The 49,567-nt window shown below is 67.3% G+C and carries 48 protein-coding genes and 1 pseudogene (1 of these 49 running past the window's edge); 21 read left to right on the top strand and 28 right to left on the bottom strand.

All coding sequences use genetic code 11. From position 1 onward, the window contains the following. Positions 1–888 (bottom strand): annotated as a pseudogene (locus G0D83_RS11895) (heparinase); the annotation flags it as partial. A gap of 177 nt (positions 889–1,065) precedes the next feature. Beyond that, on the bottom strand, positions 1,066–2,355 hold the full coding sequence (locus G0D83_RS11890) for an RsmB/NOP family class I SAM-dependent RNA methyltransferase (protein ID WP_164193894.1): 1,290 nt from the start codon (positions 2,353–2,355) through the stop codon (positions 1,066–1,068). Between the two features lie 100 nt (positions 2,356–2,455). Between G0D83_RS11890 and G0D83_RS11885 the strand changes: the two genes are divergently transcribed. Then, positions 2,456–2,680, top strand: coding sequence for a DUF1674 domain-containing protein (locus tag G0D83_RS11885; protein ID WP_164193891.1), 225 nt, complete (start codon positions 2,456–2,458; stop codon positions 2,678–2,680). A 117-nt stretch (positions 2,681–2,797) separates the two neighbouring features. Here G0D83_RS11885 and dapB read toward each other — a convergent pair whose 3' ends face one another. Next, positions 2,798–3,613: a 4-hydroxy-tetrahydrodipicolinate reductase gene (gene dapB / locus G0D83_RS11880; RefSeq protein WP_164193887.1), complete on the bottom strand. Its 816-nt coding sequence runs from the start codon at positions 3,611–3,613 to the stop codon at positions 2,798–2,800. A 147-nt stretch (positions 3,614–3,760) separates the two neighbouring features. Between dapB and rbfA the strand changes: the two genes are divergently transcribed. From rbfA to lpxK, 7 genes are all read left to right on the top strand, one after another. Further along, complete coding sequence (gene rbfA, locus G0D83_RS11875) at positions 3,761–4,183, top strand: 30S ribosome-binding factor RbfA (protein WP_108968139.1); 423 nt, start codon at positions 3,761–3,763, stop codon at positions 4,181–4,183. Beyond that, positions 4,180–4,941 (top strand): phosphodiester glycosidase family protein, encoded by a 762-nt coding sequence (locus tag G0D83_RS11870; protein WP_370457231.1) that lies wholly within the window; start codon positions 4,180–4,182, stop codon positions 4,939–4,941. The genes rbfA and G0D83_RS11870 overlap by 4 nt, the downstream gene beginning before the upstream one ends. A gap of 59 nt (positions 4,942–5,000) precedes the next feature. Continuing rightward, entirely contained in the window at positions 5,001–6,374 is a 1,374-nt protein-coding gene (locus G0D83_RS11865; RefSeq protein ID WP_164193884.1) for a TldD/PmbA family protein, read from the top strand. Further along, the gene (locus G0D83_RS11860) at positions 6,361–7,167 is read left to right on the top strand and encodes a 3'(2'),5'-bisphosphate nucleotidase CysQ (protein WP_164193881.1); all 807 of its coding nucleotides are present in this window, start codon (positions 6,361–6,363) and stop codon (positions 7,165–7,167) included. The genes G0D83_RS11865 and G0D83_RS11860 overlap by 14 nt, the downstream gene beginning before the upstream one ends. Positions 7,168–7,285: 118 nt before the next feature. Beyond that, positions 7,286–7,528 carry a DUF4170 domain-containing protein gene (locus G0D83_RS11855; RefSeq protein WP_108968144.1) on the top strand — a complete coding sequence of 81 codons (243 nt, stop codon included), beginning with the start codon at positions 7,286–7,288 and terminating at the stop codon, positions 7,526–7,528. Positions 7,529–7,533: 5 nt separating this feature from the next. Further along, positions 7,534–8,742 (top strand): 3-deoxy-D-manno-octulosonic acid transferase, encoded by a 1,209-nt coding sequence (locus tag G0D83_RS11850; protein ID WP_164193878.1) that lies wholly within the window; start codon positions 7,534–7,536, stop codon positions 8,740–8,742. Then, positions 8,742–9,728 (top strand): tetraacyldisaccharide 4'-kinase, encoded by a 987-nt coding sequence (gene lpxK / locus G0D83_RS11845; RefSeq protein ID WP_164193874.1) that lies wholly within the window; start codon positions 8,742–8,744, stop codon positions 9,726–9,728. Before G0D83_RS11850 ends, lpxK begins: the two co-directional genes overlap by 1 nt. 110 nt (positions 9,729–9,838) lie before the next feature. On the opposite strand, the gene G0D83_RS11840 is transcribed toward lpxK, so the two are convergent. Beyond that, the gene (locus G0D83_RS11840; protein WP_164193870.1) at positions 9,839–11,278 is read right to left on the bottom strand and encodes an aldehyde dehydrogenase family protein; all 1,440 of its coding nucleotides are present in this window, start codon (positions 11,276–11,278) and stop codon (positions 9,839–9,841) included. 169 nt (positions 11,279–11,447) lie between these two features. Here G0D83_RS11840 and G0D83_RS11835 point away from each other — a divergent pair, with 169 nt between their 5' ends. Together G0D83_RS11835 and G0D83_RS11830 are read left to right on the top strand one after the other, a co-directional pair. Continuing rightward, positions 11,448–12,101 (top strand): peroxiredoxin, encoded by a 654-nt coding sequence (locus tag G0D83_RS11835; protein WP_108968151.1) that lies wholly within the window; start codon positions 11,448–11,450, stop codon positions 12,099–12,101. A 234-nt stretch (positions 12,102–12,335) separates the two neighbouring features. Further along, a complete protein-coding gene (locus G0D83_RS11830) occupies positions 12,336–13,946 on the top strand; it encodes a mechanosensitive ion channel family protein (protein WP_235939642.1) in 1,611 nt (536 codons plus the stop codon). A 4-nt stretch (positions 13,947–13,950) separates the two neighbouring features. On the opposite strand, the gene G0D83_RS11825 is transcribed toward G0D83_RS11830, so the two are convergent. After that, the gene (locus tag G0D83_RS11825) at positions 13,951–15,573 is read right to left on the bottom strand and encodes an MFS transporter (protein ID WP_164193867.1); all 1,623 of its coding nucleotides are present in this window, start codon (positions 15,571–15,573) and stop codon (positions 13,951–13,953) included. 220 nt (positions 15,574–15,793) lie between these two features. Beyond that, positions 15,794–17,089 (bottom strand): serine hydroxymethyltransferase, encoded by a 1,296-nt coding sequence (gene glyA / locus G0D83_RS11820; protein ID WP_164193864.1) that lies wholly within the window; start codon positions 17,087–17,089, stop codon positions 15,794–15,796. Positions 17,090–17,273: 184 nt separating this feature from the next. On the opposite strand from glyA, the gene G0D83_RS11815 reads away from it, so the two are divergent. Next, on the top strand, positions 17,274–18,035 hold the full coding sequence (locus G0D83_RS11815; RefSeq protein WP_164193861.1) for an NAD kinase: 762 nt from the start codon (positions 17,274–17,276) through the stop codon (positions 18,033–18,035). A gap of 326 nt (positions 18,036–18,361) precedes the next feature. Next, a complete protein-coding gene (locus G0D83_RS11810) occupies positions 18,362–18,745 on the top strand; it encodes a VOC family protein (RefSeq protein ID WP_164193859.1) in 384 nt (127 codons plus the stop codon). 138 nt (positions 18,746–18,883) lie between these two features. On the opposite strand, the gene nqrF is transcribed toward G0D83_RS11810, so the two are convergent. From nqrF to G0D83_RS11780, 6 genes are read right to left on the bottom strand one after another with little or no spacing between them, the layout of a single operon-like run. Next, positions 18,884–20,107, bottom strand: a complete 1,224-nt coding sequence (nqrF, locus tag G0D83_RS11805; protein WP_164193856.1) for an NADH:ubiquinone reductase (Na(+)-transporting) subunit F — start codon at positions 20,105–20,107, stop codon at positions 18,884–18,886. Between the two features lie 20 nt (positions 20,108–20,127). Further along, the gene (gene nqrE / locus G0D83_RS11800) at positions 20,128–20,736 is read right to left on the bottom strand and encodes an NADH:ubiquinone reductase (Na(+)-transporting) subunit E (protein ID WP_092423013.1); all 609 of its coding nucleotides are present in this window, start codon (positions 20,734–20,736) and stop codon (positions 20,128–20,130) included. After that, positions 20,736–21,389, bottom strand: a complete 654-nt coding sequence (locus G0D83_RS11795) for an NADH:ubiquinone reductase (Na(+)-transporting) subunit D (protein ID WP_108968161.1) — start codon at positions 21,387–21,389, stop codon at positions 20,736–20,738. Before G0D83_RS11795 ends, nqrE begins: the two co-directional genes overlap by 1 nt. Continuing rightward, positions 21,389–22,198, bottom strand: a complete 810-nt coding sequence (locus G0D83_RS11790; RefSeq protein WP_164193853.1) for a Na(+)-translocating NADH-quinone reductase subunit C — start codon at positions 22,196–22,198, stop codon at positions 21,389–21,391. Before G0D83_RS11790 ends, G0D83_RS11795 begins: the two co-directional genes overlap by 1 nt. Next, positions 22,191–23,390 carry an NADH:ubiquinone reductase (Na(+)-transporting) subunit B gene (locus G0D83_RS11785; RefSeq protein ID WP_164193849.1) on the bottom strand — a complete coding sequence of 400 codons (1,200 nt, stop codon included), beginning with the start codon at positions 23,388–23,390 and terminating at the stop codon, positions 22,191–22,193. Before G0D83_RS11785 ends, G0D83_RS11790 begins: the two co-directional genes overlap by 8 nt. Before the next feature lie 4 nt (positions 23,391–23,394). Continuing rightward, positions 23,395–24,738, bottom strand: coding sequence for a Na(+)-translocating NADH-quinone reductase subunit A (locus tag G0D83_RS11780; RefSeq protein WP_164193846.1), 1,344 nt, complete (start codon positions 24,736–24,738; stop codon positions 23,395–23,397). Positions 24,739–24,901: 163 nt separating this feature from the next. Between G0D83_RS11780 and G0D83_RS11775 the strand changes: the two genes are divergently transcribed. Both G0D83_RS11775 and nqrM read left to right on the top strand, forming a co-directional pair. Further along, entirely contained in the window at positions 24,902–25,930 is a 1,029-nt protein-coding gene (locus tag G0D83_RS11775) for an FAD:protein FMN transferase (RefSeq protein ID WP_235939640.1), read from the top strand. A 35-nt stretch (positions 25,931–25,965) separates the two neighbouring features. Then, on the top strand, positions 25,966–26,214 hold the full coding sequence (nqrM, locus tag G0D83_RS11770) for a (Na+)-NQR maturation NqrM (RefSeq protein ID WP_164193841.1): 249 nt from the start codon (positions 25,966–25,968) through the stop codon (positions 26,212–26,214). Positions 26,215–26,311: 97 nt separating this feature from the next. Here nqrM and G0D83_RS11765 read toward each other — a convergent pair whose 3' ends face one another. Continuing rightward, positions 26,312–26,494, bottom strand: a complete 183-nt coding sequence (locus G0D83_RS11765) for a hypothetical protein (protein WP_164193838.1) — start codon at positions 26,492–26,494, stop codon at positions 26,312–26,314. A gap of 81 nt (positions 26,495–26,575) precedes the next feature. Between G0D83_RS11765 and G0D83_RS11760 the strand changes: the two genes are divergently transcribed. After that, a complete protein-coding gene (locus tag G0D83_RS11760) occupies positions 26,576–27,097 on the top strand; it encodes a CBS domain-containing protein (protein ID WP_108968173.1) in 522 nt (173 codons plus the stop codon). A gap of 82 nt (positions 27,098–27,179) precedes the next feature. Here G0D83_RS11760 and G0D83_RS11755 read toward each other — a convergent pair whose 3' ends face one another. Genes G0D83_RS11755 through G0D83_RS11735 form a run of 5 tightly spaced genes read right to left on the bottom strand, consistent with a single transcriptional unit; the run spans position 27,180 to position 32,778 of the window. Continuing rightward, positions 27,180–28,166, bottom strand: coding sequence for a bile acid:sodium symporter family protein (locus G0D83_RS11755; RefSeq protein ID WP_164193834.1), 987 nt, complete (start codon positions 28,164–28,166; stop codon positions 27,180–27,182). 60 nt (positions 28,167–28,226) lie between these two features. Then, positions 28,227–29,816: a gamma-glutamyltransferase family protein gene (locus tag G0D83_RS11750; RefSeq protein WP_164193831.1), complete on the bottom strand. Its 1,590-nt coding sequence runs from the start codon at positions 29,814–29,816 to the stop codon at positions 28,227–28,229. Beyond that, entirely contained in the window at positions 29,800–31,317 is a 1,518-nt protein-coding gene (locus G0D83_RS11745; protein WP_164193828.1) for a tripartite tricarboxylate transporter permease, read from the bottom strand. Before G0D83_RS11745 ends, G0D83_RS11750 begins: the two co-directional genes overlap by 17 nt. Position 31,318: 1 nt before the next feature. Next, positions 31,319–31,834 (bottom strand): tripartite tricarboxylate transporter TctB family protein, encoded by a 516-nt coding sequence (locus G0D83_RS11740; protein ID WP_164193824.1) that lies wholly within the window; start codon positions 31,832–31,834, stop codon positions 31,319–31,321. Continuing rightward, on the bottom strand, positions 31,831–32,778 hold the full coding sequence (locus G0D83_RS11735) for a tripartite tricarboxylate transporter substrate binding protein (protein ID WP_164193821.1): 948 nt from the start codon (positions 32,776–32,778) through the stop codon (positions 31,831–31,833). The genes G0D83_RS11740 and G0D83_RS11735 overlap by 4 nt, the downstream gene beginning before the upstream one ends. Positions 32,779–32,920: 142 nt before the next feature. Here G0D83_RS11735 and G0D83_RS11730 point away from each other — a divergent pair, with 142 nt between their 5' ends. Then, a complete protein-coding gene (locus G0D83_RS11730) occupies positions 32,921–33,805 on the top strand; it encodes a LysR family transcriptional regulator (protein WP_164193818.1) in 885 nt (294 codons plus the stop codon). 23 nt (positions 33,806–33,828) lie between these two features. Here the strand turns inward: G0D83_RS11730 and G0D83_RS11725 are convergent, their stop codons facing one another. Next, on the bottom strand, positions 33,829–34,104 hold the full coding sequence (locus G0D83_RS11725) for a hypothetical protein (RefSeq protein WP_164193815.1): 276 nt from the start codon (positions 34,102–34,104) through the stop codon (positions 33,829–33,831). A 177-nt stretch (positions 34,105–34,281) separates the two neighbouring features. Beyond that, positions 34,282–35,520 carry an aminopeptidase gene (locus G0D83_RS11720; RefSeq protein ID WP_164193810.1) on the bottom strand — a complete coding sequence of 413 codons (1,239 nt, stop codon included), beginning with the start codon at positions 35,518–35,520 and terminating at the stop codon, positions 34,282–34,284. 163 nt (positions 35,521–35,683) lie between these two features. Here G0D83_RS11720 and G0D83_RS11715 point away from each other — a divergent pair, with 163 nt between their 5' ends. The 3 genes from G0D83_RS11715 to G0D83_RS11705 all read left to right on the top strand — a co-directional run bounded on the left by G0D83_RS11715 (position 35,684) and on the right by G0D83_RS11705 (position 39,716). Then, positions 35,684–36,169, top strand: a complete 486-nt coding sequence (locus tag G0D83_RS11715) for an NUDIX hydrolase (RefSeq protein ID WP_164193807.1) — start codon at positions 35,684–35,686, stop codon at positions 36,167–36,169. A gap of 5 nt (positions 36,170–36,174) precedes the next feature. Next, on the top strand, positions 36,175–37,689 hold the full coding sequence (locus G0D83_RS11710; protein ID WP_164193803.1) for an inorganic phosphate transporter: 1,515 nt from the start codon (positions 36,175–36,177) through the stop codon (positions 37,687–37,689). 125 nt (positions 37,690–37,814) lie between these two features. Next, positions 37,815–39,716 (top strand): DEAD/DEAH box helicase, encoded by a 1,902-nt coding sequence (locus G0D83_RS11705; RefSeq protein WP_164193800.1) that lies wholly within the window; start codon positions 37,815–37,817, stop codon positions 39,714–39,716. Positions 39,717–39,820: 104 nt separating this feature from the next. Here the strand turns inward: G0D83_RS11705 and G0D83_RS11700 are convergent, their stop codons facing one another. Both G0D83_RS11700 and G0D83_RS11695 read right to left on the bottom strand, forming a co-directional pair. Beyond that, complete coding sequence (locus G0D83_RS11700; RefSeq protein ID WP_108968194.1) at positions 39,821–41,386, bottom strand: DHA2 family efflux MFS transporter permease subunit; 1,566 nt, start codon at positions 41,384–41,386, stop codon at positions 39,821–39,823. After that, complete coding sequence (locus tag G0D83_RS11695; protein ID WP_164193797.1) at positions 41,383–42,540, bottom strand: HlyD family secretion protein; 1,158 nt, start codon at positions 42,538–42,540, stop codon at positions 41,383–41,385. The genes G0D83_RS11700 and G0D83_RS11695 overlap by 4 nt, the downstream gene beginning before the upstream one ends. Before the next feature lie 137 nt (positions 42,541–42,677). On the opposite strand from G0D83_RS11695, the gene G0D83_RS11690 reads away from it, so the two are divergent. Continuing rightward, positions 42,678–43,340 carry a TetR/AcrR family transcriptional regulator gene (locus tag G0D83_RS11690; protein WP_164193793.1) on the top strand — a complete coding sequence of 221 codons (663 nt, stop codon included), beginning with the start codon at positions 42,678–42,680 and terminating at the stop codon, positions 43,338–43,340. Between the two features lie 42 nt (positions 43,341–43,382). On the opposite strand, the gene G0D83_RS11685 is transcribed toward G0D83_RS11690, so the two are convergent. Together G0D83_RS11685 and rocF are read right to left on the bottom strand one after the other, a co-directional pair. After that, entirely contained in the window at positions 43,383–44,447 is a 1,065-nt protein-coding gene (locus tag G0D83_RS11685) for an ornithine cyclodeaminase (RefSeq protein WP_370457229.1), read from the bottom strand. After that, positions 44,447–45,373: an arginase gene (gene rocF / locus G0D83_RS11680; RefSeq protein WP_164193790.1), complete on the bottom strand. Its 927-nt coding sequence runs from the start codon at positions 45,371–45,373 to the stop codon at positions 44,447–44,449. The genes G0D83_RS11685 and rocF overlap by 1 nt, the downstream gene beginning before the upstream one ends. Positions 45,374–45,493: 120 nt before the next feature. On the opposite strand from rocF, the gene G0D83_RS11675 reads away from it, so the two are divergent. Beyond that, positions 45,494–45,922 carry an Lrp/AsnC family transcriptional regulator gene (locus G0D83_RS11675; RefSeq protein ID WP_108968200.1) on the top strand — a complete coding sequence of 143 codons (429 nt, stop codon included), beginning with the start codon at positions 45,494–45,496 and terminating at the stop codon, positions 45,920–45,922. Positions 45,923–46,015: 93 nt separating this feature from the next. On the opposite strand, the gene G0D83_RS11670 is transcribed toward G0D83_RS11675, so the two are convergent. The 4 genes from G0D83_RS11670 to G0D83_RS11655 form a co-directional block, all read right to left on the bottom strand. After that, a complete protein-coding gene (locus G0D83_RS11670; protein ID WP_164193787.1) occupies positions 46,016–46,969 on the bottom strand; it encodes a 3-hydroxyacyl-CoA dehydrogenase NAD-binding domain-containing protein in 954 nt (317 codons plus the stop codon). Between the two features lie 67 nt (positions 46,970–47,036). Continuing rightward, complete coding sequence (locus G0D83_RS11665; protein ID WP_164193784.1) at positions 47,037–48,452, bottom strand: FGGY-family carbohydrate kinase; 1,416 nt, start codon at positions 48,450–48,452, stop codon at positions 47,037–47,039. 7 nt (positions 48,453–48,459) lie between these two features. After that, positions 48,460–48,774 (bottom strand): L-rhamnose mutarotase, encoded by a 315-nt coding sequence (rhaM, locus tag G0D83_RS11660; RefSeq protein ID WP_164193781.1) that lies wholly within the window; start codon positions 48,772–48,774, stop codon positions 48,460–48,462. Next, a protein-coding gene (locus G0D83_RS11655) for an ABC transporter permease (protein WP_164193778.1) crosses the window boundary here: on the bottom strand, positions 48,774–49,567 show its 3' portion. 208 nt of this gene lie beyond the right edge of the window; the window shows 794 of its 1,002 coding nt (coding positions 209–1,002); the start codon falls outside the window, past its right edge — the gene reads right to left on this strand; its stop codon occupies positions 48,774–48,776. Before G0D83_RS11655 ends, rhaM begins: the two co-directional genes overlap by 1 nt.

The raw sequence follows: 49,567 nt of genomic DNA, 5'->3' as shown, positions 1-49,567 counted from the left end.
CCCCGAGGCCGCCAGCGCCTGGTCGAGCCGCCCCTCGGCCCCGCGCCCGCCGCCGTGAAAGCGCGCCAGCCCGCCGTCGGCATGGCGCAGCGCGCGCAGCGTCGGCGCGATGCGGGTGATGGCGTTGAGATGCGCGCCGCCGGGTTCGAGGTCGGCCTCCTCCAGCGCCGCCCGCGCCCAGGTGAGCAGGGTGAAGACCTCCAGCAATTCCTCGGGGTTGCGTGTCGGCAGGCCGCCCGCCACGTCGATCTGCCGGCTGCATTCCGAATCCAGCGCCTGCCGCGCCGGATCGAGATAGGCCCGCATCCCCTCGAGCGAGAGCGCGGCGTAGATCAGCCCGGTGAGCGCCTCGAAGCGCGGCAGCCCCGGCAGGGCCGCGCCGCGCCGCTTGGCAAGAAAGCGCGTTTGCGCCGCCAGTGCCCGGTAAAAGGCCGCCGAGTCCTCGGCGCTCATGCCGCGCAGCAGGAAAAGCGCATGGTGGATCCAGCGGATCAGCCGCCGCCCGGCAAGCTCGGGCACCCAGCCCGGACCGCTGCCGCGCCCGTAGCGCGCGATCCAGCCCATCAGCCAGTCCTGCGCCAGCTTGCGCGCCTCCGCATCACCCAGTGCGGCGAGATCGTCCAGCCAACGGAAGGCATGGATCTCTTCTTGCCAGGCGCGGTCCTCGAGCTCGATGTCCCAGATCATCGCGCCCTTGCCCTCGGCAAGGTAGCCGGCGAACATCAGGTTGCCGGCGCAAAGCTGGCGGCCCCGGGCGAGTTGCCCGGTGGTGCGCGGCTCGGGCTGCGAGACAAAGGCAGTGGCGCTGCCCGCGCGCGCGGCGAGCCGCGAATGCACGCGGTTGAGAAACTGCGTGGCGGTGACCGACCAGCTCGCCATATCTACCATGCCCTGCCCTTCCGCCCGCCTCGGGGCTTTTGCGGCAAGGGTAGACCTCGCGGCGGCGCAAGTCACCGGGCAAGCGCCCGGAATCGCGCAAACGCGATCCCGTCGCGCCGGGTTTGCGGCCTGCGCGCAACGGCTGGCGCGGCCCGCGGCCCGAAGCCAACGGGCCGCAGCGCGGCGTCAGCCCGCGGGCGCCTGCAGCACGGCGACGTAGAAGCCGTCCATGCCGCCACGCTCGGGCCAGTAGTCGGGGCGCAGCCGCAGCCCGCCCTCTTCGGAACGCCACGCCGGCTCGATCCACTCGGCCTCGAGCGGTGCCACGGTCAGCCCGTCATGGCGCGACAGCGCCTCTTCGACCTGGCATTCGCCCTCGTCCGGCAGCAGCGAGCAGGTGCAGAAGACCAGCCGGCCGCCCGGCTTCAGCAGCCGCAGCGCGTGGTCGATCATCGCCGCCTGCAAGCCGATGAGCTCGGAGATGCCCTCGCCCTGCTTGGCATGCGGCAGGTCGGGGTGGCGGCGTATGGTGCCGGTGGCCGAACAGGGCGCGTCGAGCAGGATTGCGTCGAAGCTGCCCTCCGCCTTCAGCGCGTCGCCGACAACCGTCGCGGCCTTTAGCCCGGTGCGCAGCAGGTTCTCCGTGATCCGCGCCATGCGGCTCTCCGACAGATCGAGCGCGGTGACCTCGGCCCCTGCAGCCGCCAGCTGCAGGGTCTTGCCACCCGGCGCCGCGCACATGTCGAGCACCGCCAGCCCCGCCACGTCGCCAAGCAGCTTGGCGGGCATCGCCGCGGCAGCGTCTTGCACCCACCAGGCGCCTTCGTCGAAACCCGGAAGCGCCGAAACCTGACCCGGCTCGGCCAGCCGCAACGAGCCGGTGGGCAAGAGCTCGGCGCCCAGCTTCGCGGCCCAGCCTTCGGCATCCGACGTCACGGTGATGTCAAGCGGCGCGCCAGCGGCGTGGGCGCGTTCCATGGCCGATACCGCCTTGCCGCCCCAGGCCGCGGCCAGCGGCTCGCGCAGCCAGCGCGGCAGCCGCGGCGCGCGCAGCTTCGCCCATTGCTCCGGTCCCTCTTCCGACAGGCGGCGCAGGATGGCGTTGACCAACCCCGACATGGTCTTGGTCTTGCGGTCCGCCGAAATCAGGCTGACACAATCGTTCACCACGCCATGCGCCGCGCCACCGGTGCAGAGCTCATAGGTGCCGAGCCGCAGCACGTTGCGCACGAAGAGCGGCGGCGCTTTGCGCAGGCGCGACTTCAGCATCTGGTCGCAGCGCGCCAGGTTGCGCAGCACGCCGGTGGCCAGCCGTTGCGCCGCCGCGCGCTCCGAAGCCTCGAGCTTGACGAAGGGCCCGCCCTGCATTGCCTCGCTGAGCAGCCGCCCCTGCCCCAGCACCTGCCCGAGCAGCGCCACCGCCGCCGCCCGTGCCGGGCTCGCTGCTTCCGTTTTTTCCGCGCCGTTGGCTGCCATGGGACCACTCCGCAAACCTGCGGGTCTTGCCCGCGCATGATCCACGGGCCTATATCAAGCCGACCCACGCAAGGAAAGCACGCCCGAGGAGGGCATGGCCATGAGCGACGACACCAGCCCCGATCACACCGAGAACCCCGCCGAGCTTCCCACGGAGCTTCCCGCTGCCGCGCAGCGGGCGCTGGCCGAGGCCGCCGAGCGCCGCAAGGCCGCCGAGGAGGCGCTGGCCAAGGATCCCCGCGCCAAGGAGTATGGCGGCCGCGACGGACTCGACCCGGCGCGCTACGGCGATTGGGAGAAAAAGGGCATCGCGATCGATTTCTGATCGCCGGTCAGCTCGAGAACACACTGACGCGCGTTGGGGGGGGCAACGGCCCCCCTTTCTTCTCTTTATTGCATACGTCCGCCGGAGGCGCTCCCGCGCTCTCGGCCGGGTGCGGCGTCAGTCGCCGAGGCCGAGCACGTCGAGCATGTCATATTCGCCCGGCGCCTTGTCCTGCCCCCAGAGGGCCGCCTTCAGCGCGCCGCGGGCAAAGAGCGCGCGGTCCGATGCGATGTGCTTGAGGGTGATGCGCTCGCCGGCGGCAGCGAAAATCACCTCGTGCTCGCCAACCACGTCGCCGCCGCGCAGCGCAGCAAAGCCGATTGCGCCGCGCTCGCGCGCCCCGGTGATGCCGTCACGACCGCGGTCCGAAGCCTCGGCGAGACTCACGCCCCGGCCCTCGGCCGCCGCCTCGCCAAGCATCAGCGCAGTGCCCGACGGGGCATCGACCTTGCGGTTATGGTGCATCTCGACGATCTCGATGTCCCAATCCGCGTCGAGCGCCGCCGCGACCTGCTTGGTCAGCTTGGTCAGCAGATTGACGCCGAGGCTCATGTTGCCGGCGCGCACGATCACTGCATGGCGGGCCGCAGCGCGGATTTTCTCGAGATGGCTCTCTTCGAGGCCGGTGGTGCCGATCACGTGCACGGCACGGGCCTGCGCCGCCAGCTCGGCGAACTGCACGGTGGCCGCGGGAGCGGTGAAGTCGAGCACCGCCTGCGCCTTGGCGAAGGTCTCGAGCGGATCGTCGCTGACAGAAAGCCCAAGCTCGGTGCCGCCCATGCAGGTGCCGAGGTCGCGGCCCACCCAGTCGTTGCCGCTCCGCTCGACGGCGCCGACGAGTTTCAGCTTGTCGCTGGCCAGCACCTCGCGCACCAGCATCTGGCCCATCCGTCCCGACACGCCCGTGACGACAACCCCCGGCAGTTCCGACATCTTGCTCTCCGATCCTGAGTTTCCCGCAGGGCATACTCTGCTGCGCTGCCGATGGCAAAGGCGATGTCGGCGCGCCGCCTCCCTGCGCCGGCACCGCTATGCGTTCGCGTTCTTGGCAAATCCGCGCAAGGCGCCTATGTCTGCGCCATGGCAAAGAACAGATTCCACGAGGGCTCCGGCCCCAGCCAGAGACAGCTTCGTGTCGGCGAACTCATTCGCCGCACCTTGGCGGACGTGCTCAACCGCGGCGAGGTGCACGACCCCGAGCTGAACCGGCTTTCGATCACCGTCGGCGAGGTTCGGGTCTCTACCGATCTCAAGGTTGCAACCGCCTATGTCGTGCCGCTCGGCGGCAAGCAGGAAGGCAATATGTTCGAGCTGCTCGAGCGCAACAAATCCGAGTTGCGCCGCCTCGTCTCGAAGGAGCTGACGCTGAAATACGCGCCGGAGCTGCGCTTCCGCCACGATGAGACCTTCGACCGGCTCGACGAGACCCGCCGCCTGTTCTCGCAGGAGGCCGTGCGCCGCGACGTCGAGGGACAGGACGCGGACGGGGACGACGACGCGTGAGGCTTCGCGCGGGCTTCACTGCGCTGGCGCTTGCGGCTGCGGCGCTGCTCCCCTCGCTGCTGCCGTCGCAAGCGGGGGCCGTCAGCTGCGAGGGTGCCAGCCACGAGGGCAAGCGCTACACGCTCTGCACCGTGGGCGCCGACGAGGACCTGCGCACCTTCCTGCGCGCGCCCGACGGCACGGTCTGGGGACATTTTTCGACCCTCGACGCCGCGCTGCGCCAAAAGGGCGAGAGGCTGGCCTTTGCGATGAACGCCGGCATGTACCACGAGGACCGCGCGCCGGTCGGCCATTACGTCGAGAACGGCCAGGAGGAGATGCGCGTCATCTCCAGCCCCGGGCCCGGCAATTTCGGCATGCTGCCGAACGGCGTGCTCTGCATCGGCGCGGGCGAGGCACAGGTGTATGAGACCCGCGATTTTCTCACCCGCAAGCCCGACTGCCGCTATGCCACGCAGTCGGGGCCGATGCTGGTGATCGACGGCGAGCTGCACCCGCGCTTCCTGCCCGACAGCAACTCGCGCTACATCCGCAACGGGGTCGGCACCACGGCCGACGGCAAGACGCTGGTCTTTGCCATTTCCGAGGAGCCGGTGAGCTTCTACGAGTTCGGCACGCTGTTCCGGGACGGGCTGAAGATGCCCAACGCGCTGTTCTTCGATGGCAACGTCTCGCGGCTCTTCGCGCCGGAGGCCGGCAGGACAGACATTGGCCGGACGCTTGGGCCGCTCATCGGCGTGGTGGTTCCGGCCGAGTAAGGCGGTTGGAGCAAGCTCCGCGGCCTACCAAATCAACTTGACGACATACCGGAGGCGACATGGACGGCACAGAGCGCAACCACCCGGCGGCCCGGGACCTGCAGGGTCTGACCGCGCAGCTGCTCGAGGCCGCGCGCAAGGCCGGCGCAGACTCGGCGGACGCCATTGCCATCGACGGCACCTCGCTCAGCATCGACGTGCGCGCCGGCGCTCTGGAGCACGCCGAGCGCTCCGAGGGCGTCGACGTCGGCCTGCGCGTGCTGCTTGGCCAGCGCAGCGCGGTGGTCTCGACTTCGGATGTGAAGCCCGCGACGCTGGCGGCCCTGGCCGAACGCGCCGTGGCGATGGCGCGCGAGGCGCCCGAGGATCCCTTCGCCGGGCTTGCCGATCCATCGCAGCTGGCGACCGGCTGGGATCTGGATGCACTCGAGCTGGCGGATCCGTCCGCCGACCCCGCGCCCGATGCGCTGCAGCGCGATGCCCTCGAAGCCGAGGCGGCGGCGCTGGCGGTCGAGGGCGTGAGCCAGGTGCAGTCGGCCTCGGCCTCCTACGACGCGCAGCGGGTGTTCCTCGCGGCCAGCAACGGCTTTGCCGGAGGCTATGCGCGCACCGCCCGCTCGACCTCCTGCGTTGCCATCGCCGGGAGCGGGCTGGGAATGGAGCGCGACTACGACGGCGACAGCCGCACGTTCCAGTCCGACCTGCGCAGCCCCGCCGAAATCGGTCACCGCGCCGCGACCCGGGCGCTCGACCGGCTGAACCCGCGCAAGCCGAAGACCGGGGCCTACCCGGTGCTCTTTGACGAGCGCATTGCGTCTTCGCTGATCGGTCACCTGGTGGCCGCCGCCAACGGCGCTTCGGTGGCGCGGGGCGGGTCCTGGCTGCGCGACGCGCTCGGCGAGGCGGTGCTGCCGGACGGCATCTCGCTGATCGAGGACCCGCACCGCCCGCGCATCTCGGGCTCGCGCCCCTTCGATGCCGAGGGGCTGCCGACGCAGCGCCGCGCGCTGGTCAAGGATGGCGTGCTTACGGGATGGTCGCTCGATCTCGCCACCGCCCGCAAGCTGGGCATGGCACCCACCGGCAACGCCGCGCGCGGCACCTCGTCGGGGCCCTCGCCGACCGCCTGGAACCTCGAGCTGACGCAGGGCGACAAATCGCCCGAGCAGCTCATCGCCGAGATGGGCCGCGGCTTGGTGGTGACGTCGATGATCGGCGCGACGATCAACCCCAACACCGGCGACTACTCGCGCGGCGCCGCGGGCTGGTGGGTGGAAAACGGCGAGATCGCCTATCCCGTCTCGGGGGTCACCATCGCTGGCAACCTGCGGCAGATGCTGCGCGCGCTGGTGCCGTCGAACGACGCCCGGCCCTGGCTGTCGCGGGTCGTGCCCTCGCTGCTGGTCGAGGGGCTGACGCTTGCCGGCGAGTGATCCCGCTCCGGGTCACGCCGCCGATCGCGCGCTGCTCGAGCGCGCGGCCCGCGCGGCGGGCGAGATTGCGCTCTCCTTCACCGGGGACGCGCTTGATGTCCGGTACAAGGCCGCCGACGGCAGCCCCGTGACCGCCGCCGATCTCGCGGTCAACGCCCGGCTCGAAGAGCTGCTGCGCAGCGCCCAGCCGGATTACGGCTGGCTGTCGGAGGAAAGCGTCGACAATGCCGCGCGCCGCGCCGCCGAGCGGGTGTTCATCGTCGATCCCATTGACGGCACCCGCTCGTTCATCGCCGGAGAGGACACCTGGGCGCATTCGCTGGCGGTGGCCGAAAACGGCGTGATCACCGCAGCCGCCATCTATCTTCCGAAGCGGGACCTGCTCTATAGCGCCGCGCTCGGACAGGGCGCGGTGCTGAATGGCGTACCGCTGCGCACCACCCTGACCGGCACGCTGGACGACGCCGAAGTCCTGGCCCCGCGACCGGTGATGGACAGCCCCTACTGGCGCGTTCCGCTGCCGCCGATCCGCCGCGCGCATCGTCCCTCGCTCGCCTATCGGCTGGGGCTGGTGGCCGAGGGGCGCTTTGATGCCATGCTGACCTTTCGCCCGACTTGGGAGTGGGACATCGCTGCCGGAACGCTGCTGCTGCAGGAAGCCGGGGCCAGGGTCACGGACCGGCTCGGGCGCCCGCTAAGGTTCAACGCCCGCCATCCGCAGCATCCCGGAGTGGTCGCCGCCAACCCGGCGCTGCACGCCGACATCATGGGGCGGCTGACGCTGGCGCTTTGATCGTTCCGAGCCTTCCATAGACATGTGAACCAGCGGCGTAACGCTGACCTGCGGTAGAATCTTGACGCTGCGGGTGCAGAAAGTAGGTTGCGCGCGTCTGTACGGGAAAGGACCCCCCATGCCCCAACGTCTCCACCTCGTCTTCGGCGGCGAGCTCGTCACCCCCGAGAAGTCCGTCTTCAAGGACGTGAACGACATCCACATCGTCGGCATGTTCCCCGATTACGCCTCTGCCTACGACGCTTGGAAGGCCGAGGCGCAGCGCACCGTGGACAACGCCCACATGCGCTACTTCATCGCCCACATCCACCGCCTGCGGGACGAGGAAACCGAGGTCTCCGCGACCGAAGAACTCGGCTGACACCCATGGCGCGCAGGCCGTTCTCCCTGTCGGCCTACATGGCCTATGCGCGTGGCCGCGGGGCGACGCCGGGCTCGGCGCCCCGCGCCCGGCCCGACGGGACGCTGCTCTGGTTGCACGCCGGAGGCCCGGGCTCGGCCCGGGCCCTCTCGGCGCTGGCAACCCGGATGAAAATCCAGCGTCCCGAGTTGGGGCTGCTGATCACCGGCGAGCCCGACCACGCGCCCGAGGGCGCTTTGCATGCCGATCTGCCCGGCGAGAGTCCGTCCGAGATCGCCGCCTTCGTCGCGCATTGGCGCCCGCAGCTCGGCTTCTGGACCGGGCAGGAGTTGCGCCCGGCGCTGCTGCAGAGGCTGCAACAGATCGGCACTCGGCTGGTGCTGCTCGACGCGCGCGACGCGCCTTGGACCAGCCCCGCGCCCAGCTGGGTGCCCGATCCCACCGCCGCGACGCTGCATTTTTTTGATCGCATCTGCCCGGTGGACGAGCCGGCCCGTCGCCGCCTCCGCCGCGCTGGGGTCGAGGAGAGCGTCATGCCGACGCTCGGTCCGCTCACCGACAGCGCCCCGCCGCTCGACTGCAACGAGAAGCTCTACGAGGAAATGGCCGGGGTGCTCACCGGCCGGCCAATCTGGCTCGCGGCGAAGCTGCGCAGCGCCCAGGAGGCCGAGGAGGTGCTCCACGCCCACAAGCGCGCCGTGCGCCTCGCGCACCGGCTGATGCTGGTTCTCGTGCCCGCCACCCACGACCTGGCGCCCGCAGTGGCCGAGGTTGCCCGGGAGTCGGGCCTGCGCCTCTGCGCCTGGGAGGCGGGGGAGATGCCCGATGAGAACACCCAGGTGCTGGTCACCGAGGACGCCTCTGAGCTCGGACTCTGGTACCGGCTTGCGCCGGTGGCCTTCCTTGGCGGTTCGCTGGTCAACGGCCACGGCGGCGAGGACCCTATGGAAGCCGCCGCCCATGGCATCGCGCTGCTCTACGGGCCCAACGTTGGGCGCCACCTGCCCGCCTATTCACTGCTGGCCGAGGCCGGTGCGGCGCGGATCGTACGCGATTTCGACTCGCTCGCCGGGGCGCTCAGCCAGCTTGTGGCCCCCGACCGCGCCGCCGCCATGGCGCATGCGGGCTGGGACGTGATCACCCAGGGCGCAGAGCTGACCGACGAGATGATCGCTCTGGCCTGCGGCTGGCTCGACGAAGACGAGGTCGCCTGATGCGCGCTCCTAGCTTCTGGCAGACGCCCCCGGGCGCCCCCGCCTGGCAGGCCCGCCTGCTCGCCCCGCTCGGTGCGCTCACCGCCCGCGCCACGGCGCGGCGCGTCGCCTCGGGACCGGGCGAGAGGGTTCCCGTGCCGGTGATCTGCGTCGGCAATATCAACGCCGGGGGCACCGGCAAGACCCCCACGGTGATCGCACTGCTGGAGAGGCTGCGCGAGGTCGGGGCACATGTGGTCTCGCGCGGGCATGGCGGCAGCCTGACCGGCCCGGTGCAGGTGGACCCGCGCCGGCACAGCGCGGCAGAGGTCGGCGACGAACCGTTGCTGCTTGCCGCCTTCGGCCCGGTCTGGGTGGCGCGCGACCGCGCCGCCGGGGCGCGCGCCGCCGTTGCCGCGGGGGCCAAGGTCATCATCCTCGACGACGGGCTGCAGAACCCGGCACTGGCCAAGGATCTCTCTATCGTCGTGGTGGATGCCCGATACGGCTTCGGCAACGGCCGCTGCCTGCCCGCCGGGCCGCTGCGCGAGCCGGTGAGCGCGGGGCTGAAGCGCGCCGACCTTCTGCTGTCGATCGGCGGGGAAGAGGCACAGCGCGGCTTCGACGCCCAATGGGGCAGCGCGATCTCCCTGCCTCGCCTGCGCGGCGCGCTGGAGCCGCTGCAGACCGGCATGGACTGGCAGGATCTTCCGGCGCTGGCATTTGCCGGGATCGGTCATCCCGAGAAGTTCTTTGCCACGCTGAGGGGCCTTGGCGCGAATATCGTCCGGGCCGAGGCGCTGGACGATCACCAGCCCTTCACCACCGCGCTGCTGACCCGGCTGGAGCGCGAGGCGCAGATGCTGGGCGCGCAGCTCGTCACCACCGAGAAGGACGCCGCGCGCCTGCCCGAGTCCTTCCGCCCCAAGGTGCTGAGCCTGCCGGTACGCCTGCGGTTCAGGGAACCCGCGCCGCTGGACACCGCGCTGGCAACCCTCGGGCTATGAGGCCGTTCATCGTTCTGCAGTTACTCCCGCCCGTGGCGTCCGGCGGCAAACACGAACGCGGCGCCCGTGAAGAGCGCCGCGTCATCCGTGTCTGCGAGTAGAGAAGCGGCTTACTCGGCGGCCCAGCCGCTGACCGACTTCACCTCGAGGAAGTCGAGGATGCCGAAGGATCCGCCCTCGCGGCCATTGCCCGACTGCTTCATGCCGCCGAAGGGCGCGCCCGCAGCGCGGCCGGTGCCGTTGTTTTGCACCATGCCCGAGCGCAGCAGACGGCTCAAACGGTTGACCCGCGCCGCATCGGAGCTCTGGACGTAGTTGGTCAGCCCGTAAGGCGTGTCATTGGCGACGCGCACCGCTTCTTCCTCGGTCTCGAACTTCATCACCGAAAGCACCGGGCCGAAAATCTCCTCGCGGGCGATGGTCATCTCCGGGGTCACGTCGGCAAAAACCGTCGGGCGCACGTAAAACCCCTTGTTGAGCCCTTCAGGACGGCCAAGTCCTCCGGCCACCAGCCGCGCACCCTCGTCGATGCCCTTCTGGATGAGGTCCTGGATCTTGCTCCACTGGGTCTGGTTGACCACCGGGCCGATATGATCGCCCTCCTGCTGCGGATCGGCAACCTTCACCGCCTCTGCGGCCTGCGCCGCCTGCTCGACCGCCGTGTCATAGAAGGGCGCCTCGACGATCATCCGCGACGGCGCGTTGCAGCTCTGGCCGGAGTTTTCCATCATGTGCAGAACGCCGCGCTTCACCGCCTCGGGGTCGGCGTCCGCGAAGACGAGGTTCGCGCCCTTGCCACCGAGCTCGAGGTGCACGCGCTTCAGCGTGTCGGCGGCGGCCTTCGAGATTGCCCGGCCGGCGCGGGTCGAGCCGGTGAAGCTGACCATGTCCACGTCCACATGCGACGACAGCTGCGAGCCGACACCGGTCCCGTCGCCGTTGACGAGATTGAAGACGCCCTTGGGGAAGCCGGCTTCATGCATCATCTCGGCAAAGAGGATGGCGTCGAGCGGGCTTTCCTCGGAGGGTTTCAGCACCATGGTGCAGCCGGCCACTGCAGCGGCGCCGACCTTCAGCGTGACCTGGTTCATCGGCCAGTTCCACGGGGTGATCAGCGCCGCAACGCCGACTGCCTCGTGGATGATCCGGTGCTCGGGAAGGTCTTCGCGCAGGGAATGCTCAAAGGGGAATTCCTTGGCGGCGCGGATGAAGTTGGTGAGGTGGAAGGTGCCGGCCCCGACCTGGTCCGCGCGCGAAAGCGAGATCGGCGCGCCCATCTCGAGCGTCATCGCCTGCGCCATTTCCTCGGCGCGCGCATTGTAGACCTCGAGCAGCTTCTCGACGTAGCCGATGCGCTCGGCGACCGGGGTCGCCATCCAGCCCGGCAGCGCCGCCTTGGCGGCGGCGACGGCGGCGTCCGTGTCGGCCTGATCTCCCAGCGAGATGATCGCGCAGGGCTCTTCGGTGGCAGGGTTGATCACCGCGTGATCGCGCGGCTTGGCCGGGTCCACCCATTGGCCGTCGATGTAGAACTGGCGCTTCTCGATCATATTGGTCTCCGTTGGTCTGTCTTTGAGTCGGAATTTGATCAAATTATTTCTGGCGGCAGAGTGTCACCGCGCCGCGACCTCCGCAAGCGGGCTCTTTACATCGTGGGTCCGGCCCGTATCTATTTCGCGAGACCCCAAGCCGATCAGTCGGACAGGAAAGGATATTCCCATGGCTCTGCGCATCAACGACACCATTCCGAACCTTCACGTGACCACCGATCAGGGCGAATATGACCTGCACGACTGGATCGGCGACAGCTGGGCGATCCTCTTCTCGCACCCCAAGGACTTCACCCCGGTCTGCACCACCGAGTTCGGCGCCGTGGCGCAGCTCTCGGACGAATGGGCCAAGCGTGGCACAAAGGTGATGGGCATCTCGGTTGACGGCGTTGCCGAGCACAAGAAGTGGAAGGGCGACATCGAGGCAGTTGCCGGGGCCGAGGCCGGGTTCCCGATCATCGCCGACGATGGGCTCGAGGTCGCCAAGGCGCTCGACATGCTGCCCGCCGACGCCTACCTGCCCGACGGCCGCACCCCGGCCGACAGCGCCACTGTGCGCTCGGTCTTCATCATCGCGCCGAACAAGAAGGTGCAGTTGATGATGACCTACCCGATGTCGGTGGGCCGCAACTTCGCCGAGGTGCTGCGCGCACTCGATGGCCTGCAGCGCACCTACGAGCAGCCGCTCGCCACCCCCGCCAACTGGGAGGTCGGCCAGGACGTGATCGTCGCCCTGTCGCTGAACGACGAGCAGGCCTCCGAGAAATACGGCGCGCTCGACATCAAGCTGCCCTACCTGCGCTTCGCCAAAAACCCGGAGTGATCCGGCGCGCGGCCCGACGCGGCCGCCGTTGCAAATGACCGACACCCGCCGGACCTCCGGCGGGTGTCTTCGTTTCGGGAGCCCTGCGGCCCGCGGGCAACCAACGCCGAACGCATATCCGGTGACCGAGGCTTGCCGCCGGGAGTGCCTTTCGCGGGGGCAACCTGCTAAACTCGCGGCATAGCGATCCGAAGACTTTTAGCCCTTTGAAAAACATATTATTACGAGGTCCGCATGCCGCGCGCGATCCTGCCGTTTCTCCGTATTCTCCTTGTCTTGCTGATGGGTCACGCCGCCACAGCCCTGGCCGCGCAAGAAACCGCCGATGCTCCGGCGCCCGCCGAGAGCAGCCAGGCCGAGAGCCCACCCTCCCCCGCCGAAGAGGCCATCGACAGCGCCGAGGAACGCGCCCGACAGGCGATCACGTCGAGCCAGCAGGTGATCGGCGCGAAGGGTGCGGCAGACGCTCCGCTGGCAGCCCAAAGCGATGCGGAGCTGATCTCCGCGCTGACCGACCCTTCCATCCCTTCGGAAGAGCTTGCCATCCGCGCGTTGCCCCTGACCGCCGAGGAGATGGGACAGCTTGCGCTGGCGTGGCAGAACATGGCCAAGGGCATGACCAAGGCGGTGGTCGAAGAGCAGCTCGCCGTGGTCGCCAAGGAAAGCGCGGGCGAGACGGAGGTGCCGCGCGAGCGGCTGACGCAGTTGGTGGAGCTGCGCAACAACGCCTTCGAAAACCTCTCGACCGTGGTCGACGGTTTCGAAGCCAAGGGTGGCGACGCCGCCGAGGTCGCGAAGTTCCGCGCCTACCGCGCTGCGATCCACGTCGACGAAACACAGCGCGCCGATTGGCGCACCCTGTTGGCACAGGCGGTGAACTGGGCGACGGACGAGGATGGCGGCATCAAGCTGGCGCTACGCGCCGCGGTGATCATCGGCGCGCTGCTGGCTTTGATGATCATCGCCCGAACGGTTCGCGGCGTGGCGCGGCGCGGACTGTCACGGGTGCCGGACCTGTCGAAGCTGCTGCAGGCTTTCATCGTCATGGGGATCTATTGGCTGACCATCGCCTTCGGGCTGATGATCGTGCTCAGCGCCCTTGGAATCGACGTGACGCCGCTCTTCGCGTTGGTCGGCGGTGCCTCCTTCATCATCGCCTTTGCCATGCAGGACACGCTGGGCAACCTCGCCGCGGGGCTGATGATCATGATCAACCGCCCCTTCGACGAGGGCGACTACGTCACCGTCGCCGGCACCGGCGGCACGGTGAAATCCGTTTCGATCGTCTCGACCACCGTGGTCACCCCCGACAATCAGGTCATCGTCATCCCGAACTCGAAGGTCTGGGGCGATGTCATCACCAACACAACCGCCAGTGACACCCGCCGCGTCGATCTGACCTTCGGCATCGGCTATGGCGACTCGATCGAAAAGGCCCAGGAGGTGCTCGAGCAGGTGGTCGCCGAGCACCCGCTGATCCTCGACGATCCGGCGCCGGTGATCCGGGTCAACGCGCTGGGGGCAAGCTCGGTGGATTTCGTCTGCCGTCCCTGGACCAAGGTCGACGACTACTGGACGGTCTACTGGGATCTCACAAGGCAGGTGAAAGAGGCCTTCGACCGCGAGGGGATCTCGATCCCCTTCCCGCAGGCCGACATGCACGTCCATATGGCCGCGCCCGCCGCCCTGCCCTTCGGCGACGCGGGCAAGGCGACAGCGGGCAAGCCCGCCGACAAGGCCCCCGACAAAGCCCCAGACGAAGGCGAGCCCTATTACGCCCGCGAGGACCGGGTGACCTCGTTCCGTGCCGGCGACGAGGGGCACGACGAAGAGACCGACACTTGAGCGATCAGAGGTTGAAGTCGTAGACCCCGCCCCGGCGGCGCGGGATCGACTGGCGCTCTATCATCCGACGGGTGTGCGGGCGCTCGGCCCCCCGGTGCAGCGCCATCAGCCGTTCGAAAGTGCCGCCGTCAGCCTTGGTGCGGCGAGTGTTGTGGCGGATGTATTCGACCCAGGTCGGCACGTGATAGGTCTCTTCCCAGATCCGCGGGTCCTCGAGGTCGCGCATCAGAACCCAGTTCTGCGCGCCGTCGCGGATCCGCACCCGCCGCCGCTCGGCCATGATGGCGAGGAACTGCGGCACGTCGTCCGGGTCGATCTCGAACTGCGTCACGGCGACGATGGGACCGCTGCGCAGCTTCAGGTCGAGCTGCAGCGCGGGCTCCTTGAACAGGTCGAGCGGCGAGAGGTCGAGGTCGCTGTACTCGGGCAGCGGCATCTTGAGCCCGACCAGCGCCGCCACCGCCAGCAGGCAGGCCGCGCCCCCGAGCGCCACGCCGAGGCCCCAGCCATCGGAGACCGAGCCCCAGACCCAGCTGCCCGCCGCCATGCCGCCGAAGCTGGCCGACTGGTAGAGCGCGATGGCCCGGCCCACCACCCAGCGCGGGGTCGAGAGCTGCACCGTCACGTTGAGCAGCGAGAGCGCCACCGTCCAGGCCATGCCGTTGAGCAGCAGCGCCGGAAGGCAGGCCCAGAGCGTCGGCGCCACCGCCAGGATCGCCGTGCCGACCATCGCGGCGACGGCGGCGAAGCGCACCAGGTGCTCGTTGTCGAAATGGTCCCGCAGCCGGGCATTGTTGAGCGCCCCGATCACCGCGCCGACGCCGAAGCAGCCCAGCATGATGCCGAAGGTCGAGGCGTCTCCGCCCAGCCTTTCGTGCGCCACCAGTGGCAGCAGCGAGAGCACCGCCACCGAGCCGAAGCCGAAGCCGAAGGCGCGGCCCATGACGTTCATCAGGTTTGGCGACATGGCAACATAGCGCAGCCCCGAGCCAACCGCGAAGCGCATGGGTTCGGGTGGCAGCTTGCTGTCGGGCGGTGGCGACTTCCACCGCCAGAGCACGGCGATCATCGGCAGGTAGCTGACGGCGTTGAGCGCGAAGGCCGCGGCGGCCCCTGCGGCCGCGACGATGATGCCGCCGATCGCCGGGCCGATCGAGCGCATGGCGTTGAACGCCATCGAATTGAGCGTCACCGCAGAGGGCAGGTCATTGCGCGGCACGATATCCCCAAGCGAGGCCTGCCACGACGGGTTGAAGAAGGTCGATCCGGTGCCGATCAGGAAGGTCAGCACCAGCAGCAACCAGGGCGTCAGCATATCGAGCCAGGCCAGCGCGCAGAGCAGCGAGGCCGAGGCCATCATGAAGAGCTGCGCCCCGATCATCACCCGGCGGCGGTCGAAATTGTCCGCGAGCGTCCCGGCAAAGACGGCAAAGAGCATGGTCGGCACCGTCACCCCCGCCTGCACCAGCGCGACCATGGCATCGCTGTCCGAGATCTGCGTCATCATCCAGCCTGCGCCGACCGACTGCACCAGCGTGCCAAGGTTCGAGGCCATGGAGGCGGTCCAGCGTGCCCGGAAGGCGGGGATGCGCAGGACGGTGAGGGGCGACGCGGATTTGGTGGGCATTTGGCTCGGGGGCTGGTCGCCGGCCCGTGGAAGCGACGGAAGCGAAAGGGCCTGCAGCCAAGGTAGAGCCGGTTTTCGCTGCGTCGCCAAGGGGGCGGCGGAAAAATAGATGCCGGGCGCATGTATTTGCCGAAGGGACCCGCCGGACGGTCCCGGGGAGTCGAACAAAAGAAAAGGGCGGGCCTTTGGCCCGCCCCTCGGTCTTTCGCCGAACCGAAGCTCAGAGCGTCGGGTAGATGGGGAAGTCCTTGAGGAACGCCTCGACCTCGGCCTTCACCTTGGCCTCGACCTCGGCATTGCCGTCCTCACCGTTGGCCGCCAGCCCGTCGACGACCTCGATGATCCAGTCGGCGATCTTGCGGAACTCGGCTTCCTTGAAGCCGCGCGTGGTGCCGGCGGGCGAGCCGAGGCGGATGCCCGAGGTCACGGTCGGCTTTTCCGGGTCGAACGGCACGCCGTTCTTGTTGCAGGTGATATGCGCGCGGCCGAGGGCTTTCTCGGTGGCGTTGCCCTTCACACCCTTGGGGCGTAGGTCGACCAGCACCACGTGGGTGTCGGTGCCATGGGTCACGGTGTCGAGCCCGCCCTTGATCAGCTGGTCCGACAGCGCCTGAGCGTTGGCGATGACCTGCTTGGCGTAATCCTTGAACTCGGGGCGCAGCGCCTCGCCGAAGGCCACGGCTTTGCCGGCGATGACATGCATCAGCGGGCCGCCCTGGATGCCGGGGAAGATCGCCGAGTTGACCTTCTTGGCGATGGTCTCGTCATTGGTCAGGATCATGCCGCCGCGCGGGCCGCGCAGGGTCTTGTGGGTGGTGGTGGTGGCCACATGCGCGTGCGGGAAGGGCGAGGGGTGCTCACCGCCGGCCACAAGGCCCGCGAAATGCGCCATGTCGACCATCAGGTAGGCGCCGACGCTGTCGGCGATCTCGCGCATCTTGGCGAAATCGATCTGGCGCGGAATGGCCGAGCCGCCAGCGACGATCAGCTTGGGCTTGTGCTCGTTGGCCAGCTCCTGAACCTGGTCGTAGTCCAGCAGGTTGTCCTGCTTGCGCACGCCGTATTGCACGGCGTTGAACCATTTGCCCGACTGGTTGGGCTTGGCGCCATGGGTCAGGTGACCACCCGCGTCGAGGCTCATGCCGAGGATCGTGTCACCGGGCTGGATCAGCGCCTGATAGACACCCTGGTTGGCCTGGGAGCCGGAGTTCGGCTGCACGTTGGCAAACTCGCAGCCGAAGAGCTGCTTGGCGCGGTCGATGGCGAGGTTCTCGGCCACGTCGACCCAGTCACAGCCGCCGTAGTAGCGCTTGCCCGGGTAGCCTTCGGCATATTTGTTGGTCATCACCGAGCCCTGCGCCTGCATGACGGCGCGCGAGACGATGTTCTCGGAGGCGATCAGCTCGATCTCGTCGCGCTGGCGGCCAAGCTCGCCGGTGATGGACGCGAAGAGTTCGGGATCGCGGGAGGAAAGCTCTTCGGTGAAAAAGCCGGTGTCGCTGGGCGCGGCGGTCATGGGCAGTCTCCGGGGGTCAAGGATTCGAGTTCCGGCGCCTGAGTACTTGAAAGCGCGCGTAACGCAAAGATGTCAAAGCGACAGCTTGCGTTTCTCCACCGGCGTCTCTGGCGGCGGAGGAAAACTTGTGGTTGTTTCGGAACATCCCGGACGGGACAGGAAACCGCAGGACCACCACGACCGCATGTCACTGAGAATTGCCTTTTGCGCCTCGCGCGCGCCGATCGCCCAGGCGGCCCATGCCGCGCTGTCGCGCCGCTACGGCGACCATGCCGAGCGCGGCGCCGACGTGATCGTGGCGCTCGGGGGGGACGGCTTCATGCTGCAGACCCTGCACCGCACGCAGGAGCTGAACGTGCCTGTCTACGGCATGAACCGGGGCACCGTCGGCTTCCTGATGAACGCCTATTCCGAGCACCGGCTCGAGGAACGGCTGGAAGAGGCCGAGGAGGCCGTGATCACGCCGCTGGCGATGTCGGCCACAACCGTGGACGGCGCGGTCCATGAGGCACTGGCAATCAACGAGGTCTCGCTGCTCCGCACCGGACCGCAGGCGGCCCGGCTGGCGATCCACGTGGACGGAAAGCTGCGCCTCCCCGAGCTGGTCTGCGACGGCGCGCTGCTGGCCACCCCCGCCGGTTCGACCGCCTACAACTACTCGGCGCACGGGCCGATCCTGCCCATCGGCTCCGAGGTGCTTGCGCTGACCGCCGTGGCCGCCTTCCGCCCGCGGCGCTGGCGCGGGGCGCTGCTGCCCAAGGCGGCAGAAGTCAGCTTCGAAGTGCTCGAACACGAGAAGCGCCCGGTGATGGCAGAGGCGGACAGCGAGTCGGTGCGCGATGTGGTGCGTGTCGACATCCGCTCGGCCCCCGATGTGGCCCACCGGGTGATGTTCGACCCCGGCCACGGGCTGGAAGAACGGCTGATCCGCGAGCAGTTCGTCTAGGAGGGCGAGCCGCTCAGGCCAGGCCGTCCAGTGGCACCTGCGCGTGCAGCTGTTCGACCCCCGGCCAACCGCTGGGCGTCATCCCCCGTGCCGGTGGCGACATTGCTCAGGCTACGCGCAAGGCCGACAGCGTGAGATTGCCGAACGGCGCCGGCAGGCTCTGTGGCGGGCGGGATGGGCTCGACACGGTCATGGCGGACCTCCTTTGCGCAAGAGGCTGCGCCGCGAAACTGAACGGAAGGTAAACCTCTCTCACCGGGATGTTTCGCATTGGACCAACCTGCCCGCCGCGGCATAAGAAAAGCTGGATCATCAGGAGACCGCCCATGCTGCAAGGCTTGCACCACGTGGCGCTGATCTGCGGCGACTATGCCCGCAGCCGCGCTTTCTACGTCGATCTTCTGGGACTCACCGTGATCGCCGAGACCCACCGCGCCGAGCGCGGCAGTTGGAAGCTCGACCTTGCCGTGCCGGGCGGCGGTCAGCTGGAACTGTTCAGCTTCCCCGAGCCGCCCGACCGCCCCTCGCGGCCCGAGGCCAAGGGGCTCCGCCATCTGGCGTTTCGCGTCGCGGACATGGACGAGGCCGTGCGCTGGCTGGAGGACGAGGGCATCGCGGTCGAGCCGGTGCGGGTCGACACGCTGACCGGCAAGCGCTTCACCTTCTTCGCTGATCCCGACGGGTTGCCGCTGGAGCTCTACGAGAGCTGAGAGCGCCGGAGGAGCGCAGCCCGCAAGCTGCGCACCGCGAAACCCACCGCGACACCCAAGGGGCGCTGCGGCGGTCATCCCCCCGAAACGCAAAAAAAGGGGGGCCGAAGCCCCCCTTTTCCAATCCTGCCGTCCGGCTCAACCGCCGAAGTCGTCGAGCATGATGTCCTCGCGGTCGACGCCCAGATCCAGCAGCATGTTGATCACCGACTGGTTCATGATGGGCGGGCCGCACATGTAGAACTCGCAGTCCTCGGGGTTCGGGTGGTTCTTCAGATACTCTTCGTAGAGCACGTTGTGGATGAAGCCGGTGTAGCCCTTCCACTCGTCCTCGGGCAGCGCGTCCGACAGGGCGACGTGCCATTCGAAGTTGTCGAACTCCTTGGCCAGCTCGTCGAAGTCCTCGACGAAGAACATCTCGCGCTTGGAGCGCGCGCCGTACCAGAAGGTGATCTTCCGGTCGCGGTTCTCGAGCCGCTTGAGCTGGTCGAAGATGTGCGAGCGCATCGGGGCCATGCCCGCGCCGCCGCCGATGAAGACCATTTCCTTCTTGGTGTCGCGGGCGAAGAACTCGCCGAACGGACCGGAAATGGTGACCTTGTCGCCGGGTTTGAGGTTGAAGATGTAGGAAGACATCTTCCCGGCCGGAATGCCGGTGGAGCCCGGCGGCGGCGAGGCGACGCGGACGTTGAGCATGATCACCCCTTTTTCATCGGGGTAGTTGGCCATCGAATAGGCCCGCTCGATCGGCTCGTCGACGGTGGACTCGTACTGCCAGAGGTTAAACTTGTCCCAATCCGGGCGATACTCCTCGGCGATGTCGAAGTCCTTGTAGGACAGCTTGTGCGCCGGCGCCTCGATCTGGATGTAGCCACCAGCGCGGAAGTTGACGTCCTCGCCTTCGGGCAGTTCCAGCACGAGGTTCTTGATGAAGGTCGCGACGTTCTCGTTGGAACGCACGGTGCATTCCCACTTCTTGACGCCGAAGACCTCTTCGGGGACCTCGATCTCCATGTCCTGCTTGACCGCGACCTGACAGGACAGGCGGTCGCCGCAGGCGGCTTCGCGCTTGGTGATGTGGCTCTCTTCGGTGGGCAGGATCGACCCACCACCCGAATGCACCCGCACCCGGCACTGCGCGCAGGTACCGCCGCCACCGCAGGCGGAGGGGACGAAGAGCTTCTGGCCGGCGAGGGTCTGCAGCAGCTTGCCGCCCGCAGGGACCGAGATGGTCTTCTCGCCGTTGAGGGTGATGTTGACGTTGCCCGTCGACACCAGCCGCGAGCGCGCGAGCAGGATGACGGTCACCAGCGCGATCACGATCAGGGTGAAGAGGATGACGCCGAGGCTGAAAGTTTCCATGTGTTCCTAGTCCTCCTGCCTCAGAGTTTCACGCCGCTGAAGGACATGAAGGCCATGGCCATCAGGCCCGCGGTGATGAAGGTGATGCCGAGACCCTGAAGCCCGTCGGGAATGTCCGAGTACTTCAGCTTCTCGCGCACACCGGCCATCGCGGTGATCGCCAGCGCCCAGCCAAAGCCGGACGACACGCCGTAGGTGAGGCTTTCGGCAAAGTCGTAGTTCCGTTCCACCATGAACAGCGAGCCACCGAGGATGGCGCAGTTCACGGTGATCAGCGGCAGGTAAACGCCGAGCGCGTTGTAGAGCGGCGGGAAGTACTTATCGAGCACCATCTCGAGGATCTGCACCAGCGCGGCGATCACCCCGATATAGGAGATCAGGCCAAGGAAGGTCAGGTCGATGTCCGGAAAGCCTGCCCAGGCCAGCGCGCCGGGCGCCAGCAGGTAGCTCAGGATCAGGTTGTTCGCCGGAACGGTGATCGCCTGCACGACCATCACCGAAACGCCGAGACCAATGGCGGTCGAGATCTTCTTCGACACGGCGATGAACGTACACATCCCCAGGAAGAAGGACAGGGCGAGGTTCTCGACGAAGACCGCCTTGACCGCGAGAGAGATGAGACCTTCCATCAGTGCGCCTCCACGCTCTGGATCTTGTAGTCACGCTCTTCGACTTGACCCGGCTTCCAGGTGCGGATCGCCCAGATCAGCAGGCCGATGACGAAGAAAGCCGAGGGCGGCAGCAGCAGCAGGCCGTTCGGCACGTACCATCCGCCGTTGTTCACCGTCGGCAGGATGGTGATGCCGAAGAGCGAGCCCGAGCCGAAAAGCTCACGGATCACGCCGACGACCATCAGGATCAGACCGTAGCCCGCGCCGTTGCCGATGCCGTCGACGAAGCTCGCCACCGGCGGGTTGCTCATGGCGAAGGCCTCGGCGCGGCCCATCACGATGCAATTGGTGATGATCAGGCCGACGAAGACCGACAGGGTCTTGGAGGTCTCGTAGGCATAGGCTTTGAGCAGCTGGTCCACCACGATCACCAGCGAGGCGATGATGACCATCTGCACGATGATCCGGATCGAGCTGGGGATCTGATTGCGCAGCATCGAGATGAACATCGACGAGAAGGCGGTCACGAAGGTCACCGCGATGGCCATCACCAGCGCCACCTTCAGCGAGGAGGTCACCGCGAGGGCCGAACAGATGCCCAGCACCTGCAGGGTGATCGGGTTGTTGTCGATCAGCGGATCGACGAGCTGCGATTTGCGGGTCTGGGCCATCAGATCTCTCCTGCCTTAAGCCGCTCGAGGAACGGGCCGTAGCCCTGCTCCCCCATCCAGAAGCGGACAAGGTTGTCGACACCGCGCGAGGTCAGGGTCGCCCCGGCCAGCGCGTCAATATAGTAGTCCTGGCCGGCAGCCGGCGGCTGCTTGGCAACGGTGATCTGCAACGTGCCATCTTCGTCACGCAGCTTCTTGCCGTTCCAGAGCGCCTTCCACCGCGGGTTGTCGACCTCGGCGCCGAGGCCGGGGGTCTCGCCCTGCTGGTAGAACTGCAGGCCATAGATGTCGTTGCCGTTCTCTTCCAGCGCGATGAACCCGTAGAGCGTCGACCACAGGCCGTAGCCCTCGATCGGCAGCACCACCTTGTCAATGGCGCCCGCATCGTCGCGCAGGATGTAGACCATCTGGAAGATCTGCTGCTTGCCGCCAAGGCCCGCAGGATCCTCGTCGAGCGCGCGCACCAGCGCCGGATCGCCCGAGGTCGCGAGTTCCTCGAAGGTGTCGATCTCATACTGGTCGGTGAACTCGCCGGTGGCCAGTTCCAGCACGTGCGGCTCGAAATCGCTGAAGGCCTCAGCGATGTTCATACCCGGCTCGTAGACGCCAGCGACCTCCAGGACGTTGCGCTGCTTGTCGCGCAGGCGGTTCAGGTCCTGAACCGGGCGCAGCGACACGGCCGCCGCCGACACCACCATCGAGGCGACGAGGCAGAGCACCACCGCCACTGTCACCGTCTTGGCGGTGGAATCCGGCGGCATGTCGAGGAAGCGGCGGATGACGCCCTTGCTTGCGTTGGTGTCAGACATTGCGCTTGGCCCTCCGCTTGATGTTGGCCTGGACGACGAAATAGTCGATCAGCGGCGCGAAGACGTTGCCGAAGAGGATCGCAAGCATCATGCCCTCGGGGAAGGCCGGGTTGATGACACGGATCATCACGACCATGAAACCGATCAGCGCGCCGTAGATGTAGCGGCCCATGTTGGTGTGCGAGGCAGACACCGGCTCGGTGACCATGAACACGAGGCCAAAAGCGTAGCCGCCGACCACCAGATGCCAGTACCAGGGCATGGCGAACATCGGGTTGCTGTCGGAACCGATCACGTTCAGCAGCGACGAAAAGGCGATCATCCCTGCAAGACAGCCGACAATCAGGCGCCAGTTGGCGATCTTCGTGGCGAGCAGGAAGGCGAGGCCGATGAGACACGCGATGGTCGAGGTCTCGCCGAAGGAGCCCTGGATCGTTCCGACGAAGGCGTCCATCCAGCTGATGCCATGCGCGGGCAGCGAGGTGACGCCGTCGCTGGCGCTGACCGACAGCGCGGTCGCGCCGGAGAAGCCGTCGACCGGCGTCCAGACGCGGTCACCGGACATCTGCGCCGGATAGGCGAAGTAGAGGAACGCCCGCCCGACCAGAGCCGGGTTGAGGAAGTTCTTGCCGGTGCCGCCAAAGACTTCCTTGCCGATCACCACGCCGAAGATGATGCCGAGCGCGACCTGCCACAGCGGCGCCGAGGCGGGCATGATCAGCGTGTAGAGCATCGAGGTCACGAGGAAGCCCTCGTTCACCTCGTGGCCCCGGACCACGGCAAAGATCACCTCGAAGATGCCGCCCGCGATCAGCGTCACGATGTAGATCGGCAGGAAATAGAGCAGCCCGTGCAGGATGTTCGCCAGAGGGTTGGCCGGGTTGAACCCGATGCCGAGCGCGTCGATGATCGCCGCGCGCCAGCCCGAGGCACCATATTCGGCGATCGCCATATTGGTCTGCAGGCCGGTGTTGTACATGCCGAAGAGGATGCAGGGGATCGTCGCGATGACCACATAGGTCATGATCCGCTTCATATCGATGTACGAGCGGGCGTGCGGCGCGACGGTGGTCACCGTCTTGGGCGTGTAGATGAAGCTCTCCACCATCTCGTAGACGGGGAAATATTTCTCGAACCTACCGCCCTTCAGGAATTGGGGCTCGATCCGATCGAAGAAACTGCGCAGACCCAAGGTCTTAGCCCTCCTTTTCGATCTTGCTGAGGCTGTCGCGAAGGGCGATGCCGTATTCGTATTTGGCGGGGCAAGCAAAGCCCACGAGACCGAGGTCTTCCTCGTCCAGCTCCAGCGCACCCAGTGCCTGCGCCGTGTCGGTGTCCATCACCAGCAGCGCGCGCAGCAGCTGCGTCGGCAGGAAATCCTGCGGCATCAGCTGTTCGAACGTGCCGATCGGCACCATGGCGCGGCGACCGCCGTTGAGGTTCGAGGTCAGCGCATAGAGCTTCTTGGTGAAGGCCGAGCCGAGCACCGGCTGCACGGCGAACTTGCCGGGCATCGGGCGGATCCAGCCCATCGGGATCTGCTTGTGATCTTCCTCGATCAGCGTGATCTGCCGCGCGTAGCGGCCAAGGAAGGCATCCGGTCCCGCGCCCATACGGCCGCTGAGGATCGAGCCGGAGATCACCCGCACCGGGACCGAACCGTTCAAGTCCTCGGCGCAAAGCTCCAGCATCGAGGCCCCTGCGAGCGTGCGCACCAGTCGCGGACGGCTGCACATCGGGCCGGACAGGGCGATGATGCGCGACCCGTCGACACGGCCGGTCTCGAGCAGCTTCCCGATGGCGATCACGTCGTGGTAGCCGATGCTCCACACGGTCTTGGAGGACGAGGGCGGCTCGAGGAAATGCATGTGCGTGCCGGCAAGTCCCGCCGGATGCGGGCCGGAGAAGCCCGCGGCGGTGATGCCGGGCAGGTCCGCGCCGGGGACATTCGCGCCGATTTCCTGGCACAGGTAGACATTGCCCTCGGTCAGCAGCGGCAGCGCCTGCAGGCCACGGGCAAAGGCATCGGCATCCTCGGCGATGATCGTCGCGGCATCAGCGCTGAGCGGCTCGCTGTCCATTGCGGTGACAAAGATGGCCGCGGGACGGGCGTCGGCGGCGGGCACCTTCGAGTAGGGACGGGTTCGGAACGAGGTCCAGAGACCGGCGGCGCAGAGCTTCTCGGCCAGACCTTCGCCGGTGGTGGCGTCGCCGACGGCAGAGAAGTCCACCGGGTCCGCAGCACTGGGATCGACCTCGATCTCGACCGAGATCAGCACCCGGCGGGCGCCACGGTTGATCGCCTTGATTCGGCCTGAAACCGGTGCGGTCACCTGCACCTCGGGCGTGTCCTTATGGGCCAGAATCGGCGCGCCGGCGGCGATCACATCGCCCTCCTGAACCGCCAGTCTCGGCTTCAAGCCGATGTAATCCTGCCCCAGAACTGCAACGGTCCGGACCGCTGCACCGTCTTCGATTCCGCCTTCGGGTGTCCCCAGCACCGGGACATCGAGACCTTTTCTCAACGTATATTGCTGCACGTCGCTTCGTCCTGTCCATTTTCCGGCAGCCTTATGCGCCGCAACGCCGCAGTTTGGAAGGGTTCGACGAGAAAGTTTCCAATTTAATGTTGAATCACCCGCCAAAACGGCTCAGAAGCCCTTTGTCTCATCGTCGACCCTACAGCTCTTGCGGAGATACCGGATGAACCCTCTTACCTTTTCTCGCCGTAGCTTCCTCGTGATGCCCTTTGCACTGGCAGCTTGCAAGAAAGGGTGGTCCGTCCTGGAGCTCACCGGGCTGACCATGGGCACGAGCTACTCGATTGCCGCCGTCGATCACACCAACAAGATCGACAAGGCCGACCTGCAGAAGGCCGTGGACACCAGCCTAGCACAGGTGAACGCGCAGATGTCGAACTGGGATGCCAGCTCGGAGATCTCGCGCTTCAACGCCGCCGGTGCCACCGATCACTTCACCGTCTCGCCCGAGGTTGCGCATGTGATGGCCGCCGCGCATGAGATCAACGCAGCCACCGACGGCCGCTTCGATGTCACCGTGGGCCCGCTGATCGACCTCTGGGGCTTCGGCGCCGGCAAGACCCGCAGCGACATGCCTTCCGAGGCCGAGATCGCGCAGGCGTTGGCCTGCTGCGGCCAGTCGCAGTCGGTCGGCGTCAGTGACCGCGCGCTGCAGAAGATGCGCCCCGAGGCAGAGGTGTACCTCTCGGCCATCGGCAAGGGCTTCGGCATCGACCAGGTGGCCCGCACGCTCGCCAGCTTCGGCATCACCGACTACATGGTCGAGGTCGGCGGCGATCTCTACACCGCGGGCAAGAACCCCGATGGCCAGCCCTGGCACATCGGCATCGAGACGCCCGAAGCCTTCAACCGCGGCGTCCAGCAGGTCGTGGCGGTGTCGGATATGGGCATGGCGACCTCGGGCGACTATCGCAACTTCTTCGACTACGAAGGCAAGCGCTACTCGCACATCATCGACGCCACCACCGGCCGTCCGGTCACCCACAACACCGCCTCGGTGACCGTGATGACCGACAACGCCATGCTGGCCGACGCCTGGGCGACCGCCCTGCTGGTGATGGGCCGCGAGCGCGGTCTCGAGATCGCAAATCAGCGTGATATGGCCGCCCTGTTCATTGATCGCTCGGGCAAGGCGGGTGACAAGGGCTTCGAGATCACCGCCAGCGACCGCTTCACCGCGCTGCAGGCCTGATCGCCCACCGCCGCACCCGCTGAAAGGGGGACGCCATGTCGACCTTCATTCTTGCTTTCGGACTTCTGATGATCGTGATGCTGGGCATGGCGCTCGGCGTCATTCTCAACGGTCGCACGATCAAGGGCAGCTGCGGCGGGCTCAACGCAATCGCCGGGGCCGATCACTGTGTGGTCTGCAAGCAAGAGATCGATCCAGACAGCCCGCTTCGCGACCGTCTGCACTGCCCCAAGGCACGCAAGATGCTCGAGGAGATGGAGCACGAGGAACGCGCGGCGACCTGAGCAGCAAGCACCTTCGAAACAGAAAACGCCGGCCCTAGGGCCGGCGTTTTCTTTAGGACCCGCGCCGCATCGCTCGGCCACAAGGAAATCTGGGGCGTCAGCCCCCGGTCAGCGGCGTCAGCCCCAGCACCAACAGAGCCGCCCCGGCGATCAGTCCGAACACCCAGAGCTGCCAGCGCGGGCCCTCGGCCTTCCACACGCTGCGGTAGCGATAGCCGGCAAGGCAGGCGATCACGAAGAGCACCGTGGCGCTGGCGGGGGTCAGCGTAAGCTCGGGCAAGATTCAGACCTCTCGGCTGGATTTCGTTTACTCGTGCGCTGATTGCACTAACCTGAAAGAGGTTCAAGGGAAGGTAACGCCATGCCAGCTTCATACAAACCTCATACCCGCGAAGACGACGAGCACGCACGCAGCCACAGCCAGACCGTCGAGACCAACCTGTCTGCCGCCGAGGCAACGGTTCAGCACGTGCTGAACAGCAAAAACAGCGAGCTGTACTGGATCCAGCCTCAGCAAACCATCGGCACGGCTGTCGAGGTGCTGCGCGACCAGCGCATCGGCGCGCTGCTGGTAAAAAGTCCGCAGGGCGAGCTGGTCGGGATCCTCTCGGAGCGCGACATCGTGCGCCGCCTCGCCGATACCCCGGGTCGCACCCTGCCGCAGACTGTTGCCGAACTGATGACCACCGAGCTCGAGACATGTACCCCCGACGAGACGCTGGTGCGGATCCTGCGCCGGATGACCGACGGGCGTTTCCGCCACATGCCCGTGCTCGATGGCGATGATCTGATCGGCATGATTTCGATCGGTGACGTTGTGAACTACCGGTTGACCGCGCTGGAATACGAGGCGCTGAAGCTAAAGCAGCTCATCGTCGGCTGAAGCCGACTGGCCAGATGAAAAGGGCCGCGTCCCCGGCGGACGCGGCCCTCTTGTTTTCCGCCGGAGTCTTCTGACAGCGCGCTCAGCTCGCCGGCACCGCCTCGGCCTGTTCGCGCCGCGCCGCCTTCTGCGAGACGAAGGCGCAGACCAGAAGCTGGCTCATGTGGTAGATCATAACCGGCAGCACGATCGCCCCGACCTGATCGGCGGCAAAGAGCGCCGTCGCGATCGGCAGACCCGAGGCGAGACTCTTGGTCGAGCCGCAGTAGAACAGCACCGCCCGGTCCGGGTACGGCAGGCCGAAGAGCTTGCCGGCCCCCACCATCAGCAGCATGGCGATGGCGAGGAAGACCAGCACCACCAGCACCAGCATGATCAGGCTCGCCGTGGGAATCCTCTGCCACAGGCCCGAGACCGTGCCCGCGCTGAAGGCCGAGTAGACGATGAGCAGGATCGAGCCGCGGTCGACCACCATGGTCAGCAACTTGTGCCGCTTCACGAAATCCCCGACCCAGGGCCGGACCAGCTGGCCGACGACGAAGGGCAACAGGATCTGCGTGCCGATCTTGACGATTGAATCGAAGCTCACCCCGCCGTCGCCCTGGTGCAGCATCAGCGCCACGAGGGCGGGGGTCAGCGCCACCCCGACGATGTTCGACAGCGAGGCGGCGCAGATCGCCGCGGGCACGTTGCCCCCGGCGATCGAGGTGAAGGCGATCGAGGATTGCACCGTCGAGGGCAGCACCGCCAGGAACAGCAGCCCCAGGGTGACCGTGGCGCCCAGGGCCGGCGAAAACACCCACGCCAGCAACAGGCCGACCAGCGGAAACATCGCGTAGGTGGCGGCAAACGTCAGGCCCTGCAGCCGCCAGTTCAGCAGCCCCGCCCGCACCGACGACGGGTCGAGCTTTGCCCCGTAGAGGAAGAACAGCAGCGCGACGGCCCAGAAGGTGACGTGCTTCAACCCTGCCGCCGCGATGCCTTGTGCGGGCAGCAACAGGCCAAGGCAGACCGTGGCGATGAGCAACAGCATGTAAGTGTCGATGCCGATACGTTTGAGATACTTCATCTCGTCTCCTGCTCTTTCCTGTCCGGCGCGCGCGCCGCTCCCCCGTGGTGTGGGCGGGCTTCAGAACCCCGCGGCCTGCCCATCCTTACGCGGATCCGAGCCTGCCGCAAACCCGCCTTCCGGCAGGCGATGCACAAGCTGCGCGCCACCGAAGCCAAAGGCATTGTCCGGCGCCTCGACCTGCACCTGGTGACCGAGCGCTTTCAGACCGTCCAGCAGCTCGGGCGCCATGCTCGGCTCGCAGGCCACGTCGAGCCCCTTGATCATTCGCCAGCGCGGCGCGTCGGCGGCGGTCTGCACGTCCTGATCCCAAAGCTCGGTGCGCAGCAGAAGCTGCATGTGGCCCTGTGCCTGGATCGGCCCGCCCATCATGCCGAAGGCCATGAGCGGCTGACCGTTCTTCATGGCAAAGCCCGGAATGATCGTGTGGAAGGGGCGCTTGCCCCCCGCCACGCGGTTCGGGTGCCCCTCTTTGGTGGTGAAGCCGAAACCGCGGTTCTGCATCGACACGCCGGTGCCGGGCACAGCCACGCCCGAGCCGAAGCCCGCGTAGTTCGACTGGATGAAGCTCACCATCATTCCCGAGGCATCGCCCACGTTCAGCAGCACCGTGCCGCCGCGCTTGGGCGCGCCGGGGCCGAAGTCCTGCGCCTTGTCCTCGGCAATGAGCGCCGCGCGGGACTCGAGGTACTCGGGGTCAAGCAGCGCGGTCTCGTCGACCTCGGTCATGTGAGCGCGGTCGGCAACAAAGGCGTGAAGGTCCGCATAGGCCAGCTTGATCGCCTCGATCTGCAAATGCACCGCGGTCAAATCGTCCGGGCCATGGTCGCGAATGGACGTGTGCTGCAGCATTCCGAGCGCCATGAGCGCCGCAATCCCCTGCCCGTTCGGCGGGATCTCGTGCAGTTCGACGTCGTCGAAGGACTGGCTCACGGTGCCGCACCAGTCGGGCTTCTGCGCCTTTAGATCTTCCATCGTCATCGCGCCGCCGTTGGCCTGCGAGAAGGCGATGATTTCCTCGGCGATCTCACCCTCGTAAAAGGCGCGGCCCTTGGTGTCGGCAATCGCCCGCAGGGTGCGCGCCGCGCCGGGGTTGCGGAAGCGCTCGCCCGCCTTGGGCGCGCGTCCACCGGGCAGGAAGGTCTCGGCAAAGCCCGGCTGTTTGCCCAAAGTCTCGGCCCCTTTGGCCCAGAGCGTGGCGATCACCGGCGAGACGATGAACCCCTCTTCCGCGTAGCGGATGGCGGGCGCCAGCACCGTCGCCAGCCCCAGCTTGCCGAAGCGCTCCGACAGCTCGACCCAGGCGCTGACGGCGCCCGGCACGGTCACGCTGTCCCAGCCGTGCTGCGGCATCCCATCGGGGAAGCGTTCGGGCGACCAGGCCGCGGGCGCGCGGCCCGAGGCGTTGAGCCCATGCAGCTGCTTGCCATCCCACAGGATGCAGAAGGCATCCGAGCCAAGCCCGTTGCCGGTGGGCTCGACCACGGTCAGCGCCGCGGCGGTGGCAATCGCGGCATCCACCGCGTTGCCGCCCTGCTGCAGGATGGTCAGCCCGGCCTGCGTGGCCAGCGGCTGCGAGGTTGCCACGACGTTTTCCGCCAGAACAGGCGAACGGCGCGACGGGTAGACGGGATCATGACGCAGGCGCATCGGTACTCCTCCCGGAAGTCTTGCGGTGTTTCAGGTGGCTGCGGATCGCCCAGGCGATCGAGAGCACAGCCGCGATAAGGAAGATGAGGCTGATCGGGCGGGTGAAGAAGAGCGACGGATCGGCATCGGTCATCAGCGCCCGGCGCAGGTTGGTCTCGGCGATCGGTCCGAGGATGACACCCAGCACCAACGGCGCCAGAGAATAACCGAGCGCGCGCAGAGCGTAGCCCGCCACACCGATGAAACCGAGCAGGTAGAGATCGGTCACCCGGTTGTTCAGCGCAAAGGAGCCGACGACGCAGCAGACCATGACCACCGGCACGATCAGCCATTTCGGCACCTCGGCGACGCGCAGGAACAGGCGCATCGACAGCACCGAGACCAGCAGCATCATCAGCGAGGCGACGGCCATGGCGATGAACATGCCGTAGACCAGATCGGCATGATCCATGATCAACCGCGGGCCCACGGAAATGCCATGCACCATCAGAGAGGCCATGAGGATCGCGTCCACCGCCGAGCCCGGAATGCCGAGGCCGATGAGCGGGATGAGACCGCCGCCGGCAGTGGCCGAGTTGCCCGCCTCCGAGGCGACGACCCCATCTGGGTTGCCCTTGCCGAAGCTCTCGGGGTCCTTGGAGTTGCGCTTGGCCTGATCGTAGGCGACGAGGTTGGCGATCGAGCCCCCTGCACCCGGCAGCGCGCCGATCAGCACGCCGACGATGGACGAGCGGATCAGGTTCACCGGGCGCATCAGCACCTCTTTCATCACCTTCCAGGTCTGGAAGTCGATGGCGCCGGTCACCAGCGCATTGCCCGACCGCACGGATTTCGCGTCCTCGACCTCGGACGTGAGCTGCGAGATCGCGAAGATGCCGATCAGCACCACGAGGAAGGGCAGGCCGGTCTGCAGCATCTCGATGCCGAAGTCGAAGCGCGGCCGGCCCATGATCGGATCGGTGCCAACGGTCGAGATGGCAAGCCCGATGAGACCCGCCAGCATACCGCGAATGACGCTGTCGCCCACCAGCGAGGCCACGATGGTCAGCGCGAAGACGATCAGCGAGAAATACTCCCACGGCCCGAGCTTCACCGCGAACATCGCCAGCGGCGGCGCGGCGACGATCAGCACCAGGGTCGAGATGATTGTGCCGAAGAACGAGGCCCAGACGCCGAGCGACAGCGCCCGTCCGGGCTCGCCGCGGCGCGCCATGGGGAAGGCGTCAAAGGTGGTGGCGACCGACGACGGCGTGCCGGGAATACCCAGCAGCGCGGCCGAGATCAGCCCGCCGGTGTAGCCGCCGACGTAGACAGACAGCATCACCGCGATGCCCTGCAGCGGCTCCATGGTGAAGGTCAGCGGCAGCGTCAGCACGATGGCCATGGTGACGGTGAAGCCGGGGATCGCGGCGGCGACGATGCCGGCGATCGAGCCCGCGAGCATGTAGATCAGCGTGGCGAGCGTGAAGATCTGCGCCGCGCCGGAAAGGAAGCTGTCCATGTCAGAGCACCCCGCGCGGCAGGAAGACGGTGAAGACCTCGGCAAAGAGCCAGTTGAGCCCGAAGGAGAAGACCGCCGCCACGATCACCGCGATCAACAGCGTCATGGGCGTGCGCGGCATCAGGACCAGCTCCAGCGAGAGGATGAAGAGGAAGCTCGCGATCGAGAAGCCCAGCAGCGGGATCGCCAGCAGGTAGACTGCCAGAGCCCACAGCACGACGAAAACGAGCGCGCGACGCTTGGCCCAGGCCACCGTCTGGCAGGCAAAACGGCCGTAGGCGCCCGCGGGGATCTTGCGCAACGCGTCGATGATGGCAATCACCGCCACCAGCGCGATACCGGCGAACACGATCTTGGGAAACGCACCCGCGCCGAGCTTTTCGAAGCGCGAGGTGGGAATCGCTGCGGCCGAGACAAACAGCCCGACCGAGGCGAGAAGAATCAGCACGTAGCTCAGGAGGCGGGCAATCTCGCCCGCCTCCCTTGCCTGCTGCTTGTCGTAGCCGGCGTCGCTCACGGTGCGAGAACCTCTGCCAGCGACTTCACGGTCTCATCGAGCTTCGCCAGGTAGGCGCGGTACCCTTCCTGGCCGCGGAACATGACCGAGGCACCGGCGTTGTTGGTCTGCTCGATGTAGGTCTCGTCTTTCGACAGTTCCTCGAGCGCCGCTTCCATCTTGTCGCGGGCCTCCTGCGGGGCACCCTTGGGCATGACGATGCCGCGGGTCACCTGCAGTTCGAGGTCGGCGCCGAGCTCGGCGAAGGTCGGAACCTCGGGGGCCTCGTCCACGCGCTCGGAGGCGCCGACGGCGAGGAACTGCAGATCGCCGTTGTCGACGAACTGCTTCGACGACGAGATGTCGCCGATCGCTGCGTCGAGGTTGCCGCCGACAAGGGCGCGCACGCGCTCGCCGGTGCCTTCATAGCCGACGTATTGGAACTGCAGGCCGTAGGCCTGTTCGATCATCGCCGCGTGCAGGTGCGGCACGCCGCCCAGGGTCACGCCCATGGTGATCTCGCCCGGGTGCTCTTTGGCATAGGCGACGAACTCCTCGAAATCGGCGTAATCCTCGGTCGGGTGCACCACGAGGTACTGCGGCGAGGCGGTCATCAGCGCGATCGGCTCGAAGTCGTCCCAGGCCAGATCGGTGATGCCGGTCTCGGTGGCGACCAGCAGGCCCTCGTGGACCTGGCTGATGGTGTAGCCGTCATTGGCGCGGCGCGAAGCTTCGCGCAGGCCGACGGTGCCGCCGACGCCGGGCATGTTGATGATCGGCATCTCGGTGCCGAGGTAGGGCGCGATGTTGCCGGCGATGAGGCGCATCAGCGTGTCCGACCCGCCGCCCGGCGACCAGGGCACGATGAATTCGACCGGGTGGTCGGGGTAGTCGGCGGCGCTGGCAGGCGCGGCGGTCAGCGTGGCGGCGGCAAGGAGGGCGGCAAGGCCCGTGCGGAGTGTCATGGGTGGAGGCTCCCTGTGTATGCTGGCAAGTCGGCAGTTTGTCCGCCGACGTTCTGATTGGGTAACCCCCAGTAACACAAGATTAAGCCTCACAAAGCGCGAAGTTATTGCCATTATTTTCAGAATTACTTACGTTAAGGCGATGGACACCCGCCAGCTACAGACCCTCCTCGCCATCGAGCAGCACGGCGGTTTCGCTGCCGCGGCGCAGGCGATCAACCTCACCGCCTCGGCGGTCAGCCAGCAGGTCTCTGCGCTGGAGGCGGAGCTGGGCGTGCAGCTCTACGACCGCACCCGCCGCCCGCCGGTGCTGACTGCCAAGGGGGCCGAGATGCTGCGCTCGGCACGGCAAATCCTGCGCATCCTCACCGAGACCAAGGCCTCGGTCACCGGCGGCGACGTCGGCGGCACGCTGGCGTTCGGCTCACTGCGCACGGGGGCGAATTCTCTGGTGCCGCAGGCGCTGGCCTCGCTGAGGGACCGCTACCCCGAGCTCAGCTTCCGACTGCGCATCGGCATGTCCGAGGAGCTGATGGCCGAGGTGGTCTCGGGCCAACTCGACGCGGCGCTGGTGGCCGAACATGTCGCCGTGCCGCCAAGCCTGCGCTGGACCGAGGTGCTGAGCGAGCCGCTGGTGGTGATCACCCCGCCCGGCTCCGGGGGGCTGGCGATCCGCGACCTCGTACGTCAGGTGCCCTACATCCGCTACCGCACGCAGGTGCCGCTGGCACGGCAGATCGACACCGAGATCGCCCGGCTCGGCGTCGCGCCGCGGCAGGTGGTCTCGGTGAACACGATGACGGCAGTGGTGGGCTGCGTGCGGGCGGGGCTGGGCTTTGCCATCATCCCCTATGTGGCGCTGCAGGATTCGATCACCGCGGCGCTCGACTGGTTTCCCTTTGGCGCGCCGCCGATCCACCGCCGTCTTGGCGTGGTGCAGCGCCCGACCACCAGCCGTGCCGAGGTGCTCTCAACCCTGATCGCCGCGCTGATCGAACATGGCCGTCCGCGCGACGATCGCGATTGATCCAAATCGATCCCGAAAGAGGGTCAGCTGCGGTCTTCGATCACCCGCGCCAGCGCCGGATCATCACCGAAGAACGGCTCCGCCGAAACACCCATCGCGTCCCATTGGTCGGGCTGGATCATCAGGCGGCTGCTCAACTCGTTCTGGAACGGGCTGATCTTGCCCAGACGCCGGGCGCGGGCCTTCAGCAGCTCGCCCTCGATCGCGGAACCGACGTCGCGGTATTCACCGCGGGCCACGAGCCCTTCCGCATAGGCAAGGATCTCGCCGCTGATGGTGACTGTCTCTGTCTTGCGCATGCACCAACCCCCTCATACTCGCGTGGCAGCAGGTAAAGTGTACCCCGAGTCGCCCTGTGTACAATGCGCTAAGTTGACGTTCGGTTAATACTTTTGGCGCCCGTGCGACGCGAAAGCCGCGCCGGGTTTCCCCGGCGCGGCTCCTGCGATTTTCATTTCGAGAGACTGTGCCCGACCTCAGGCCCACTCGCCCTTGCGGAAGACCGGCACCCGGGTGCCGTCGTCGCGAATGCCGTCGATGTCGGTCTCTGCGCCGCCGATCATCCAGTCGACGTGGATCATCGAGCTGTTGCCCCCCTGCGCCGCGATCTGATCGGCGCTCAGCGACGCCCCATCGAGGAAGCACTTCGAGTAGCACTGGCCCAGTGCGATGTGGCAGGCGGCGTTCTCGTCGAAGAGCGTGTTGTAGAACAGCAGGCCCGACTGCGAGATCGGCGAGCCGTGCGGCACCAGCGCCACTTCGCCAAGGCGCGCCGCGCCCTCGTCGGTGGCCAGCAGTTCCTTCAGCACCGCCTCGCCCTTCTCGGCCGTCGCTTCGACAATGCGGCCGCCCTCGAAGCGCACCGCGATGCCGTCGATCAGGCTGCCCTGGTGCGACAGCGGCTTGGTCGAGCGCACCATGCCGTCAACGCGCTGCGCGTGCGGGGTGGTGAACACCTCCTCGGTGGGGATGTTCGGGTTGCACTGCACGCCGTTCTGCGCCGTGCTCGCGCCGCCGTGCCATTCGTGGCCGTCCGCCAGCCCGATCGTCAGATCGGTGCCAGGCCCGGTGAAATGCAGCGCCGAGAAGCGCTCGGCGTTCAGCCACTCGGTCCGGGCGCGCAGGGCGGCGTTGTGCTCGGCCCAGGCGGCGACGGGATCGGCGGTGTCGACGCGCGCGGCGGCAAAGATCGCCTCGGCCAGCTTCGCCTGCGCCTCGGGCTCGCTGAGCTCGGGGAACATGCGCTTGGCCCAGGCCACGCCCGGCCAGGCGCAAATCGACCAGTTCACATTGAAATTGGTGATCTTCTCCATCGCGGGCTTGTAGGCGATCGAGTTGGCCTTGCCCGCGCGCGCGACCTTGGCCGGGTCCTGCTCGGCAAGCAGCATCGGGTCCTCGCCGACGATCGCCATGCGCGCGGCCCCCTCGCCAAAGGCCTCGGCCATGCCACCATAAAGCCAGCCTGCGGCGGTGTCGAAGCTGGCGTCCTGCCCTTCTTCGAAGCGCGCCAGCGCCACGTCGGGATCCGAAAGCAGCGGGGTCACCAGCGAGGCACCGGCGCGGTAGGCCGCGCGGGTCACCGCGCGCACCAGAGGCAGCGCCGAGACCGGGGCGGTCAGCACGAGCTGCTGGCCGGGCTGGATGTTCACGCCGGTGCGCACGGCCACTTCGGCAAGCCGATCGATCAGCGTCGGGTCGATGGGGGTCGACGTCATGAAAAGCTCCTGAGTCTGTCTGGTTGCGGCAAAGCTGGGCCTGCGGCGTAGGACAGTCAAGCACCGGCCCGCCAACGTAACCTTGCGTGAAAGGCCACATGTCGGTGTCATGCTTCACGATATAGATTGAAGATCTCCCGGTTTCGGTGCTAGGAGGCGCGCCATGTTTCTAAACCTCTGGCACAAGGTGATCGGCCCGGCGTTCCGGCGGCCGCCGCGATTTCAGGTCGCGGCGATGTGCTATCGCCCTTCCGATTGCGCCGGGGGCTTCGAGGTTCTGCTGATCACCTCGCGGGGGACGAAGCGCTGGGTTCTGCCCAAGGGCTGGCCCAAGGCCGGGCTCGACTCCGCCGGTGCCGCGCTCGAGGAAGCCTGGGAGGAAGCCGGGGTCGTCTTTACCACCGGCGAGACCGCCGAGATCGGCAGCTACCGCTACGACAAGCGCCTCGATGGAGGCCTGCCGCTCGACACGGTGGTCTTTGTCTATGCCGCCGAGGTGAGCAAGCTGCGCGACGACTACCCCGAAGCCGGCCAGCGCGATCGGCGCTGGGTGGAGCCAAGCGAAGCTGCTAGGATGGTCGACGAACCCGGGCTCCGGGCCCTGCTCGCCCGGGTGCCGAGCCTGCTTCCCCTGCCCCGGACCAGCTGACCCCCATGACCGAGCCCAGGCACCGCGCGGGCCACTCCGCGTCACAGCACGACTCCGAGCAGGCCTGGCCGACGCTGGACAAGGATCTCGGACGCCTGTCGCTGATTGAATCCGCCGCCATCCACACCGCCCGCCCGCTGATCGGCGTCGGCGTGTCGCTGCTGTTCATCGCCATCGTCACCGCGATCGTCGCCGTCGCGGCGGGCGAGCTGCAGGGCACGCTGATGATCTCCATCGCCGCCGCCTTCGCCGCCTACATGGCGCTGAACATCGGCGCCAATGACGTGGCCAACAACATGGGCCCGGCGGTGGGGGCGAACGCCCTGTCGATGGCCGGGGCCATCGCCATCGCCGCGCTCTGCGAGACCGCGGGTGCCCTGCTGGCCGGCGGCGAGGTGGTCTCGACCATCTCCGGCGGCATCATCGCGCAGGGCGAGATCGCCGACAGCGCGCATTTCGTGCGGGCGATGATGTCGGCCATGCTGGCCGCCGCCATCTGGATCAACACCGCCACGGTGCTGCGCGCCCCGGTCTCGACGACCCATGCGGTGGTCGGCGGCGTCATGGGCTCGGGCATCGCCGCCGCCGGGCTCGGCACGGTCAACTGGGCAACGATGAGCGCCATTACCGCCAGCTGGGTGATCTCGCCGATCCTGGGCGGGGTGATCGCGGCGGCGGTGCTCGCCTTCATCAAGTGGAAGATCATGTATGTGCCCGACCGGATCGCCGCCGCGCGGGTCTGGCTGCCGGTGCTGATCGGGGTCATGGCGGGCACCTTCGCCTGCTATCTCGCGCTCAAGGGGCTGCGGCGGGTGATCGATCTCGATCTCCACGAGGCGGCGCTCCTCGGCCTCGCGGTCGGCCTGCTGAGCTGGCGGCTCTCGGTACCGCTTGTGCGGCGGCAGTCGCAGGGCATGAGCAACCGCAACGCCTCGCTCAAGGCGCTGTTCCGCCTGCCGCTCGTGGTTTCGGCCGGGCTGCTCTCCTTTGCCCATGGCGCAAACGACGTGGCCAATGCGGTCGGCCCGCTCGGTGCCATCGTGCGCGCGCTGCAGACCGAGGACCGCGCCGCCGATCTTGACGTGATGCCGCATTGGGTGCTGATGATCGGCGCGCTGGGGATCTCTTGCGGCCTGATCTTCTTCGGCCCGCGGATGATCCGCATGGTCGGCAGCCAGATCACCAAGCTCAACCCGATGCGCGCCTATTGCGTGGCGCTCTCGGCGGCGCTGACGGTGATCCTCGCGTCCTGGCTCGGGCTGCCGGTCAGCTCGACCCATATCGCGGTCGGCGGCGTGTTCGGGGTCGGCTTTTACCGCGAATGGTACATGGCGCGCCGCGCCCGCCACAGCGACCCAAAGCGTGCCGCCAAGCTGCTCCCGCCCGAGGAACGGCAGCGCCGCAAGCTGGTCCGCCGCTCGCATTTCATGACCATCATCGCCGCCTGGCTGGTGACGGTGCCCGCCTCGGCGCTGCTGTCGGCGCTTTGCTTCCTACTCCTCACCACGCTGGTCGGCTAAGCGCAATCGGCGCTTTACGGGCCGGGGTGCAGGGTATATAGCGCACCCTTTCCCGGCGCCCTGACTCGGTCTGACTTCTCGTACCGACATCCTTCGCCGACAGTCCTTGGATCGGATCTCAGACCTTGAAAAAAACCCTCGCAGCCGCTCTGCAAGCCCGTGGATATGAAACGCTCACCCCGGTGCAGGAAGCCGTGGCCGACCCGGCCGTAGCCGGTGCCGACCTGCTCGTTTCCGCGCAGACCGGTTCGGGCAAGACGGTCGGCTTCGGCCTTGCCATTGCCCCCGCAATCCTCGGCGATGCCGAGAGCTTCGGCGCCGCGGGCGCGCCGGAAGCGCTGATCATCGCCCCCACCCGCGAACTCGCGCTGCAGGTCCGCCGCGAGCTGAGCTGGCTCTACGCCGAAGCCGGCGCCGTCATGGCCTCCTGCGTTGGCGGCATGGACGCGCGCACCGAGCGCCGGGCGCTCGAGCGCGGCGCTCATATCGTCGTCGCCACCCCGGGCCGCCTGTGCGACCACCTGCGCCGCGGCGCGCTGGATCTCTCGCAGGTCAAGGCCGTGGTGCTCGACGAGGCCGACGAGATGCTCGACCTCGGCTTCCGCGAAGACCTCGAGACCATCCTCGAGGCCTCCAACCCCGAGCGTCAGACGCTGCTGTTCTCGGCCACCGTCTCGCCGCAGATCGCGCAGCTGGCGCAGCGCTACCAGCGCGACTCGCAGCGCATCCAGGTGCAGGGCGGGGCCAAGCAGCACTCCGACATCGAATACCGCGCGGTGATCGTCGCCCAGGGCGACCAGGAGAACGCGATCACCAACCTGCTGCGCTTCCACGAGGCGCCCAACGCCATCGTCTTCGCCAACACCCGCGCCACCGTGTCGCGTCTGGTGTCGCGGCTGACCAACCGCGGCTTTGCCGTGGTGGGCCTGTCGGGCGAACTGAGCCAGGACGAGCGCAGCCACGCGCTGCAGGCGATGCGCGACGGCCGCGCCCGTGTCTGCGTCGCGACCGATGTGGCCGCCCGCGGCATCGACCTGCCGTACCTCGATCTGGTGGTCCACGCCGAGCTGCCGCAGAGCAACGAGGCGCTGCTGCACCGTTCGGGCCGCACCGGCCGCGCCGGGCGCAAGGGCATCTCGGCGCTGATCGTGCCGCTGCGCGACCGCAAGAAGGCCGAGCGCATCATGCGCTTCGCCAAGGTCGAGGCCGAATGGGGCGAAGCCCCCAGCGCCGACGCAGTGCTGGAGCGCGACGAGGCGCGGATGCTGGCCGATCCCATGTGGACCGACCCCTCGCCCGAGACCGACGCCGCGCTGGTGAGCCAGATCACCGAGAAGTACAGCGCCGAGGAAATTGCCCAGGCGATGGTGCGCCAGTGGCGCGGCCAGCGCTCGGCCCCCGAGGAGCTGCTGCCCGTAGATGCCCGCGCCGAGAAGGCACCGCGCACGGAGCCCTTCGGCCCGAGCCGCTGGTTCACCGTCACCGTCGGCCGCGAAGGCAATGCCAACCCGCGCTGGCTGCTGCCGAAGATCTGCCGCGCCGGCAACATCACCCGCGAGGCACTCGGCGCCATCCGCATCGCCGACGAGCTGACCTACGTCGAGATCGCCGACAGCGCGGTCGAGGGCTTCCTCGAGGCGCTCGGCCCCGACATGGAAGTGGCGCAGGGCCTCGTGATGGAGCAGGTCGACGGCCTGCCCGAAGAGCTCAAGAGCGCGCCGCGTGGCCCCAAAAAGCCCGGCGGCTTCAAGAAAGAGGGCGGCTTCCGCAAGGAAGGCGGTTTCAAGAAAGAAGGCGGCTTCCGCAAAGAGGGTGGCTTCCGCAAGGAAGGCGGCTTCAAGAAGAAGGAAGGCTTCGGCGGTCCGGGCGGCTTCAAGCGCAAGTCCGAGGACGGCGACTTCGAGCGTCCGCGCCGCGAGCGTGCCGAGGGCGACAAGCCCAAGGGCAAGTTCGGTGCCAAGAAATCCTTCAAGGACACTGACGGTGCCCACAAGAAGGCCGCGCCGAAAAAGCACCGCAAGGGCTGAAGCCCGCGCCTCGCTCTGCATGAAAGAAGGCCGCCGGATTATCCGGCGGCCTTTTTCGTTGTCGCTCTCCGGCCCGTGGTTGGCCCGGCGGGTCGGGCGGTGCCTCAGTGCGCCGCCGCCCCTGCCCCCTTGGCCGGGGGCTTCATCGCCAGCGCCATGATCGCGAGCCCGGCAAAGAGCACGGTGATCAGCAGGAACACATCGATGAAGGACATCACCGTCGCCTGCTGGGCCACCCGCCCGGCCATCTGCTGCAGCGCGCCCTTGTCGCCGTCGATGCCCTGCGCCGAGAGGTTATGCCCCATCATCTCGAGCTGCCGCAGCGCCTCGGGGTTGTCCCAGCTCAGCGCTTCTTTCAGCCGCGCGGTGTGCAGCGCTCCGCGATCGGTCAGCGCGGTGTTGATCAGCGCCAGCCCCACCGCGCCGCCAAGGTTGCGCATCAGGTTGTAGAGCCCCGAGGCGCTCTTCATCTTCTGCGGCGGCAATGTGCCAAGTGCGAGGTTGTTGATCGGCACCATGCAAATCATCAGCGACAGGCCGCGCAGCACCTGCGGCCAGAGCAGCTCCTGGAAATCCCACTCGGCGGTCATGCCGGTCAGCATCCAGGACGACACCCCGAAGCCGATAAAGCCCATCATCAGCATCAGCCGCAGGTCCATCTTCGACGACAGGACCCCGGCAAGCGGCGCCGAGACGAACATGGCAAGCCCCGAGACGAAGACCGTCTCGCCGGTCATCAGGCTGTCGTAGCCGCGGATCGAGCTGAGATAGAGCGGGTAGAGATAGGTCATCCCGTAAAGCCCGATCCCCATCACGAAGCTGAACACCGAGCCGACCGCGAAGTTGGTGTCGGCAAAGGCCGAGAAGTCCACGACCGGGTTCTTCAGCGTGAAGGCGCGCCAGAAGGTGACGATGCCGCCGATCACCATGACCACGAAGAGCGCGGCGACGATCTCGTCCTGGAACCAGTCGTTGCCCGGGCCTTCCTCGAGCACGTATTCCATCGCGCCGAGGAAACAGGCCAGCGCCCCGAGGCCGATCCAGTCGAATGTGTCAAAGAGCTTCCAGTCGGGCTTGTCGAAATCGACCAGCGTCAGCACGCCGATGGTCACCAGGATGCCCGCAGGCACGTTGACGAGGAACAACCAGTGCCAGCTCATAGCGTGGCTGAGATAGCCGCCGACCGTGGGGCCAACGGTGGGGGCAAGCGTCGCCACGAGGCCGATCATCGGCGAAACGATCGCCCGCTTCGACGGCGGGAAGAGCGTGAAGGCCGCGGCAAAGACCGAGGGGATCATGCCACCCCCCAGAAAGCCCTGCACCGCGCGCCACAGGATCATCTCGTTGATCGAGCCAGAGGTGGCGCACATGAAGGACGCCGCAGTGAATCCCGCCGCCGAGATGGCGAAGAGATAGCGCGTCGACATCATCCGACCCAGCAGGCCCGAAAGCGGGATCATGATGACCTCGGCGATCAGATACGAGGTCTGCACCCAGCTGATCTCATCCGCCGAGGCGCCAAGACCCGCCTGGATCTCGGGCAGCGAGGCCGAGACGATCTGAATGTCGAGGATCGCCATGAACATGCCGAAGACCATGACGAAAAACGCCGCGACCCTGCGCGGCGTAAGTTCGGGTTCTGCGGCCTGAGGTTGGGCTTCGGTGCTCATTTCACCACCCCTGCAAGCTCCGTGCCCTCGGGCGCGGTGCGCGTGTCGATCTCCACCACTGCCGAGAGGCCGGCGCGCAGGCCCTGCGTGCCTTCGGGCAGCTCGATGCGCACCGGCACCCGCTGCACGATCTTGGTGAAGTTGCCGGTGGCATTGTCAGCTGGCAATAGGGAGAAGACCGAGCCGGTCGCCGGTGCGACCGAGACCACGCGGCCCTCAACCTCATGGCCCTCCATGGCGTCGATGCTGACCTTGACGGTCTCGCCGGGATGGATGCCAGCCAGCTGGGTTTCCTTGAAATTCGCCTCGACGTAGAGCCCGTGATCGGGGACCACGGCGGCAAGCCGGGCGCCGACGCTGACCAGCTCGCCCTCTTCGATGGCGATATTGGCGACGGTGCCGTCGAAGGGCGCGCGCAGCACGGTATGATCGAGATTCCGCTCCGCCTGCGCGATGTCGAGTTCCATCTCGCGGCGGCTGGACTCGGTCTCGGCCCGCTCGGCCTTCAGCACCTCGACCTGCGCCTCCGCGCCCTTGATCGCTGCTGCTGCGGCGGCGCGATTGGCCTTGGCGGTTTCGAGCGCCTCGGTGGCGTCATCGAGATCGGCCTGCGAGGTCACCTTGCGCGCAGCCAGCCCTTCGGACCGGGTCAGCGCGGTCTGCGCGCTGCGCAGCGCCGCCTCGGCGGCGGAAAGCTCGGCCTCGGCCTGGCTTACGCTGGCTTCTGCCGCAGCGGTCTCGGCGTCGATCCGGGCAAGCGTCCGCTCGAGCGTCGGCAGTTGCGCCTGCTTCTGCTCAAGCGCGATGCGGTAGTCGCCGTCCTCGATCCGGACCAGCACGTCGCCCTTGCTCACATGCTGGTTCGCCTGCACCGGGATCTCCTCCACATATCCCTGCAGCTTGGACGACACGAGCGAGAGATCCGCCTGCACATAGGCGTCGTCGGTCTCGATCATGAAGCGCCCGTCGGTCCACCAGCCGTACCCTTCGTAACCGCCCGCCAGCAGCGCGATCAGCGCGATCCCCCCAAGGATGCGCTTCTTGCGCCCGGACTTCTTCGGCGGTGCCTCGGCGGTCTCGTGAGTGGTGGCTTGCTGAGGCGTGGCCGGACGGGTCGCGGGATCGGTGGTTTCAATGCGGTCATGACGGGACATGGGGTCACCTTCGGGGAGTCGAATGCAAATGGGAGGAGAGATTCGCTGATCGAACCGCTCGGTTCGACACGACATAGGAGGGTGACGCTGCGAAATCAAGACTTCATCGAACCGGTTGGTTCGATTATATGAGCTGCATGAAACTCGACACACTCACGGAAAAGGCCAAGGCCTGCGCGCAAAAGCGCCGCCATGCCGCGGGCGAAGACCCTGAAAAGCGCCGTCAAATCCTCGACGGCGCGTGGCAGGTCTTTGTCGATCAAGGATTCGACGCTGCCTCGATGAACAGCATCTGCAAGGCGGCGGGAGTCTCGAAGGGCACGCTCTATGTCTACTTCGAGAACAAGGAAGACCTCTTCGTCGCGCTGGTCGAGGACAAGCGCCGCGATTTCTTCGACGGGATCTTCGCGCGGCTGGCCGAGGCCGGCACGATCGAAGACCGGCTGATGGCCTATGCCGTCGGCCTGTCGACGCAACTCAATTCCGAGGAGGTCATCCGCGCGCAGCGCATCGTGATCAGCGTCGTCGAGCGGATGCCTGAACTCGGCATGCGCTTCTACGACGCCGGGGCGCGCCATTTCCTGAGCTGTCTCGAGGACTTCCTGCAGAGCGAGACCGAGGCCGGCAACCTCAACGTGACCGACCCCGAGTTGGCCGCCGGGCAATTCATCGAGCTTTCGACCACGCTGACCTGGCGCCCGCGCCTCTTCGGCCGCCGGCCCGACGCGCCGACCGAGGAAGAGATCACCCGCATCGCGAAGGACGCGGTACGGGTGTTCCTGGCCGCCTACAGGGCATAAGGCGCCCCGCGCGGAGCGCCTTGGTTTCGGTCCGCGGGCGCCTCAGCCGGCGCGGGTGAGCATCCCGAAGAGATCGCGGGGATCGTCCGGGTCGGCCAGCAGATCGAGCTGCTCACAGAACTGCCCGTCCGCGATCAGCCCATGCACGTAGCGCAGCGCCGAGAAGTCCTCGATGGCAAAGCCCACGGAATCAAACAGCGTGATCTGCTTGGCATCGCGCCGCCCCGGCACCTCGCCGCGCATGACCTGCCAGAGCTCGGTCAGCGGGTAATCCGCCTCGAGCTGTTGGATCTCGCCTTCGATGCGGGTCTGCTCGGGGTATTCCACGAAGATGTCCGAACGCAGCAGGATGTCGCGGTGCAGTTCGGTCTTGCCGGGGCAGTCGCCGCCGATGGCGTTGATGTGCACACCGCTGCCGACCATGTTGTCGGTCAGGATCGTCGCGTACTGCTTGTCGGCGGTGCAGGTGGTGATCACCTGCGCGCCCTCCACCGCCGCTTCCGGACTGGTGCAGCGCACCACGTCAAAGCCCTGCGCCTTCAGGTTCCGATCGGCCTTGTCGGTCGCCGCCGGGTCGATGTCGTAGAGCCGCAGCCGGTTGATCCCGCAAAGTGCGCGGAAGGCCAGCGCCTGGAACTCGCATTGCGCGCCGTTGCCGATCATCGCCATGACCTCGGCGCCCTTGGGCGCGAGGTACTTGCCGACCAGTGCCGAGGTTGCCGCCGTGCGCAGCGCGGTCAGCAGGGTCATCTCGGTCAGTAGGATCGGGTAGCCGTTGGCCACGGACGAGAGCACGCCGAAGGCAGTGACGGTCTGGTAGCCTTCGCGCATGTTCTTGGGGTGGCCGTTGACGTATTTGAAGCCATAGTTCTCGGCATCCGCCGTCGGCATCAGCTCGATCACCCCGTCCTGCGAATGGCTGGCGACGCGCGGCGTCTTGTCGAACTCGGACCAGCGCTTGAAGTCGTCCTCGATGACGGCGGCAAGGCCGGTGATGAAGGCCTCCACGCCATGGGCGTGCACCAGCTTCATCATGTTCTCGACCGACACGAAGGGCACATAGGCCAGTTCGGAGGGTTTTAGGGTCGAAGGTTTCACGGCCATCATCAGAAGCTCCGGGTCATGCGGTCGAGCACGCGGCGGCCAAAGAGGCTCGCCGTCAGATCGCACAGCAGCTTCGCCGTGCGCCCACGCTCATCGAGAAAGGGGTTGAGCTCGACGAGGTCGAGCGAGCGCACCAGCCCGGAGTCGCCGAGCGTCTCCATGATCAGATGCGCCTCGCGGAAGGTGGCGCCGCCGGGCACGGTGGTGCCGACGGCTGGCGCGATGCCCGGCTCGAGGAAGTCGACGTCGAAGCTGACGTGCAGCAGGCCGTTCGCCGCGCGCACCTTCTCGAGGAAGGTCCTCAGCGGCGCCAGCACGCCGGTTTCGTCGATGGCGCGCATGTCGTGCACCTCGATACCCTGCTCCGAGATCAGCTTGTGTTCGGCCCGGTCGACCGAGCGGATGCCCATCATGCAAATGTTCTGGGTCGGCACGGTGGCGGCGAGCGGCGGGTAAGCGTCGTTGCCCGGCTGGCCGGTGAAGTAGTTGACCGGCGTGCCATGCAGATTGCCGCTGGTGGTGGTCTCCAGCGAATGCAGGTCCGGGTGGGCATCGAGCCAGAGCACGAAGAGCGGGCGCCCCTGCCCCTGCGCGTAGCGGGCCATGCCGGCGACGGTGCCGGCGGACATGGAGTGATCGCCCCCCATGAAGATCGGCAGGTCGTGCGCCCGGGCCGCGTCAAAGGCCGCGGCTTCCAGCACCTCGATCCAGGCGATGGTTTCAGCGAGGTTGTGTATCGCGTCGTTGTGGTGTCCCCGCGGGGACAGCGCCGGGATGGTCAGGTCGCCAAGGTCGGTCACCTGCCAGTCGAGATCGGACAGGGTCGGCTCAAGACCGGCGGTGCGCAGGGCGGCGGGGCCCATCAGGCAACCCGGCTGCGATGCGCCGGTCTGCACCGGGGCGCCGAGAAGGGAACAGGTTCTGGACATGGTCACTCCATCTGGATTTCGCGAAAGATGCATCGCTCGCTTGGCAATTTCACTCCTCAAAGTGGACATATCGTCATATGCGCTGTTCACTTTGATCAGTTCTTAGATCAAATAGCGCGCATGACCCAGCTTTCGCCCACCGATCGCGCCATCATCGCCGCCCTGCGCGGCGACTCGCGCATGTCGATCACCCAGCTTGCCCAGACGGCCGGCATCTCGCGCACCACGGCCCGCGCCCGGCTCGAGGCGCTGGTCGCCGAGGGGCGGATCCGGCGGTTCACCATCGAGACCGATCAGGACGTCGAGGGCGAGGTGCGCGCGATCACCATGGTCGAGTTGCAGGGGCGGCTGTCGCGCAACGTGATCCGCACGCTGACACGGATCCCCGAAGTGTCGACCATCCACGCCACAAATGGCGCCTGGGATCTGGTGGTGGAGATACGGACCGACAGCCTCGTCAATTTCGACCGGGTGCTGCGCGAGATCCGCGAGGTGCCCGGAGTGCTGAACTCCGAGAGCAGCCTCTTGCTGTCGCACGTCGGGGGATGAGCCGGCGGCCCTGGGCCGCGGTACCGGAATGGGAAACGCCGGCCCGGGTCACGGGCCGGCGCTTGCTTGCAGGACCTGCGGTCCTCCGGGTTCTCAGTTCTCGGCGTCCTCCGACAGCGCCTTGAGCCGGCGCAGCAGCGCCGCGTCGCGGTAGGCGACGTCCCGGGCGAAGCTCTCCTCGGTCGGCGTGCCATAGGCCTCGATCAGCATGGCGCGGGTCTCGGTGTCGAGCCGCGCGTCACCCAGATCGTCCCACCAGGTCTCGATCGCCTCGCCGAGGTGGTCGAGGAAATGCGCCATGCCGCCGACACCGCCCGCCAGCGCGAAGATCTTGCCCTGGCCGATGAAGGCCCACCGCTGGCCCGGCCCCATGGAGGCCGCGAGATCGATGTCCTGCATGGATGCGACGCCCTCGCGTGCGAGATAGACGCATTCGCGCAGCACGGCGGCCTGAAGGCGGTTGGCGATATGGCCGATCACCTCGCGGTTGAGCTTGATCGGCACCTTGCCCACCGACGTGTAAAAGGCCATCGCCGCCTCGACCGCGGCGTCGGAGGTCAGCTTGCCGGGCACCACCTCGACCAGCGGCACGAGGTGCGGCGGGTTGAACGGATGGCCGACCACCAGCCGCTCGGGGTGGGTCATCTCGGCCTGCAACTCACTGGGCATGATGCCGCTGGTGGACGAGGCGATGACCACATCGGGGGCCAGCACCGACTCCAGCTTGGCATAGGTCTCGCGCTTGATCTCGATGCGCTCGGGGGCGTTCTCCTGCACCAGATCGGCACCGGTGGCAGCCTCTTCGGGCGTGGCGAAGAAGCTCAGCGCAGCGAGCGCCTGTTCGGCGCTCCGCCCGGAGGTCTGGCCGAGCGCCTCGAGGGACGGCCAAGCGGCGGTGACAAAGGCGCGCAGCTTGGCCTCGGCACCCTCGCCGGGATCGCTGGAGCGGACAGTCAGACCGGCGCCGAGGAACAGAGTCGCCCAACTGGCGCCGATCGTGCCCGTGCCGATGACGGCCACGGTCTGGGGGTGGGACGGGAAGGACATGGGAAAACCTCTCTTATTCGGGAAATCGCGCATGGCTGGGGCGGAAACCGCCTCGCTTGCGCGCACCCTAGCCGTTTGTGTGGCGGGGAAAAGACCCGTTGGTCGGTTCCGGCGCAAGCGCGGCGCGCCATGCCGCCGCGTAATCTGCAAGCGCGGCGGGGTCCGACGTCGGCTCATGTGCCCTCAGGGCACTCGGAGGGGTCTCCTTCACCGCCAGGAGCGCCGCGCCGATGCTGGTGCCGGTGGCCGAGTTGGAACAGAGCACCACGCGTCCCGTCGCCGCGGCCAGCATGTCGAGCAGCAACGCGTTGCGGGCAAAGGGCCCCTCGACAACCACCGGCCCCTCGGCCCCGGTCAGCGACAGACATTCGGCGGTCATCAGCCCGAGGTAGAAGGCCAGCGCCACCGATTTCTCTCCGGGTGACAGCGCCTCGGTCCAAGCGCCATGCGAGCCGGGGAACGGCCCCGAGGCGGTCTCGACCGAGGGCAGCAGCATCGCCTTGCGCGCGAGCACGGCGCGCAGGTCCCGTTCCGAATACGGGCCTGTCTCGGGCTTCAGCATCTCGTACTCGCGCCCTCCCATGAAGCGCGCCGAGGGCGTCGCCCCGCCCAAAGCGTTCACATTGATCAGCAGGTCGCGCGCCGGATCGAGCGGCACCTGCGCGCCGCCGACCGCCATGGAAATCACCCATGTGCCGGTCGAGACCACCGCGAAAGGCTGTGGCAGCGTCTTGAGATGCGGCAGCAGCGAGGCGTTGGAGTCGTGGATGCCGGAAAGAACCGGGGTTTCGGGTGCGATGCCGGTGCGGGCAGCGATCCGAGGCAGCAGCCTCCCGGCCACGTCACCCGCATGGGCGAGCGGTGCCATCTTCCCCTCGAGCCCGAGCGCCGCGGCCAGCGGAGAGAAGGTGCCCTCGCGCGGTTGCCAGAGGTCGGTGTGGCAGCCGAGCGACGTGTATTCGCAGCCAAAGGACCCGGTGAGCAGCCCCGACCAATACTGCGGATAGGTCACCACCCGCGCGAGCCGCGCGCGCAGGCCGGGCTGGGTTTCCAGCAGCCAATGCAGCTGCGCGCCCGCGTTCAGCCCCATGGGCAGCCGCGGCGATCCCGTCAGCGCGAAATCGGGGCGGATCGCGTCGTACGCCGCCGCCAGCGCATCCGGCCCATCGTGCTCGTAATCCAGCACCGGGCAGGCCAGCGCCCCTGCCCCGTCCAGCAGCACCAGCGAGGCCCCGTGGGTGGTGATGCTGATCGCGTCGATCCCGTGTTCGGCCTGAAGTTCGGTGAGCCCGTCCAGCAGGAAGGCCCAGAGCCCCGCGATGTCGTAATGCGGATAGGGCCCCTCACGAAGAACCCTGTTCGGAAGAGTTCGCACGCCGATCTCGGACATACGCGCCATGCCGACAACGGCAAGCTTGGCGTTGGTCTTGCCGATGTCCCAGACCGCAACATGACGGGGGCTCGGGGCGCGCGGCTTGGTCATCACGGCCTCATTTCATGTGAAACATCGGCACGAGCGGCACGGCGACCGGTTCATTATCCGGCTGGGTGCGCATGATGTCGGCCATATGCGCCCACCAGCGCTGCATCACCTCGGTCTGCGGCAGGGCGTCCATGCCGTGATCCTCGCGCCGCCAGAGCACGCCGAAAAGATGGTTCGTCTCGGGGTCGAGGTGGATCGAGTAATCCTCGACGCCGGCGTCTTTCAACAAGTCGACAAGCTCTGGCCAGATCGCATCGTGGCGGCGCTTGTACTCTTCGGCGCAGCCGGGGTTCAGCTCCATGCGGAAGGCGTATTTCTCCATCATCGCCTCCACATCGCCCAGAGCCGCGGCAGGGCGATCACCCCGATCAGCAGCAGGCCGATGAAGATCGACATGACGATGCCCGGCACATTGAGCAGACCCAATCCGAAGGTCACCAGCCCCATGACGAAGGCGGCGATCACCACGCCGGGGATGGAGCCCGACCCGCCGAGGATCGACACGCCGCCGAGCACGACCATGGTCACCACCTCGAGCTCCCAGCCGAAGGCGATGGACGGGCGCGTCGAGCCGAGCCGCGAGGTCAGACAGATCGCCGCGACGCCCGACATGAGCCCGGTGAGCAGGAAGAGGATGAACTTCACCCGCGCCACCCGGATCCCCGAGAAGGTCGCGGCGGTGGCATTGTTGCCGATGGCATAGACCATGCGGCCAAAGTTGGTCCGGTGCAGCAGGATGTAATAGAGGACCGCCAGCAGCGCGAAGAGTACAAACTCGAAGGAGATCACCCAGAAGACGTAGCCCTGCCCGAAAAAGGCGAACTCAGCCGGGTAGCCGCGGTAGGCGCCATCGCCGAGCACGATGTAGGAAATGCCGCGGAAGAGGCTCATCGTGCCGATGGTCACCACGATGGACGGCAGGCCCATGCGGGTCACCAGCACGGCGTTGAAGGCCCCGCAGGCAAGCCCCGTGGCAAGGCCGATTAGCACCAGCTCGGGCGTGCCCGCGCCGTATTGCACGGCGGCCCCCATGGCGGTGGAGCAGAGCGCGATGATCGAGGCGACCGAGAGGTCGATCTCGCCGCTGATGATCAGCAGCGCCATGGCGAAGGCGA

Source organism: Salipiger sp. PrR003 (genome assembly GCF_010500785.1).
GTDB lineage: Bacteria > Pseudomonadota > Alphaproteobacteria > Rhodobacterales > Rhodobacteraceae > Salipiger > Salipiger pacificus_A.
This window is presented reverse-complemented; position numbering and strand designations above follow the sequence as displayed.

Bases quoted from the DNA above. Each gene is read 5' to 3' on its own strand.
- G0D83_RS11890 (WP_164193894.1), bottom strand. From the start codon at position 2,355: ATGGCAGCCAACGGCGCGGAAAAAACGGAAGCAGCGAGCCCGGCACGG.
- G0D83_RS11885 (WP_164193891.1), top strand. From the start codon at position 2,456: ATGAGCGACGACACCAGCCCCGATCACACCGAGAACCCCGCCGAGCTT.
- dapB (WP_164193887.1), bottom strand. From the start codon at position 3,613: ATGTCGGAACTGCCGGGGGTTGTCGTCACGGGCGTGTCGGGACGGATG.
- rbfA (WP_108968139.1), top strand. From the start codon at position 3,761: ATGGCAAAGAACAGATTCCACGAGGGCTCCGGCCCCAGCCAGAGACAG.
- G0D83_RS11865 (WP_164193884.1), top strand. From the start codon at position 5,001: ATGGACGGCACAGAGCGCAACCACCCGGCGGCCCGGGACCTGCAGGGT.
- G0D83_RS11855 (WP_108968144.1), top strand. From the start codon at position 7,286: ATGCCCCAACGTCTCCACCTCGTCTTCGGCGGCGAGCTCGTCACCCCC.
- G0D83_RS11850 (WP_164193878.1), top strand. From the start codon at position 7,534: ATGGCGCGCAGGCCGTTCTCCCTGTCGGCCTACATGGCCTATGCGCGT.
- lpxK (WP_164193874.1), top strand. From the start codon at position 8,742: ATGCGCGCTCCTAGCTTCTGGCAGACGCCCCCGGGCGCCCCCGCCTGG.
- G0D83_RS11840 (WP_164193870.1), bottom strand. From the start codon at position 11,278: ATGATCGAGAAGCGCCAGTTCTACATCGACGGCCAATGGGTGGACCCG.
- G0D83_RS11835 (WP_108968151.1), top strand. From the start codon at position 11,448: ATGGCTCTGCGCATCAACGACACCATTCCGAACCTTCACGTGACCACC.
- G0D83_RS11830 (WP_235939642.1), top strand. From the start codon at position 12,336: ATGCCGCGCGCGATCCTGCCGTTTCTCCGTATTCTCCTTGTCTTGCTG.
- G0D83_RS11825 (WP_164193867.1), bottom strand. From the start codon at position 15,573: ATGCCCACCAAATCCGCGTCGCCCCTCACCGTCCTGCGCATCCCCGCC.
- glyA (WP_164193864.1), bottom strand. From the start codon at position 17,089: ATGACCGCCGCGCCCAGCGACACCGGCTTTTTCACCGAAGAGCTTTCC.
- G0D83_RS11815 (WP_164193861.1), top strand. From the start codon at position 17,274: ATGTCACTGAGAATTGCCTTTTGCGCCTCGCGCGCGCCGATCGCCCAG.
- G0D83_RS11810 (WP_164193859.1), top strand. From the start codon at position 18,362: ATGCTGCAAGGCTTGCACCACGTGGCGCTGATCTGCGGCGACTATGCC.
- nqrF (WP_164193856.1), bottom strand. From the start codon at position 20,107: ATGGAAACTTTCAGCCTCGGCGTCATCCTCTTCACCCTGATCGTGATC.
- nqrE (WP_092423013.1), bottom strand. From the start codon at position 20,736: ATGGAAGGTCTCATCTCTCTCGCGGTCAAGGCGGTCTTCGTCGAGAAC.
- G0D83_RS11795 (WP_108968161.1), bottom strand. From the start codon at position 21,389: ATGGCCCAGACCCGCAAATCGCAGCTCGTCGATCCGCTGATCGACAAC.
- G0D83_RS11790 (WP_164193853.1), bottom strand. From the start codon at position 22,198: ATGTCTGACACCAACGCAAGCAAGGGCGTCATCCGCCGCTTCCTCGAC.
- G0D83_RS11775 (WP_235939640.1), top strand. From the start codon at position 24,902: ATGAACCCTCTTACCTTTTCTCGCCGTAGCTTCCTCGTGATGCCCTTT.
- nqrM (WP_164193841.1), top strand. From the start codon at position 25,966: ATGTCGACCTTCATTCTTGCTTTCGGACTTCTGATGATCGTGATGCTG.
- G0D83_RS11760 (WP_108968173.1), top strand. From the start codon at position 26,576: ATGCCAGCTTCATACAAACCTCATACCCGCGAAGACGACGAGCACGCA.
- G0D83_RS11755 (WP_164193834.1), bottom strand. From the start codon at position 28,166: ATGAAGTATCTCAAACGTATCGGCATCGACACTTACATGCTGTTGCTC.
- G0D83_RS11750 (WP_164193831.1), bottom strand. From the start codon at position 29,816: ATGCGCCTGCGTCATGATCCCGTCTACCCGTCGCGCCGTTCGCCTGTT.
- G0D83_RS11745 (WP_164193828.1), bottom strand. From the start codon at position 31,317: ATGGACAGCTTCCTTTCCGGCGCGGCGCAGATCTTCACGCTCGCCACG.
- G0D83_RS11735 (WP_164193821.1), bottom strand. From the start codon at position 32,778: ATGACACTCCGCACGGGCCTTGCCGCCCTCCTTGCCGCCGCCACGCTG.
- G0D83_RS11730 (WP_164193818.1), top strand. From the start codon at position 32,921: ATGGACACCCGCCAGCTACAGACCCTCCTCGCCATCGAGCAGCACGGC.
- G0D83_RS11725 (WP_164193815.1), bottom strand. From the start codon at position 34,104: ATGCGCAAGACAGAGACAGTCACCATCAGCGGCGAGATCCTTGCCTAT.
- G0D83_RS11720 (WP_164193810.1), bottom strand. From the start codon at position 35,520: ATGACGTCGACCCCCATCGACCCGACGCTGATCGATCGGCTTGCCGAA.
- G0D83_RS11715 (WP_164193807.1), top strand. From the start codon at position 35,684: ATGTTTCTAAACCTCTGGCACAAGGTGATCGGCCCGGCGTTCCGGCGG.
- G0D83_RS11710 (WP_164193803.1), top strand. From the start codon at position 36,175: ATGACCGAGCCCAGGCACCGCGCGGGCCACTCCGCGTCACAGCACGAC.
- G0D83_RS11700 (WP_108968194.1), bottom strand. From the start codon at position 41,386: ATGAGCACCGAAGCCCAACCTCAGGCCGCAGAACCCGAACTTACGCCG.
- G0D83_RS11695 (WP_164193797.1), bottom strand. From the start codon at position 42,540: ATGTCCCGTCATGACCGCATTGAAACCACCGATCCCGCGACCCGTCCG.
- G0D83_RS11690 (WP_164193793.1), top strand. From the start codon at position 42,678: ATGAAACTCGACACACTCACGGAAAAGGCCAAGGCCTGCGCGCAAAAG.
- G0D83_RS11685 (WP_370457229.1), bottom strand. From the start codon at position 44,447: ATGATGGCCGTGAAACCTTCGACCCTAAAACCCTCCGAACTGGCCTAT.
- rocF (WP_164193790.1), bottom strand. From the start codon at position 45,373: ATGTCCAGAACCTGTTCCCTTCTCGGCGCCCCGGTGCAGACCGGCGCA.
- G0D83_RS11675 (WP_108968200.1), top strand. From the start codon at position 45,494: ATGACCCAGCTTTCGCCCACCGATCGCGCCATCATCGCCGCCCTGCGC.
- G0D83_RS11670 (WP_164193787.1), bottom strand. From the start codon at position 46,969: ATGTCCTTCCCGTCCCACCCCCAGACCGTGGCCGTCATCGGCACGGGC.
- G0D83_RS11665 (WP_164193784.1), bottom strand. From the start codon at position 48,452: ATGACCAAGCCGCGCGCCCCGAGCCCCCGTCATGTTGCGGTCTGGGAC.
- rhaM (WP_164193781.1), bottom strand. From the start codon at position 48,774: ATGGAGAAATACGCCTTCCGCATGGAGCTGAACCCCGGCTGCGCCGAA.